General features: G+C 56.2%; 54 protein-coding genes and 1 other RNA gene (2 of these 55 running past the window's edge). 33 read left to right on the top strand and 22 right to left on the bottom strand.

Annotated features, from left to right (window positions below):
- The 4 genes from cyoB to ACR809_RS19550 all read right to left on the bottom strand — a co-directional run.
- Positions 1-892, bottom strand: the 5' portion of a protein-coding gene (gene cyoB / locus ACR809_RS19565; RefSeq protein ID WP_002891638.1) for a cytochrome o ubiquinol oxidase subunit I. Its footprint begins 1,100 nt before the window's first position; 892 of the gene's 1,992 nt are visible here — the first part of the coding sequence; the start codon lies at positions 890-892; the stop codon falls past the left edge of the window.
- Positions 893-911: 19 nt separating this feature from the next.
- On the bottom strand, positions 912-1,856 hold the full coding sequence (gene cyoA / locus ACR809_RS19560; RefSeq protein ID WP_002891641.1) for a cytochrome o ubiquinol oxidase subunit II: 945 nt from the start codon (positions 1,854-1,856) through the stop codon (positions 912-914).
- 479 nt (positions 1,857-2,335) lie between these two features.
- On the bottom strand, positions 2,336-3,811 hold the full coding sequence (gene ampG, locus ACR809_RS19555; protein ID WP_004178749.1) for a muropeptide MFS transporter AmpG: 1,476 nt from the start codon (positions 3,809-3,811) through the stop codon (positions 2,336-2,338).
- A 43-nt stretch (positions 3,812-3,854) separates the two neighbouring features.
- Positions 3,855-4,433, bottom strand: a complete 579-nt coding sequence (locus ACR809_RS19550) for a lipoprotein (protein WP_002891647.1) — start codon at positions 4,431-4,433, stop codon at positions 3,855-3,857.
- Positions 4,434-4,735: 302 nt separating this feature from the next.
- Here ACR809_RS19550 and bolA point away from each other — a divergent pair, with 302 nt between their 5' ends.
- The 9 genes from bolA (at position 4,736) to ACR809_RS19505 (ending at position 15,294) form a co-directional block, all read left to right on the top strand.
- Positions 4,736-5,053, top strand: a complete 318-nt coding sequence (gene bolA, locus ACR809_RS19545) for a transcriptional regulator BolA (protein ID WP_002891649.1) — start codon at positions 4,736-4,738, stop codon at positions 5,051-5,053.
- 345 nt (positions 5,054-5,398) lie between these two features.
- Positions 5,399-6,697: a trigger factor gene (gene tig, locus ACR809_RS19540; protein ID WP_004147333.1), complete on the top strand. Its 1,299-nt coding sequence runs from the start codon at positions 5,399-5,401 to the stop codon at positions 6,695-6,697.
- A 309-nt stretch (positions 6,698-7,006) separates the two neighbouring features.
- Positions 7,007-7,630, top strand: a complete 624-nt coding sequence (clpP, locus tag ACR809_RS19535; RefSeq protein WP_002891804.1) for an ATP-dependent Clp endopeptidase proteolytic subunit ClpP — start codon at positions 7,007-7,009, stop codon at positions 7,628-7,630.
- 250 nt (positions 7,631-7,880) lie between these two features.
- A complete protein-coding gene (gene clpX / locus ACR809_RS19530) occupies positions 7,881-9,155 on the top strand; it encodes an ATP-dependent protease ATP-binding subunit ClpX (protein WP_002891807.1) in 1,275 nt (424 codons plus the stop codon).
- 183 nt (positions 9,156-9,338) lie between these two features.
- Positions 9,339-11,693, top strand: coding sequence for an endopeptidase La (gene lon / locus ACR809_RS19525; RefSeq protein ID WP_004151336.1), 2,355 nt, complete (start codon positions 9,339-9,341; stop codon positions 11,691-11,693).
- A 209-nt stretch (positions 11,694-11,902) separates the two neighbouring features.
- Complete coding sequence (gene hupB, locus ACR809_RS19520; RefSeq protein WP_002444653.1) at positions 11,903-12,175, top strand: nucleoid-associated protein HU-beta; 273 nt, start codon at positions 11,903-11,905, stop codon at positions 12,173-12,175.
- Positions 12,176-12,389: 214 nt separating this feature from the next.
- On the top strand, positions 12,390-14,264 hold the full coding sequence (gene ppiD, locus ACR809_RS19515; protein WP_004177252.1) for a peptidylprolyl isomerase: 1,875 nt from the start codon (positions 12,390-12,392) through the stop codon (positions 14,262-14,264).
- A gap of 148 nt (positions 14,265-14,412) precedes the next feature.
- Complete coding sequence (locus ACR809_RS19510) at positions 14,413-14,781, top strand: helix-hairpin-helix domain-containing protein (RefSeq protein ID WP_004191677.1); 369 nt, start codon at positions 14,413-14,415, stop codon at positions 14,779-14,781.
- A gap of 111 nt (positions 14,782-14,892) precedes the next feature.
- Positions 14,893-15,294: a YbgC/FadM family acyl-CoA thioesterase gene (locus ACR809_RS19505; protein ID WP_002891860.1), complete on the top strand. Its 402-nt coding sequence runs from the start codon at positions 14,893-14,895 to the stop codon at positions 15,292-15,294.
- A 111-nt stretch (positions 15,295-15,405) separates the two neighbouring features.
- Here ACR809_RS19505 and queC read toward each other — a convergent pair whose 3' ends face one another.
- The gene (queC, locus tag ACR809_RS19500) at positions 15,406-16,107 is read right to left on the bottom strand and encodes a 7-cyano-7-deazaguanine synthase QueC (protein WP_002891863.1); all 702 of its coding nucleotides are present in this window, start codon (positions 16,105-16,107) and stop codon (positions 15,406-15,408) included.
- A 66-nt stretch (positions 16,108-16,173) separates the two neighbouring features.
- Positions 16,174-17,874, bottom strand: a complete 1,701-nt coding sequence (locus ACR809_RS19495) for an SgrR family transcriptional regulator (RefSeq protein WP_122051515.1) — start codon at positions 17,872-17,874, stop codon at positions 16,174-16,176.
- A 127-nt stretch (positions 17,875-18,001) separates the two neighbouring features.
- Here ACR809_RS19495 and cof point away from each other — a divergent pair, with 127 nt between their 5' ends.
- On the top strand, positions 18,002-18,820 hold the full coding sequence (gene cof / locus ACR809_RS19490; RefSeq protein WP_004151335.1) for an HMP-PP phosphatase: 819 nt from the start codon (positions 18,002-18,004) through the stop codon (positions 18,818-18,820).
- 44 nt (positions 18,821-18,864) lie between these two features.
- Here cof and ACR809_RS19485 read toward each other — a convergent pair whose 3' ends face one another.
- Complete coding sequence (locus ACR809_RS19485) at positions 18,865-19,917, bottom strand: PLP-dependent cysteine synthase family protein (RefSeq protein WP_009307943.1); 1,053 nt, start codon at positions 19,915-19,917, stop codon at positions 18,865-18,867.
- A 115-nt stretch (positions 19,918-20,032) separates the two neighbouring features.
- Between ACR809_RS19485 and ACR809_RS19480 the strand changes: the two genes are divergently transcribed.
- The 5 genes from ACR809_RS19480 to amtB all read left to right on the top strand — a co-directional run bounded on the left by ACR809_RS19480 (position 20,033) and on the right by amtB (position 25,980).
- Positions 20,033-20,491, top strand: coding sequence for an Lrp/AsnC family transcriptional regulator (locus ACR809_RS19480; protein ID WP_002891873.1), 459 nt, complete (start codon positions 20,033-20,035; stop codon positions 20,489-20,491).
- A gap of 43 nt (positions 20,492-20,534) precedes the next feature.
- A complete protein-coding gene (locus tag ACR809_RS19475; protein ID WP_122051514.1) occupies positions 20,535-22,307 on the top strand; it encodes a SmdA family multidrug ABC transporter permease/ATP-binding protein in 1,773 nt (590 codons plus the stop codon).
- Positions 22,300-24,078, top strand: coding sequence for a SmdB family multidrug efflux ABC transporter permease/ATP-binding protein (locus ACR809_RS19470; protein ID WP_004178754.1), 1,779 nt, complete (start codon positions 22,300-22,302; stop codon positions 24,076-24,078). The genes ACR809_RS19475 and ACR809_RS19470 overlap by 8 nt, the downstream gene beginning before the upstream one ends.
- Before the next feature lie 243 nt (positions 24,079-24,321).
- On the top strand, positions 24,322-24,660 hold the full coding sequence (glnK, locus tag ACR809_RS19465; protein ID WP_002891893.1) for a P-II family nitrogen regulator: 339 nt from the start codon (positions 24,322-24,324) through the stop codon (positions 24,658-24,660).
- Between the two features lie 33 nt (positions 24,661-24,693).
- Positions 24,694-25,980 (top strand): ammonium transporter AmtB, encoded by a 1,287-nt coding sequence (gene amtB, locus ACR809_RS19460; RefSeq protein ID WP_004152876.1) that lies wholly within the window; start codon positions 24,694-24,696, stop codon positions 25,978-25,980.
- Positions 25,981-26,034: 54 nt separating this feature from the next.
- Here the strand turns inward: amtB and tesB are convergent, their stop codons facing one another.
- Positions 26,035-26,898 (bottom strand): acyl-CoA thioesterase II, encoded by an 864-nt coding sequence (gene tesB / locus ACR809_RS19455; RefSeq protein ID WP_002891899.1) that lies wholly within the window; start codon positions 26,896-26,898, stop codon positions 26,035-26,037.
- Positions 26,899-27,114: 216 nt separating this feature from the next.
- Between tesB and ACR809_RS19450 the strand changes: the two genes are divergently transcribed.
- The gene (locus tag ACR809_RS19450) at positions 27,115-27,606 is read left to right on the top strand and encodes a YbaY family lipoprotein (protein ID WP_002891903.1); all 492 of its coding nucleotides are present in this window, start codon (positions 27,115-27,117) and stop codon (positions 27,604-27,606) included.
- Between the two features lie 37 nt (positions 27,607-27,643).
- On the opposite strand, the gene ACR809_RS19445 is transcribed toward ACR809_RS19450, so the two are convergent.
- Positions 27,644-27,955 carry an MGMT family protein gene (locus ACR809_RS19445; protein WP_004142687.1) on the bottom strand — a complete coding sequence of 104 codons (312 nt, stop codon included), beginning with the start codon at positions 27,953-27,955 and terminating at the stop codon, positions 27,644-27,646.
- Between the two features lie 67 nt (positions 27,956-28,022).
- Entirely contained in the window at positions 28,023-28,430 is a 408-nt protein-coding gene (locus ACR809_RS19440; RefSeq protein ID WP_004178755.1) for a dTDP-glucose pyrophosphorylase, read from the bottom strand.
- Between the two features lie 240 nt (positions 28,431-28,670).
- On the opposite strand from ACR809_RS19440, the gene ffs reads away from it, so the two are divergent.
- From ffs to ACR809_RS19425, 3 genes are all read left to right on the top strand, one after another.
- An RNA gene (gene ffs / locus ACR809_RS19435) (signal recognition particle sRNA small type) lies at positions 28,671-28,767 on the top strand.
- Between the two features lie 309 nt (positions 28,768-29,076).
- Positions 29,077-29,334 (top strand): hypothetical protein, encoded by a 258-nt coding sequence (locus ACR809_RS19430; protein WP_004147352.1) that lies wholly within the window; start codon positions 29,077-29,079, stop codon positions 29,332-29,334.
- On the top strand, positions 29,331-29,546 hold the full coding sequence (locus ACR809_RS19425) for a hypothetical protein (protein WP_004142688.1): 216 nt from the start codon (positions 29,331-29,333) through the stop codon (positions 29,544-29,546). The genes ACR809_RS19430 and ACR809_RS19425 overlap by 4 nt, the downstream gene beginning before the upstream one ends.
- Positions 29,547-29,680: 134 nt before the next feature.
- Here the strand turns inward: ACR809_RS19425 and yczR are convergent, their stop codons facing one another.
- Positions 29,681-31,108, bottom strand: coding sequence for a MocR-like transcription factor YczR (gene yczR / locus ACR809_RS19420; RefSeq protein WP_004142690.1), 1,428 nt, complete (start codon positions 31,106-31,108; stop codon positions 29,681-29,683).
- An 88-nt stretch (positions 31,109-31,196) separates the two neighbouring features.
- On the opposite strand from yczR, the gene yczE reads away from it, so the two are divergent.
- Positions 31,197-31,811: a membrane protein YczE gene (gene yczE / locus ACR809_RS19415; protein WP_122051513.1), complete on the top strand. Its 615-nt coding sequence runs from the start codon at positions 31,197-31,199 to the stop codon at positions 31,809-31,811.
- A gap of 44 nt (positions 31,812-31,855) precedes the next feature.
- Here yczE and ACR809_RS19410 read toward each other — a convergent pair whose 3' ends face one another.
- Positions 31,856-32,737, bottom strand: a complete 882-nt coding sequence (locus ACR809_RS19410) for a nickel/cobalt efflux protein RcnA (RefSeq protein WP_064145807.1) — start codon at positions 32,735-32,737, stop codon at positions 31,856-31,858.
- Between the two features lie 164 nt (positions 32,738-32,901).
- Between ACR809_RS19410 and ACR809_RS19405 the strand changes: the two genes are divergently transcribed.
- Complete coding sequence (locus ACR809_RS19405; protein WP_002891985.1) at positions 32,902-33,174, top strand: metal/formaldehyde-sensitive transcriptional repressor; 273 nt, start codon at positions 32,902-32,904, stop codon at positions 33,172-33,174.
- Positions 33,175-33,208: 34 nt separating this feature from the next.
- On the opposite strand, the gene ACR809_RS19400 is transcribed toward ACR809_RS19405, so the two are convergent.
- Together ACR809_RS19400 and ACR809_RS19395 are read right to left on the bottom strand one after the other, a co-directional pair.
- Positions 33,209-34,768 carry an EAL domain-containing protein gene (locus ACR809_RS19400; protein ID WP_004142709.1) on the bottom strand — a complete coding sequence of 520 codons (1,560 nt, stop codon included), beginning with the start codon at positions 34,766-34,768 and terminating at the stop codon, positions 33,209-33,211.
- A gap of 233 nt (positions 34,769-35,001) precedes the next feature.
- Complete coding sequence (locus ACR809_RS19395; RefSeq protein WP_009307951.1) at positions 35,002-36,111, bottom strand: ABC transporter ATP-binding protein; 1,110 nt, start codon at positions 36,109-36,111, stop codon at positions 35,002-35,004.
- A 356-nt stretch (positions 36,112-36,467) separates the two neighbouring features.
- On the opposite strand from ACR809_RS19395, the gene ACR809_RS19390 reads away from it, so the two are divergent.
- The 6 genes from ACR809_RS19390 to ACR809_RS19365 all read left to right on the top strand — a co-directional run bounded on the left by ACR809_RS19390 (position 36,468) and on the right by ACR809_RS19365 (position 43,607).
- A complete protein-coding gene (locus tag ACR809_RS19390; RefSeq protein ID WP_002891991.1) occupies positions 36,468-37,700 on the top strand; it encodes a maltodextrin ABC transporter substrate-binding protein in 1,233 nt (410 codons plus the stop codon).
- A gap of 62 nt (positions 37,701-37,762) precedes the next feature.
- Positions 37,763-39,070, top strand: coding sequence for a carbohydrate ABC transporter permease (locus ACR809_RS19385; RefSeq protein WP_004177243.1), 1,308 nt, complete (start codon positions 37,763-37,765; stop codon positions 39,068-39,070).
- Between the two features lie 10 nt (positions 39,071-39,080).
- Positions 39,081-39,932: a sugar ABC transporter permease gene (locus tag ACR809_RS19380; RefSeq protein WP_000079398.1), complete on the top strand. Its 852-nt coding sequence runs from the start codon at positions 39,081-39,083 to the stop codon at positions 39,930-39,932.
- 4 nt (positions 39,933-39,936) lie between these two features.
- Positions 39,937-41,139, top strand: a complete 1,203-nt coding sequence (locus tag ACR809_RS19375; protein ID WP_004178761.1) for a glycoside hydrolase family 53 protein — start codon at positions 39,937-39,939, stop codon at positions 41,137-41,139.
- A 31-nt stretch (positions 41,140-41,170) separates the two neighbouring features.
- Entirely contained in the window at positions 41,171-43,228 is a 2,058-nt protein-coding gene (locus ACR809_RS19370) for a beta-galactosidase (protein ID WP_122051512.1), read from the top strand.
- A 64-nt stretch (positions 43,229-43,292) separates the two neighbouring features.
- Positions 43,293-43,607, top strand: coding sequence for a glucose PTS transporter subunit EIIB (locus ACR809_RS19365; RefSeq protein ID WP_002892003.1), 315 nt, complete (start codon positions 43,293-43,295; stop codon positions 43,605-43,607).
- A gap of 136 nt (positions 43,608-43,743) precedes the next feature.
- On the opposite strand, the gene ACR809_RS19360 is transcribed toward ACR809_RS19365, so the two are convergent.
- The gene (locus ACR809_RS19360; RefSeq protein WP_004177240.1) at positions 43,744-45,015 is read right to left on the bottom strand and encodes a maltoporin; all 1,272 of its coding nucleotides are present in this window, start codon (positions 45,013-45,015) and stop codon (positions 43,744-43,746) included.
- Between the two features lie 270 nt (positions 45,016-45,285).
- On the opposite strand from ACR809_RS19360, the gene ACR809_RS19355 reads away from it, so the two are divergent.
- The 3 genes from ACR809_RS19355 to ykgO all read left to right on the top strand — a co-directional run bounded on the left by ACR809_RS19355 (position 45,286) and on the right by ykgO (position 46,875).
- Positions 45,286-46,356, top strand: coding sequence for a LacI family DNA-binding transcriptional regulator (locus ACR809_RS19355; RefSeq protein WP_122051511.1), 1,071 nt, complete (start codon positions 45,286-45,288; stop codon positions 46,354-46,356).
- A gap of 115 nt (positions 46,357-46,471) precedes the next feature.
- Complete coding sequence (locus ACR809_RS19350; RefSeq protein ID WP_002892011.1) at positions 46,472-46,735, top strand: type B 50S ribosomal protein L31; 264 nt, start codon at positions 46,472-46,474, stop codon at positions 46,733-46,735.
- Positions 46,735-46,875, top strand: coding sequence for a type B 50S ribosomal protein L36 (gene ykgO / locus ACR809_RS19345; protein ID WP_002892018.1), 141 nt, complete (start codon positions 46,735-46,737; stop codon positions 46,873-46,875). The genes ACR809_RS19350 and ykgO overlap by 1 nt, the downstream gene beginning before the upstream one ends.
- Here ykgO and ACR809_RS19340 read toward each other — a convergent pair.
- Positions 46,872-47,570, bottom strand: a complete 699-nt coding sequence (locus ACR809_RS19340; RefSeq protein ID WP_002892021.1) for a GNAT family N-acetyltransferase — start codon at positions 47,568-47,570, stop codon at positions 46,872-46,874. The genes ykgO and ACR809_RS19340 overlap by 4 nt on opposite strands.
- 100 nt (positions 47,571-47,670) lie before the next feature.
- Between ACR809_RS19340 and pdxR the strand changes: the two genes are divergently transcribed.
- Positions 47,671-49,122, top strand: a complete 1,452-nt coding sequence (gene pdxR / locus ACR809_RS19335) for a MocR-like pyridoxine biosynthesis transcription factor PdxR (protein WP_002892023.1) — start codon at positions 47,671-47,673, stop codon at positions 49,120-49,122.
- Here the strand turns inward: pdxR and ACR809_RS19330 are convergent.
- Complete coding sequence (locus ACR809_RS19330) at positions 49,097-49,567, bottom strand: YlaC family protein (RefSeq protein ID WP_002892026.1); 471 nt, start codon at positions 49,565-49,567, stop codon at positions 49,097-49,099. The two genes, pdxR and ACR809_RS19330, sit on opposite strands and share 26 nt — an antisense overlap.
- 20 nt (positions 49,568-49,587) lie before the next feature.
- Here ACR809_RS19330 and ACR809_RS19325 point away from each other — a divergent pair, with 20 nt between their 5' ends.
- A complete protein-coding gene (locus ACR809_RS19325; RefSeq protein ID WP_004147370.1) occupies positions 49,588-49,728 on the top strand; it encodes a hypothetical protein in 141 nt (46 codons plus the stop codon).
- Here ACR809_RS19325 and maa read toward each other — a convergent pair.
- The 5 genes from maa to acrA all read right to left on the bottom strand — a co-directional run bounded on the left by maa (position 49,700) and on the right by acrA (position 55,892).
- Positions 49,700-50,266 carry a maltose O-acetyltransferase gene (maa, locus tag ACR809_RS19320; protein WP_002892030.1) on the bottom strand — a complete coding sequence of 189 codons (567 nt, stop codon included), beginning with the start codon at positions 50,264-50,266 and terminating at the stop codon, positions 49,700-49,702. The two genes, ACR809_RS19325 and maa, sit on opposite strands and share 29 nt — an antisense overlap.
- A gap of 158 nt (positions 50,267-50,424) precedes the next feature.
- Positions 50,425-50,643: an HHA domain-containing protein gene (locus tag ACR809_RS19315; RefSeq protein WP_002892050.1), complete on the bottom strand. Its 219-nt coding sequence runs from the start codon at positions 50,641-50,643 to the stop codon at positions 50,425-50,427.
- 26 nt (positions 50,644-50,669) lie between these two features.
- Complete coding sequence (gene tomB, locus ACR809_RS19310; RefSeq protein ID WP_002892066.1) at positions 50,670-51,044, bottom strand: Hha toxicity modulator TomB; 375 nt, start codon at positions 51,042-51,044, stop codon at positions 50,670-50,672.
- 485 nt (positions 51,045-51,529) lie between these two features.
- Positions 51,530-54,676 carry a multidrug efflux RND transporter permease subunit AcrB gene (gene acrB, locus ACR809_RS19305; protein WP_002892069.1) on the bottom strand — a complete coding sequence of 1,049 codons (3,147 nt, stop codon included), beginning with the start codon at positions 54,674-54,676 and terminating at the stop codon, positions 51,530-51,532.
- Positions 54,677-54,698: 22 nt separating this feature from the next.
- A complete protein-coding gene (acrA, locus tag ACR809_RS19300) occupies positions 54,699-55,892 on the bottom strand; it encodes a multidrug efflux RND transporter periplasmic adaptor subunit AcrA (RefSeq protein WP_004177236.1) in 1,194 nt (397 codons plus the stop codon).
- 142 nt (positions 55,893-56,034) lie between these two features.
- On the opposite strand from acrA, the gene acrR reads away from it, so the two are divergent.
- Positions 56,035-56,546, top strand: the 5' portion of a protein-coding gene (gene acrR / locus ACR809_RS19295; RefSeq protein ID WP_002892080.1) for a multidrug efflux transporter transcriptional repressor AcrR. Its footprint extends 139 nt past the window's final position; the window shows 512 of its 651 coding nt (coding positions 1-512); its start codon is at positions 56,035-56,037; the stop codon falls past the right edge of the window.

The following is a 56,546-nucleotide window of genomic DNA, read 5'->3' as shown; positions in this document are numbered from 1 at the left end:
AGACCCCGAACACCGGCAGAACCAGGATGTACACTTCCGGGTGACCCCAGGCCCAAATCAGGTTGATGTACATCATCATGTTGCCACCCATATCGTTGGTAAAGAAATGGGTGCCCAGGTAACGATCCAGGGTCAGCAGCGCGATGGTGACGGTCAGAATTGGGAACGAGGCGATAATCAGGATGTTAGCGCACAGAGATGCCCAGGAGAATACTGGCATCTTGAACATGGTCATGCCCGGGGCGCGCATCTTGATAATGGTCACGAAGAAGTTAATACCGGTCAGGGTAGTACCGATACCGGAGAGCTGCAGCGCCCAAATCCAGTAATCAACCCCTACGCCAGGACTGTACTCAATTCCCGACAGCGGCGGATAGGCCAGCCAACCGGTCTGCGCGAACTCACCAACGCCCAGAGACAGGTTAACCAGAATCACGCCCACAACGGTGAACCAGAAGCTCAGGTTGTTGAGGAACGGGAAGGCTACGTCGCGCGCGCCGAGCTGAAGCGGAACCACCAGGTTCATCAGACCGATAACAAACGGCATCGCCACGAAGAAGATCATGATAACGCCGTGGGCGGTAAAGATCTGATCGTAGTGATGAGGCGGCAGGAAGCCGGCTTCCCCGGCCGAAGCCAGCACCTGCTGGCTACGCATCATGATGGCGTCAGCAAAGCCACGCAGCAGCATGACGATTGCCACGATAACGTACATGATACCGAGACGTTTGTGGTCGACAGAAGTCAGCCACTCGTTCCATAGGTAGGACCACTTACCGAAGTAAGTGATGGCTGCCAGAAGCGCCAGTCCCCCAATGATAATCGCAGCCACCGTTACCACGATAATAGGTTCGTGGTAGGGCACTGCATCCAGTGTAAGTTTTCCGAACATCGTTTTCTTCCTCGGCCCCTTAGTGAGCGGTTTCCGCGTGGCTCATGTCCATGCCTTCCATCCCGTCGTGAGCAGCGTGCTCGCCTTCAGGTTTAGACATGTTCATGCTCTCGTGAGACATGAATTTGTTCACAACATCTTTGAACAGATCCGGTTTCACGTTAGAGAAATATTCCACTTTGTTGTATTCGCTAGGCACAGCCACTTTCTCGAACGCGGCCATGGAGTCCATGGAGTTCGGAGACTGTTTGGCTTTTGCAACCCACTGATCGAAAGTCGCCCGATCCGGGGTGGCAATCGCTTTGAACTTCATACCTGAGAAGCCCGGGCCACTGTAGCTAGCGGAGATACCGTCATAAGTACCAGCTTCGTCAGCAATGAGGTGCAGCTGAGTCTGCATACCGGCCATTGCATAAATCTGGCTACCTAAGCGCGGAATAAAGAACGAGTTCATCACCGAGTTAGAGGTCACTTTGAAGTGTACCGGTACGTTCGCCGGGAAGGCGATTTCGTTAACGGTAGCAATACCCTGTTCCGGATAGATAAAGAACCATTTCCAGTCCATCGATACGACTTCGATGGTGATTGGCTTCTCGTCATGGACAAGCGGTTTGCTTGGTTCCAGTGCGTGAGTGGTTTTCCAGGTCAGAACGGCCAGGAACAGGATGATCAGAATAGGTACCGTCCAGACCACAGCTTCCACTTTGTTGGAGTGTGACCAGTTCGGGCTATACTTCGCATCTTTATTGCTCGCGCGATACTTCCAGGCAAATCCTACTGCCATCAAGACGGCGGGAATAACGACAATCATCATCAGGCCGAAGGCCGTCAGAATCAAAGAGCGTTGCTCCAGTCCAATCTGTCCTTTTGGGTCAAGGAGTGCAGAATCACAACCACTGAGTAATACAGTACCTGCGATTAATGACATCCATCCCAAACTTTTATTGTATTTCCTGAGTCTCATTGAACGACCTCAATTCCACGGGATCTGGTGGCGTTTAAAGTGTATGGGCATTTTACGGTAAGGTTGCATTACTGTAAACATGATTGGATCTCTGTCAGTTCTGTGTTAGCGGCTTCTGCTTGGTTTGTCACATATGTAACGTAGTGTTACTTAATCGCTTGCAAAGCCTGATTTTCGCGGGATTGATAACGAAAGGGATAAGAAAAGGAGTGCTTAGCGGCTAATGGGCATAACCACCCACAAATTAGAACAATTGTTTAACATTTAATTATCAAATAAAAGACATTGTGAAAACGAAAAATAAAATCCCCGGAGCTGAATCGGTTAAATTATTTAAAGAATCGAACGAAAACTGTCAATAATTTCCAGAAATCAAAAACGCACAAAACAACAAATAGCGCGGCGGACAATATAAAAGCGTTAATAAGCCGTTATAATTACGTTTCGTAATTACAACGGCTAATAATGAGGCTGGATCCTTAAATCAGGCGGGTTTTACGCAGCGCCAGATAGTCAAGCAGGCCGCCGAACAAAATCCCGCCGACGGCGGTGAGCGCGGCAACCTCCAGCAGGCCGGACAGGAAGGAGAACGACGTATAATCCAGCGCGTTGAGGATCAGCAGCGCCAGCCACACCGCGAGCAGCAGGCAGCCCAGAGTCAGGATCCCCAGCGCCAGCGCATAGGCCTGCGGGAACTCGCTACGCGGCATAAAGCTTGCGGTGCGTTGGGTATGCTCAAGCGTTTGCCGGCACAGCAGCAATAGGGCAATCCCCGGCACCGCCGCAACGACAGAGAAGAGATAGAAGGTCGACCAGCCGTGAGCCTCGACAAACCAGCCGGCAATCGGCCCAACGTATACGCGACCGACCGCAGAGAGCGCCGAGAGCAGCGCGAACTGGGTGGCGGAGAACGACTTATTACATAGCGTCATCAGCAGCGCGACAAATGCCGCCGTCCCCATTCCCCCGCACAGGTTTTCAAAGAATACCGCGGTCGCCATGGAATAGAGGTGCTTATCGGTAATCGACAGCAGCCAGTAGCCGGCGTTAGAGACCCCCTGCAGCAAACCGAAAATGAGCAGTGCCCGAAACAGCGTCAGCCGCTGCATCAGGACGCCGCCGTACAGGGCGCCGAGAATGGTGGCGAACAGGCCTAAGGTTTTGTTCACCATTCCCACTTCGCCAGCGTCAAATCCCACGCCGCGGATCAGGAAGGTGGTGGTCAGGCTCATGGCAAACGCATCGCCAAGCTTATAAAGGACGATGAGCAGCAGAATCAGCCAGGCGTTGTTGCGGCCGAAAAAATCGCGCAGCGGTTCGGCTACCGCCTGCTCGAGCGATCTGGGAACCGGGATAACGTCGCTCGGTTCGGGCGCCAGCAGCGTGGCGATAATACAGGGTACCAGCAGCGCCGCCATCAGCCAGTACATCCCCTGCCAGCCGAGATAGCGGTCGGCAAGCCACAGGGCTAGTCCACCGGAGACCAGCATCCCCAGGCGATAGCCCAGCACGCTGATCGCGGCGCCGGCGCCACGCTCTTCTGCTGGCAACACGTCGGTTTTCCAGGCGTCGAACACAATATCCTGCGACGCCGAGCAGAAGGCGATCACCACCGCCAGCGCCGCCATCCAGCGTAATTGGGTGACCGGCTCAAGAAAGCCCATCGCCGCGATCGCCAGCAGGAGTAATACCTGGGTGGTCAACAGCCAGCCGCGACGACGCCCAAGAAACGGCGGCGTGTAGCGGTCCATCAGCGGGGACCAGAGGAATTTAAAGACATAGGCCTGGCCGACGAGCGAGAAAAAACCGATCGTTTTCAGATCGATATTTTCCACCGTCATCCAGGCCTGCAGGGTACCGGAGGTGAGAGCCAGCGGCAGACCGGAGGCGAAGCCAAGGATCAGCAAAATGGCTGATTTCGGCTGCTGAAAAATGCGTAAGTAATGGCTGGACATAGCATAAAGCACGAACCCGGCGGAGGCCGGGTTCGCGATAGCATTAACGCGCGTTTTGCTTGATGAAATCGTGGATGCTGGTGTCCTGCGCCATATCGGCGATGGTATCGGTCAGGACGCTGTTGACGGCATCAGCGATGTTTTTGTTCGAGGCCTGGAAGGCGCCTTCAACGGAGTAGCTGGCGCGGTAGTTTTTGGTCATTTTCGTGCCGTTTGCCGCGGTGGCGATGATGGCGATATCGGCTTTGGTGGCGATGTTATAGCGCACGTTACCCTGAGAGACGTCAGCATAGAGTTTGTTGACGATGATCTGCAGATCGACCGCGCCGTTCGGGCCAATCATGTAGCCGCGAGACGTCATCTGTTTCTCCAGCACTTCCTGCAGCAGGAAGCGCAGATCGCGGGAGGCGGTGAGAGTGACCAGCTGATTGTCACGCGTCACTTTCGCCAGCGCCTGGTCCGGACGCTGATCGGCGCCGTTGATGCTGACGGTCACGCCCATCAGGCTTGGATCCTGCTGCGGCAGCGTGATTTTCGGCGATACTTCAATGGTGGTCGGCGGCGTGGCGCATCCTGCCAGCATAAACATGGCGACCAACGGGAAAAGAATCTTCTTAAGCATGTTCAGGTCTCAACGCATGGTGTTGTTATAAGGAAAATTACCGCCATCATAGCATTGCCAACGGCAAGGGGAAGTGGCAACGCGTGTAAATCCATCGTGCTGGCGGTTTTCTGAGCGTCCCGCCACGGTTAATGGCTCGTTCCCCGACGGATCTGGCGACCAGAGCCAGTAAACGTGATACTTTTGAATGAAAATATCAGAACAATGCTAATTTTTTGTTGTTTTCTCCTAATGGAAGCGGTAAAAGCGGCTAACATTTAAATGGAGTGGCGGCATCTCAGCGTTGTCGGAGGAGAAAATTCATGATGATACGTGAACAGATCGAAGCAAAACTTAGAGCAGCGTTCGACCCGATGTATCTCGAAGTCGTGGATGAAAGTTATCGTCACAACGTCCCTGCGGGCTCTGAAAGTCATTTTAAAGTGGTGTTAGTGAGCGATCGCTTCACTGGCGAGCGTTTCCTCAATCGCCACCGTATGATCTACGGCACGCTAACCGAGGAGCTGTCGAATACGGTGCATGCCCTGGCGCTGCACACCTACACGATTAAAGAATGGGAAGCATTACAGGATACGGTATTTGCTTCGCCGCCGTGCCGCGGCGCAGGGAGTATCGCTTAGAAATCCCATTTGCAACCGCTGGCGCTTTTCCAGTATGTTGCTTGCAGATTTAGCAAAAACGGCCTACGGGCCGTTTTGTTTTGCCTGGAAAATGCGCAAAGTCAGCGCTTTTGCGGGCAAATTTGAGCGGGAAATGTGAAAAATGCCGCAGCATCAGGCGACAACCGTTCTCGACTCACAAAAGTGATGCCGCTATAATGCCGCGTCTTATATATGAATGTCTTCGGGATGATTCTGACGACAGGGAATGTGTTTCTGATTTGAAGAGGGCATCCCGGTTCTGCGAAGCCACCTACACGCGCTTCCAGAGTTGACCGAGCACTGTGATTTTTTTGAGGTAACAAGATGCAAGTTTCAGTTGAAACCACTCAGGGCCTTGGGCGCCGTGTAACGATTACTATCGCCGCTGACAGCATCGAGAATGCTGTCAAAAGCGAGCTGGTCAACGTAGCGAAAAAAGTTCGCATTGACGGCTTCCGTAAAGGCAAAGTGCCGATGAATATTGTTGCTCAGCGCTATGGCGCTTCCGTTCGCCAGGACGTGCTGGGCGACCTGATGAGCCGTCATTTCGTTGACGCGATCATCAAAGAAAAAATCAATCCGGCCGGCGCGCCGAACTACGTTCCGGGCGAATACAAACTGGGCGAAGACTTCACCTACGCGGTAGAGTTCGAAGTGTATCCGGAAGTTGAACTGCAGGGTCTGGACGCGATCGAAGTTGAAAAACCGGTTGTTGAAGTCACCGACGCTGACGTTGATACCATGCTGGAAACTCTGCGCAAGCAGCAGGCGACCTGGAAAGAAAAAGAAGGCGCGGTTGACGCTGAAGATCGCGTAACCATCGACTTCACCGGTTCTGTTGACGGCGAAGAGTTCGAAGGCGGCAAAGCCTCTGACTTCGTACTGGCGATGGGCCAGGGTCGCATGATCCCGGGCTTCGAAGACGGTATCAAAGGCCACAAAGCGGGTGAAGAGTTCACCATCGACGTGACCTTCCCGGAAGAGTACCACGCAGAAAACCTGAAAGGTAAAGCGGCTAAGTTCGTTATCAACCTGAAGAAAGTCGAAGAGCGTGAACTGCCTGAGCTGACCGAAGAGTTCATCAAACGTTTCGGCGTGGAAGATGGTTCCGTCGCTGGCCTGCGCGCTGAAGTGCGTAAAAATATGGAACGCGAGCTGAAAGGCGCTGTGCGTAACCGCGTGAAGTCTCAGGCTATCGAAGGTCTGGTTAAAGCCAACGAGATCGACGTTCCGGCTGCCCTGATCGACAGCGAAATCGACGTGCTGCGTCGTCAGGCTGCTCAGCGTTTCGGCGGCAACGAGAAACAGGCTCTGGAACTGCCGCGCGAGCTGTTCGAAGAGCAGGCTAAACGTCGCGTCGTTGTTGGTCTGCTGCTGGGCGAAGTGATCCGCACCAACGAGCTGAAAGCTGACGAAGAGCGCGTAAAAGCCCTGATCGAAGAGATGGCTTCTGCGTACGAAGATCCGTCTGAAGTCGTTGAGTTCTACAGCAAGAACAAAGAGCTGATGGACAACATGCGCAACGTGGCGCTGGAAGAGCAGGCTGTTGAAGCCGTGCTGGCGAAAGCCAAAGTGTCTGAAAAAGCCACTTCCTTCAACGAACTGATGAACCAGCAGGCGTAATTTCGCCGCTATCGTTTAAGGTTCGAGCAAAAACCCGTTGCCGAAAGGCGGCGGGTTTTTTTTTAAGATAATGATAGCCACAGGCACGGTGCGAAAACGCATTAACCATGATAGCGTTACAGCAAAAGCTTGTTATGCTTGAAATATGGCAACACCATCCCCATTACCGGGGGAGGCAACTGCATCCGCAATCGCACGCGTATTGAAGAGGCGGTGACGCATTCAGCGGATAGAAACTGTGGCTGATAATCCGTCCGTAAGGTTACAATCAGTGCAGCAGGTATTTTAAAATTACTCCAGGAGACGGAAATGTCATACAGTGGCGAACGAGACAACTTTGCACCCCATATGGCCCTGGTGCCGATGGTCATTGAACAGACCTCACGCGGTGAACGTTCTTTTGATATCTACTCCCGTCTGCTTAAGGAACGCGTCATTTTTCTGACCGGCCAGGTCGAAGACCACATGGCAAACCTGATCGTGGCGCAGATGCTGTTTCTGGAAGCGGAAAACCCGGAAAAAGACATTTACCTGTACATTAACTCTCCGGGCGGGGTAATCACCGCCGGGATGTCGATTTATGACACCATGCAGTTCATCAAGCCGGATGTCAGCACCATCTGTATGGGGCAGGCCGCTTCTATGGGCGCGTTCCTGCTGACCGCCGGGGCGAAAGGCAAGCGCTTCTGCCTGCCGAACTCCCGCGTGATGATCCACCAGCCGCTGGGCGGCTATCAGGGACAGGCGACGGATATTGAGATCCACGCCCGTGAAATCCTGAAGGTGAAAGGACGCATGAATGAGCTGATGGCGCATCATACCGGCCAGTCTCTTGAGCAGATTGAGCGTGACACCGAGCGTGACCGCTTCCTGTCTGCTGCGGAAGCCGTGGAGTACGGGCTGGTCGACTCTATTTTGACCCATCGTAATTGATGCCCAAGGCGCAAGGGTGCCGCTTTACGCTTCATCCTTCTCGCCACGTCTGTGCGAGCGGTTGGCTTTTATTCGGCCGCTTGTCTGGCAGGCTTGCGGCCGGTGGCTTCGCTACCGGCTCGATGTAGCGCGAAGGATTTTGTGTATATACTAATGAAGGGCGGCACAACGCTATATGGCGGCTTGCGCCTGAGAATGGCATTTGCGTCGTCGTGTGCGGCACAAAGAACTTAAAAAGAGGTTTGGACTCATGACAGATAAACGCAAAGATGGATCGGGCAAATTGTTGTATTGCTCTTTTTGCGGCAAAAGCCAGCATGAAGTGCGTAAGCTGATCGCCGGGCCATCCGTGTATATCTGCGACGAATGCGTTGATTTATGTAACGACATCATTCGCGAAGAGATTAAAGAAGTGGCGCCGCACCGCGAGCGCAGCGCGCTGCCGACGCCGCACGAGATTCGCCACCACCTTGATGACTACGTCATCGGTCAGGAACAGGCGAAGAAGGTGTTGGCGGTCGCGGTATACAACCACTACAAGCGTCTGCGCAATGGCGATACCAGCAATGGCGTAGAGCTGGGTAAAAGCAACATCCTGCTGATCGGGCCGACCGGTTCCGGTAAAACGCTGCTGGCGGAAACGCTGGCGCGCCTGCTGGATGTGCCGTTTACCATGGCGGACGCCACCACCCTGACCGAAGCCGGTTATGTGGGTGAGGACGTCGAAAATATCATTCAGAAACTGCTGCAGAAGTGCGATTACGACGTGCAGAAAGCGCAGCGCGGCATCGTTTATATCGACGAAATCGACAAAATTTCGCGTAAATCCGATAACCCGTCGATTACGCGCGACGTCTCAGGCGAAGGCGTGCAGCAGGCGCTGCTGAAGCTTATCGAAGGGACCGTTGCCGCCGTTCCGCCGCAGGGCGGGCGTAAACATCCGCAGCAGGAGTTCCTGCAGGTTGATACCTCCAAGATCCTGTTTATCTGCGGCGGCGCGTTCGCTGGCCTGGACAAAGTGATTTCCCACCGTGTGGAAACCGGCTCCGGCATTGGTTTTGGCGCGACGGTAAAAGCGAAGTCCGACAAAGCGAGCGAAGGGGAACTGCTGGCTCAGGTCGAGCCGGAAGATCTGATCAAGTTTGGTCTGATCCCGGAGTTCATCGGCCGTCTGCCGGTAGTGGCGACCCTGAACGAGCTGAGCGAAGAAGCCCTGATCCAGATCCTGAAAGAGCCGAAAAACGCCCTGACCAAGCAGTATCAGGCGCTGTTTAGCCTTGAAGGCGCAGAGCTCGAATTCCGCGACGAAGCGCTGGACGCTATCGCCAAGAAAGCGATGGCGCGTAAAACCGGCGCCCGTGGCCTGCGCTCAATTGTGGAAGCGGCGCTGCTGGATACCATGTATGACCTGCCTTCGATGGAAGATGTCGAAAAAGTGGTCATTGATGAGTCGGTTATCGCCGGTCAGAGCAAACCGCTGCTGATCTACGGCAAACCGGAAGCTCAGCAGGCATCTGGTGAATAATTAACCATTTCACTCAAGCAGTTAACAAAAAGGGGGGATTTTATCTCCCCTTTTATTTTTCCTGCATTCCCGCCGTTGAATGTGTGGAATACATCCCCATATACTGGATTACATATTAACGACGATGCAGTGGAGTGTGGCGTCGTCGGCTACCTGGCGGACTTTAAACTAAGAGAGAGCTCTATGAATCCTGAGCGTTCTGAACGCATTGAAATCCCCGTATTGCCATTGCGCGATGTGGTGGTTTATCCGCACATGGTCATACCCCTGTTCGTAGGGCGGGAAAAATCTATCCGTTGCCTCGAAGCGGCCATGGACCATGATAAAAAAATCATGCTGGTTGCGCAGAAAGAAGCGTCGACGGATGAGCCGGGTGTAAACGATCTTTTCACCGTTGGAACCGTGGCGTCTATTTTGCAGATGCTGAAGCTGCCGGACGGCACCGTGAAGGTGCTGGTCGAAGGGCTGCAGCGTGCTCGCATTTCTGCGCTGTCTGATAATGGCGAGCATTTCTCGGCGAAAGCGGAGTATCTCGACTCGCCGGCGATTGACGAACGCGAGCAGGAAGTGCTGGTTCGCACCGCTATCAGCCAGTTTGAAGGCTATATCAAGCTGAACAAGAAGATCCCACCGGAAGTGCTGACGTCGCTGAACAGCATCGACGATCCGGCGCGCCTGGCGGATACCATCGCGGCGCACATGCCGCTGAAGCTGGCTGACAAGCAGTCTGTGCTTGAGATGTCCGACGTTAACGAACGTCTGGAATATCTGATGGCGATGATGGAATCGGAAATCGATCTGCTGCAGGTTGAGAAGCGCATTCGCAACCGCGTCAAAAAGCAGATGGAGAAATCCCAGCGCGAGTACTATCTGAACGAGCAAATGAAAGCGATTCAGAAAGAACTCGGCGAGATGGACGACGCCCCGGACGAAAACGAAGCGCTGAAGCGTAAGATCGACGCGGCGAAAATGCCGAAAGAGGCGAAAGAAAAAACCGAAGCGGAACTGCAGAAGCTGAAGATGATGTCGCCGATGTCTGCGGAAGCGACCGTCGTGCGTGGCTACATCGACTGGATGGTGCAGGTGCCGTGGAATGCGCGCAGTAAGGTCAAAAAAGACCTGCGTCAGGCCCAGGAGATCCTCGATACCGATCACTATGGCCTGGAGCGCGTGAAGGATCGCATCCTTGAATATCTCGCGGTGCAGAGCCGGGTGAACAAAATCAAGGGGCCAATCCTTTGTCTGGTGGGACCGCCGGGGGTAGGTAAAACCTCGCTGGGTCAATCCATCGCCAAAGCGACCGGACGGAAATACGTTCGTATGGCGCTTGGCGGCGTGCGCGATGAAGCGGAAATCCGCGGTCATCGTCGGACCTACATTGGCTCGATGCCGGGCAAACTGATCCAGAAAATGGCGAAAGTGGGGGTCAAAAACCCGCTGTTCCTGTTGGACGAGATCGACAAAATGTCTTCCGACATGCGCGGCGACCCGGCTTCCGCGTTGCTTGAGGTGCTGGATCCGGAACAGAACGTGGCCTTTAACGACCACTATCTGGAAGTGGATTACGATCTCAGCGACGTGATGTTCGTGGCGACTTCCAACTCCATGAACATTCCGGCGCCGCTGTTGGACCGTATGGAAGTGATTCGTCTCTCCGGCTATACCGAAGATGAAAAACTGAACATCGCCAAACGTCATCTGCTGCCGAAGCAGATCGAACGTAATGCGCTGAAGAAAGGCGAGCTGACCGTCGACGATAGCGCCATTATCGGCATTATTCGTTACTACACGCGGGAAGCGGGGGTACGTAGCCTGGAGCGTGAAATCTCCAAGCTGTGCCGCAAGGCCGTTAAGCAACTGCTGCTGGATAAATCGCTGAAACACATCGAAATTAACGGTGAGAATCTGCATGATTATCTCGGCGTACAGCGCTTCGACTATGGCCGCGCCGATAGTGAGAACCGCGTCGGTCAGGTGACCGGTCTGGCGTGGACGGAAGTGGGCGGCGATCTGCTGACCATCGAAACCGCCTGCGTGCCGGGCAAAGGCAAGCTGACCTACACCGGCTCGCTGGGCGAGGTGATGCAGGAGTCGATTCAGGCTGCGCTGACGGTGGTACGTTCGCGGGCTGACAAGCTGGGCATTAACGCCGACTTCTACGAGAAGCGTGACATTCACGTGCACGTGCCGGAAGGGGCGACGCCTAAGGATGGTCCGAGCGCGGGTATTGCCATGTGCACGGCGCTGGTCTCCTGCCTGACCGGCAACCCGGTACGCGCTGATGTGGCGATGACCGGTGAAATCACTCTGCGTGGTCAGGTGCTGCCGATCGGCGGTCTGAAGGAAAAACTGCTGGCGGCGCATCGCGGCGGCATTAAGACTGTTCTGATTCCTGATGAGAACAAACGCGACCTTGAAGAAATTCCGGATAACGTTATCGCCGATTTGGATATTCATCCGGTGAAACGAATCGAGGAAGTTCTGACACTTGCGCTGCAGAACGAACCGTTCGGCATGCAGGTTGTGACCGCGAAATAGTGATTCTGCGCAAATTGCGCTAATAAAAATAGGGCTGGTAAGTCATTTCGGACTTGCCAGCCTTTTTTTGTGTAGCTAACTTAGATCGCTGGCAGGGGGGTCATCGACAACTGCTGTTGTAAGGGCATGACAGTCCTGATATAACTGCTGCGCGGTCGCACTATGAAGGACTCAGGTGCGATATAAATTATAAAGAGAGGAAGAGAACAGTGAATAAATCTCAACTGATTGACAAAATTGCTGCGGGTGCGGACATTTCTAAAGCTGCAGCTGGACGTGCGTTAGATGCTTTAATCGCTTCTGTTACTGAATCTCTGCAGGCTGGGGATGACGTTGCGCTGGTAGGTTTTGGTACCTTTGCTGTTAAAGAACGTGCCGCCCGTACTGGTCGCAACCCGCAAACAGGTAAAGAAATTACTATCGCTGCCGCAAAAGTGCCGGGCTTCCGTGCTGGTAAAGCGCTGAAAGACGCGGTGAACTGATCGGCTTTCCCGTCAGGGAATGTGACGAAGTACAAGGGCGCATCGTGAGATGTGCCTTTTTTATTGCCTTTTCAGACCACTTTATGTGTGTTTATCGCCACTTGTGGGCTGACAATCACCCTGTTTTCTTGTCAAAATACGTCCTCACGCGCGGCGGCCATCACGTGCTATGCTGCGCGAGCTAAAGTCATCTACAGCGGAGCGTTGTTACACCATGATGGACAACCTACGCACGGCCGCCAACAGCGTCGTGCTCAAGATTATTTTCGGTATCATTATCGTCTCGTTCATTTTGACCGGGGTGAGTGGTTACCTGATTGGCGGTGGCAAAAACTATGCCGCAAAAGTGAATGGCCAGGAGATTGGCCGTGGGCAGTTTGAAAACGCCGTCGCCAGCGAACGTAACCGTATGCAGCAGCAGCTTGGCGATCAATTCTCCGAGCTGGCGGCGAACGAAAACTACATGAAAACCATGCGCCAGCAGGTGCTGAACCGCCTGATCGATGAGTCGCTTCTGGATCAGTATGCCCGCGAGCTGGGCCTCAGCATCAGCGATGAGCAGGTGAAGCAGGCGATCTTCCAGACCCAGGCGTTCCAGACGAACGGTAAGTTCGACAACCAGCGTTTCAGTGGTATTGTCGCCCAGATGGGGATGACCACCGATCAGTACGCCCAGGCGCTGCGTAACCAGCTGACCACGCAGCAGCTGATTAACGCCATTGCGGGTACCGACTTCATGCTGCCGGGCGAGTCCGATCAGCTGGCGGCGCTGGTATCTCAACAGCGGGTGGTCCGCGAAGCGACCATCAACGTAAATGCCCTGGCGGCAAAACAGACCGCCAGCGATGAGGAAATCAACGCCTTCTGGCAGCAGAATCAGGCCCGTTTTATGGCGCCGGAGCAGTTCCGCGTCAGCTACATCAAAATGGATGCCGCCAGCATGCAGGAGAGCGCCTCTGACGAAGAGATTCAGTCATGGTACGACCAGCACAAGGATCAGTTCACTCAGCCGCAGCGCAACCGCTACAGCGTGATTCAGACCAAAACTGAAGCCGATGCGAAAGCGGTACTGGCCGAGCTGCAAAAAGGAGCGGACTTCGCCACGCTGGCGAAAGAAAAATCGACCGATATTATCTCTGCCCGCAACGGTGGCGATATGGGGTGGATGGAAGATGCCTCTACCGTGCCTGAGCTGAAAGATGCCGGGCTGAAAGAGAAAGGCCAGCTGTCTGGCGTGATCAAATCCTCGGTTGGCTTCCTGGTAGCTCGTCTGGACGACGTCCAGCCGGCGCAGGTGAAGCCGCTGGCTGACGTGCGTAATGACATTGCGGCGAAAGTGAAGCAGGAAAAAGCGTTGGATGCTTACTACGCGCTGCAGCAGAAGGTGAGCGATGCGGCCAGCAACGATAATGAATCGCTGGCGAGCGCAGCGCAGGTCGCCGGGCTGAAGGTCGTAGAAACCGGCTGGTTTGGCCGCGATAACCTGCCGGAGGAGCTGAACTTTAAACCGGTCGCTGACGCTATTTTCAACGGCGGTCTGGTGGGTGAGAACGGCGCGCCGGGCAGCAACTCCGATATCATTACCGTTGACGGCGATCGCGCTTTTGTTCTGCGCATTAGCGAACACAAAGCCGAGGCGGTGAAGCCGCTTGCCGAAGTGAAGGCACAGGTTAGCGATATCGTTAAGCACAATAAAGCGGAACAGCAGGCGAAACTGGAGGCCGACAAGCTGCTGGCGGCGCTGAAAGACGGCAAAGGCGATGAAGCGATGAAGGCGGCTGGCCTGAGCTTTGGCGCGCCGCAGACGCTTTCTCGTACCGGTCAGGATCCGCTGAGCCAGCTGGCATTTACCCTGCCGCTGCCGCAGCAGGGTAAACCGGTCTACGGCGTGGGCAGCAATATGCAAGGCGATGTGGTGCTGGTAGCGCTGGATGAGGTGAAAGCCGGCAGCATGCCGGAAGAGCAGAAGAAGGCCATGGTTCAGGGGATCACCCAGAACAATGCCCAAATCGCTTTCGAAGCGCTGATGAGCAACCTGCGCAAGGCGGCGAAAATTAAGCTCGGCGACAGCATCGACCAGCAGCAGTAATTTCGCGTCGTCTCGCAAAAATGAGCAACACGATGTAATCCTCAAGGGCCGCTTTCGCGGCCCTTTCCATTTCTGTGATTTGCCTTTTGTCGACCATCCGCACTGACGCTATCGTGACCTTGCTGTCTACACACAAGGAGATATCAGCATGAAATATGGAATAAAAGCACTGATGGCCGCGGGCGTTCTGGTTTTTGCGGTAGGGGTACAGGGGGCGCTGGCGGCACCCGCCAGCGGCAAAGCGGCAGTGAATAAAGAAAATGTGCAGGCGTCCTCTTCGGCGAAGGCGGAAGCGGTGCCCGGCGAGGCTGACAACGGGGCGACAAAGGTCAGCATTAACCGCGCCAGCGCCGAACAGCTGGCGCAGGCGTTGAATGGCGTAGGATTGAAAAAAGCCCAGGCCATTGTCAGCTACCGCGAAGAGTACGGGCCGTTCAAAACCCTCGATGATCTGAAGCAGGTCCCGGGAATGGGGAGCGCGTTGGTGGAGCGCAATTTAGCCCATCTGACGCTGTAAATTTTATGCCAGACCTTGCACAGCGGTGATTTTTTGCCAGGATAAAGAGGTTGCATCAAGTGGTGTGACCTCTTACCTCATAAACAACAATAACAGAAAGGCATTAGTGCTATGCAGACACAAATTAAAGTTCGCGGCTATCATCTGGACGTCTACCAGCATGTGAACAACGCTCGCTACCTGGAGTTCCTTGAGGAAGCCCGCTGGGACGGCCTGGAAAACAGCCCCGCGTTTCAGTGGATGATGGAGAAAAACATCGCCTTCGTGGTGGTGAATATCAATATTAACTATCGTCGTCCGGCGGTACTGGGCGATGTGCTGACGGTGAGCAGCAAACTGGAGCAACTCAACGGCAAAAGCGGCACCCTAAGCCAGGTGGTCACCCTCAACCCCAATGGCGAAGTAGTGGCCGATGCGCTGATTACCTTCGTTTGTATCGATTTGAAAACCCAGAAGGCGCTGCCGCTGGAAGGGGAATTGCGTGCGAAACTTGACCAGATGAACCTGCGCTGACAACCGTCGTGCGAGTGGCGGGCCCACGGCAGGTGATGAACCCGTAGCCCCGGTAAGCATCGCGCCACCGGGGAATTTGAGTCAAAGCTCTGGTAAATCGATCCCCGGAGATTATGCCTGCGCCAGTCCGGTTTTTTGCTGCATCACCGCCATTACCCCGACCTTGTCCGCCAGATACTGGTTGAGTCCGTTTGCGCGCAGGTTACAGGCGGCGCACTGGCCGCAGCCATCGCCCTTAATGCCGTTGTAGCAGGTGAGGGTTTCCCGGCGCACCAGATCCAGCTGACCCCAGTAGTCGGCGAGCGCCCAGGTCTCGGCTTTATTCAGCCACATCAGCGGCGTCTCAAAGCGAATGTCTTTCGCCATCCCCAGGCTGACGGCGTGGTGCAGCGCTTTGACAAACTCATCGCGGCAGTCCGGGTAGCCAGAGAAGTCGGTCTCGCACACGCCGGTGATGATGGCTTCGGCTTTTACCTGATAGGCGTAGATTGCCGTCAGGGTTAAAAACAGAATATTACGCCCGGGGACAAAGGTGTTGGGAATACCCTCGGCATCAGGCTGATAGTCCGGTACCGGAATGTTATCGCGGGTCAGGCTGCTGACTGCCAGTTCGTTGAGCAGAGTGACGTCCAGCACTTTATGCGCGACGGCGCCCAGTTTCAGGGCGAGTTCGCGCGCAACGTCGATTTCCGCGCGGTGGCGTTGGCCATAATCAAAAGTGACGCAATGCACTTCATCATACTGTTGCAGAGCCTGCACCAGACAGGTGGTTGAATCTTGTCCTCCGCTGAAGACAACTACGGCGCGTTTCATGGCAATTCCTGACTAAATGAATAAAGGCGATATGGTAGCGCCAGACGCCCTCCATCACCAGCTCTCTCACGTCGACGAGGCCGGCAGCCAGGCGCTGGCGAAGTCGAACCAGCCCCGGGCGTTGAGGCGCAGACCATTGACCCCCGGTGGCGCGCTGATCCGATAGTTATACTTGAACAGCGGCGTCATGATGGCGTCTTCCATCAGGCTGTTAAATACGTTGCGCAGCGCATCGTTGCGGCTGCGAGCGTCGGGCTGAGACTGCACCGCGTCTAATGTCGCCTGCAGATGAGCATATTGCGCCCCGGTCAGCAAATTAGGCCACAGCATATCGCAGCGCAGCCACTGTTCCAGGGCGTACTCCGGCGCTTCGCCGATCAGACGGTCGCCCATCATCAGGTCGGCCTGCCCCAGATCCTGGCAGCCTTCCCAGTTTTTAGCGTCGTGAAACAGGAGCGTCAGCTCGCAGCCCAGCAGAGCCAGACGTTGCCTCAGCTGTTCGGCCATCGCATGTAGCTCGACCGGCAGATGATAGAGCAGGGTGAGCCTGGCCGGCAGCGGTACCGCGTTGTTTGCCGGTCCCTGCGGGATGGACCATCCCGGCAGCACCTCATGGCTTGGCGTAATCAGATCCTCCTCCAGCGGCAGTGTATCCAGTAGCGACGAGTGATGGATTATTGACACCAGCCGCTGGGCCTGCGCTTTGCTAAGCCGAGGGCTGTGGCGCAGGGTCAAATAGCAGAAGCCAAGGCTGATACGGTTGCTGACCTGACGCAGATTATGCAGCTCTTCGCGATCGCCGATGGTGATCTGCACCGGATGGCGGCAGCTGGTGCCGAGATCGCGGTCAAAGAGCTGAGGAGTGATCCAGTACTCCACCGCCTGGATCAGCGGATGCTGCAGGTGGTAGCGGGGATGGTTTTCCAGGCGGACGAGTTCCGGACTAAACCGCTTCAGGCGGAACGGTCCGCAGCCAATGGCCGGATCGTCGGGATGCGCCAGCACGCTGCAGTAGCTGGCGAGGCGGAACGGCAGCCAGTAGTCAGGGCGATGCAGGGTTATTGTTAAACACTGGGCATGGGTGACATCGATACGGCTGATGCTGGCGAAGAGGGTCCGCAAGGCGGGCAGCTCAAGCAGCAGCAGTAACCGCTGTCGCAACTGCGCGGTTTCCACCGTATCGCCATTGTGCCAGCACAGCGTGGAGCGGATATAAAAATGCCAGCGCAGGCCGTCCGGGGAGACCTGCCAGTGGTGCGCCAGATCGCCGATCGGCATATTGTCGCCTTCGTCGAAGCGCGTCAGCCCGGCATAGATTTGTCCGGCCAGATGCTGCTCGGCGCGGCCGGGGAGAAAGCCGGGACGCAGCGGCTCCAGCGGGCGATAGTAAGGAATACGCAGCGTGGGGGTATTGTTTTGCCACTGACCGCCGAGGAAGGGATGGAGCAGGGCTTTCAGCTCCACCGGGGCAAGCTGCGCCAGCTCCAGCGCGATTTGTTGCTGACCGTTGTTCAGCGCCTGCTCCATCATCTCGTTGCGCAGACTTTCCGGGGTTTTGTGAAATGAGAGCTGTCCGCGTTTGCCGCGCCCGGAGCTGGCCTGCCAGCTTAGCCACCCGGCCTCCTGCGCCTGACGCAGCAGAGTACGGACGTGGCGCTCGCTGCAAAAACAGCGCTCCGCCAGTTCGCCGACGGTGACCTGCTGCGGCGCCCCGGCTGAGGGTTGCCATAGGCGCTGGTATTGATTTAAACGGTGTAAGAGTCGCATGGGGGCCGTCGTCCACCGGGCCGCTGTAAACCCGGAACAATTAATAATATCTATTCACTATTACTTCCGTATATCCCAGGTGATACTGCAACACAAGCGAAGCCCATCACACATCGGGGAATATACCATGGCAAAACTGGCGGCATTTGATATGGACGGCACCCTGCTGATGCCGGACCATCGTCTTGGAGAAAAGACGCTTTCCGCGCTGAAACGGCTGCGTGAGCGCGATATCACCTTGACCTTCGCCACCGGCCGCCATGTGCTGGAGATGCACCATGTGATTGGCGAATTTTCCCTTGATGCATTTCTGATCACCGGCAACGGGACGCGCATCCATTCGCTGGAAGGGGAGGAGCTTTATCGCCAGGATCTCGCTCCCGAGGCGGCGGAAGCGGTGCTGCACGGCAAATGGGATACCCAGGCCAGCATGCACGTCTTTAACGATGGCGGCTGGTTCACCGGCCAGGCAAGGCCTGAATTGTTGCAAGCGCATGTATTCAGCGGCTTTCACTATCAACTGTGCGATCTAAAGCGTATGTCGGCGCAGCATGTCACCAAGATCTGTTTCTGCGGCGATCATGACGATTTGCGCCGTCTGCGGATCCAGCTGAATGAGACGCTGGGCGATCGCGCATTTCTCTGCTTCTCGGCAATGGACTGTCTGGAGGTGCTGCCGGTTGGCTGCAATAAAGGCGCGGCGCTGGCGGTGCTCAGCCAGCATTTAGGCTTCACCCTGCAGGAGTGCATGGCCTTTGGCGATGCGATGAACGACCGCGAGATGCTGGGCAGCGTTGGGCGGGGGTTCATCATGGGCAACGCGATGCCGCAGCTGAAAGCCGAGCTGCCGCATCTGCCGGTAATTGGCGACTGCCGGAATCAGGCAGTCTCCCATTTTTTAACTCATTGGCTGGATAATCCTGATCTTCCTTATTCCCCCGAATAGAGAGACCCTTCCAGCAAGCCAGATAGGCTTCTATCTGGCTTTTTTTATCGCCTTTCGACCAGACCGGCGATCTCCGCCTGCCAGGGCGCAATATCGCCGATATTGTCCGCCACCCACTGCGGGTTGTAATAGCTTTCCAGGTAACGCTCGCCGCTGTCGCACAGGAGTGTCACTATCGAGCCGGTGCGACCTTCCTCGCGCATCCGCGCGGCCAGCTGCAATACGCCCCACATATTGGTGCCGGTCGAGGCGCCGACCTTGCGCCCAAGCTGCGTTTCCAGCCACAGGGCGGTGGCTACGCTCGCCGCATCCGGCACGCGCAGCATCTCATCGACAACGTCGGGAATAAACGACGGCTCGACGCGCGGCCGTCCGATGCCTTCAATTTTGCTGCCGACCGGGCTGCGCAGGCTGGCGTCGCGGGTCTGCCAGTAATCGAGGAACACCGAATTCTGCGGATCAACGACCATCAGCTGCGTCTCGTAGCCCTGGCTGCGAATATAGCGGCCAATGGTCGCTGAGGTGCCGCCGGTGCCGGCGCTCATGACGATCCATGACGGCTGCGGGTGCGGCTCATGGCTCATCTGGCGGAAAATACTGTCGGCGATATTGTTGTTGCCGCGCCAGTCGGTGGCCCGCTCGGCGAAGGTAAACTGATCCATATAATGGCCGTTCAGCTCGCGGGCCAGCGTTTCGGAAGCCGCGTAGATTTCGCCGGCGCTCTGCACAAAATGGCAGCGTCCGCCGTAGAACTCGATCTGTTCGATTTTGCGTCTGGCGGTGCAGGAGGGCATCACAGCGATAAACGGCAGCCCCAGCAGGCGGGCGAAATAGGCCTCCGAAACGGCGGTTGACCCTGAGGAGGACTCTATAATCGGCGTGCCTTCTTTGATCCAGCCGTTGCACAAGCCATAGAGAAACAGCGACCGCGCCAGGCGATGCTTCAGGCTGCCGGTGGGGTGGGTGCTTTCATCTTTCAGATACAGGTGGATGCCCGGAAAAGCGGGCAGCGGCAGACGGATCAGGTGCGTGTCGGCGGAGCGCTGATAGTCAGCGTTGATTTCGCTAATGGCATGTTTAACCCAGGCGCTATTCATCGTGATTTCCTGTTTGTCATTTTGTGCCTAGCTTAGCGGAAAGCGCAGGAAAAATTGTTGCCATTTAACCTGTGGATTACCATTATGAGAGCAAAATTTTCTCTGAGGATGCCCAATGCTAGATAAAATTGACCGTAAGCTGCTGGCGCTACTGCAGGAAGATTGCACCCTCTCTTTGCAGGCGCTGGCCGATGCCGTTAATCTGACCACCACGCCCTGCTGGAAACGCCTGAAACGGCTCGAAGACGAGGGCATTCTCCGCGGGCGCGTCGCCCTGTTGGACGCGGAAAAGGTGGGGCTGGGGCTGACGGCGTTCGTCCTGATCAAGACTCAGCATCATAGCAGCGACTGGTACTGTCAGTTCGTGAGCGAAGTGACGCAGATGGCGGAAGTGCTCGGCTTCTGGCGGATGGCGGGGGAGTATGACTACCTGCTACGGGTGCAGGTGGCTGATATGAAACGCTATGACGACTTTTATAAACGTTTAGTGAATAGTGTGCCTGGTCTGTCGGATGTCACTTCGAGTTTTGCCATGGAACAGATAAAATATACCACCGCCTTGCCTGTCGAATAACGGTATTGCGCCGTAACCCATTACAAAATCAGGATTTTATTGCTTGCGATTATTTGCTCAACTCAGCTGGTACTTCCGCCGGGAGTGGCGCCGCTATCTTGGCGCAATTGCCCTGCTGGTCATTATTGCCGTCCTGCAGCTTATTCCACCGAAGGTGGTGGGCATTGTGGTCGACGGCGTGACGCAACAGCATTACACCGCGGAGAAGGTGTGGATGTGGATCGGCGCGCTGGTGCTGATCGCGGTGATGGTCTACCTGCTGCGCTATGTCTGGCGCGTGCTGTTGTTCGGCGCTTCTTACCAGTTGGCGGTTGAGCTGCGGGAAGATTTTTACCGGCAACTGAGCCGCCAGCATCCGGCGTTCTATTTGCGCCATCGCACCGGGGATCTTATCGCCCGCGCCACCAATGACGTGGACCGGGTGGTGTTTGCCGCTGGCGAAGGAGTATTAACCCTGGTGGATTCCCTGGTGATGGGCTGTGCGGTATTGATTGTAATGTCGACGCAGATTAGCTGGCAGCTTACTCTGCTGGCGCTGCTGCCGATGCCGCTGATGGCCCTGGCGATCAAACGTAACGGCGATGCGCTTCACGAACGTTTTCGCGTTGCTCAGGCGGCCTTTTCCAGCCTCAACGATCGCACGCAGGAGAGCCTGACCAGCATCCGCATGATTAAGGCGTTTGGGCTGGAGGATCGCCAGTCGGCGCAGTTTGCTGCCGATGCTGCCGATACCGGCGCGAAAAACATGCGCGTGGCACGCATTGACGCCCGCTTCGACCCCACCATCTATATCGCCATCGGGGCCGCTAACCTGCTGGCCATCGGCGGCGGCAGCTGGATGGTGATCCACGGCAGCCTGACCCTGGGCCAGCTGACCAGCTTCGTGATGTATCTTGGCCTGATGATCTGGCCGATGCTGGCGCTGGCGTGGATGTTTAACATCGTGGAGCGCGGTAGCGCGGCCTATGGTCGTATCCGCACGATGCTTGAAGAGGCGCTGGCGGTGGATGACGGGACCGAGGCGGTGCCGGCAGGCCGCGGCGTCCTGCAGGTTGCTATCCGCGATTTCATCTATCCGCAGGCGAGCAAACCTTCGCTGGAGCAGGTAAATTTTACTCTCCAGCCGGGGCAAATGCTGGGCATCTGCGGGCCGACGGGCGCCGGCAAAAGCACCATTCTGGCGCTGCTGCAGCGCCATTTTGACGTCACTCACGGCGAGATCCGCTTTCACGATCTGCCGCTGCCGATTCTGCAGCTCGACAGCTGGCGCGCCCGGTTGGCGGTGGTCAATCAGACGCCATTTTTATTCTCCGATACCGTCGCCAATAATATCGCGCTGGGAAAACCGGACGCGACGCAGGCGCAGATTGAGCGGGTTGCACAACTGGCCAGCGTGCATGACGACATTCTGCGTCTGCCTCAGGGCTACGAGACCGAAGTGGGCGAGCGCGGCGTGATGCTCTCCGGCGGCCAGAAACAGCGCATCTCTATTGCTCGCGCCCTGCTGCTGGAGGCCGAAATTTTGATCCTCGACGATGCCTTATCGGCAGTGGATGGCCGCACCGAGCACCAGATCCTACATAACCTGCGCCAGTGGGGGGAGGGGCGGACGGTCATTATCAGCGCCCACCGCCTGTCGGCGCTCACCGAGGCCAGTGAAATTTTGGTACTGCAGCATGGGCATATTGCCCAGCGAGGCCGCCACGAGGCGCTGGCCGTGCAGCCCGGCTGGTACCGCGACATGTATCGATATCAGCAGCTGGAGGCCGCGCTCGACGAGGTTCCGCAGACGCAAGAGGAGGCCCTGGATGCGTAGCTTTACCGAACTCTGGCCAACGCTTAAACGCCTGCTGGCCTATGGTTCACCGTGGCGCAAGCCGTTGGCCATCGCGGTGGCGATGATGTGGATTGCGGCGGCGGCGGAAGTGAGCGGCCCGCTGCTTATCAGCTATTTCATCGACAACATGGTGGCGAAACATACGCTGCCGCTGAAGCTGGTGGCCGGCCTGGCGGTAGCCTATATCGGCCTGCAGCTGCTGGCGGCGCTCCTGCACTATAACCAGTCGCTGCTGTTTAACCGCGCCGCGGTCGGCGTCGTCCAGCAGTTGCGCAGCGACGTGATGGATGCCGCCCTGCATCAGCCGCTCAGCGAGTTTGATACCCAGCCGGTTGGGCAGCTTATCTCACGGGTAACCAACGATACGGAAGTCATTCGCGATCTGTACGTGACGGTGGTGGCTACGGTACTGCGCAGCGCCGCGCTGATCGGCGCGATGCTGGTGGCGATGTTTAGCCTCGACTGGCGGATGGCGCTGGTGGCGATCGCGATTTTCCCGGCGGTGCTGATCGTGATGATTATCTATCAGCGCTATAGCACGCCGATCGTGCGGCGGGTGCGCGCCTGGCTTGCCGACATCAACGATGGCTTCAACGAAGTGATCAACGGCATGGGCGTCATCCAGCAGTTCCGCCAGCAGGCGCGCTTTGGCGAACGGATGCGCGAGGCCAGCTATGCCCACTATCTGGCGCGGATGCAGACGCTGCGCCTGGACGGTTTTCTGCTGCGCCCGCTGCTGAGCCTTTTTTCCTCGCTGGTGCTGTGCGGGCTGCTGATGCTGTTCGGCTTTAGCGCGGTGGGCACGATCGAGGTTGGGGTCCTGTACGCGTTTATCAGCTATCTTGGACGCCTTAACGAGCCGCTTATCGAGCTGACCACCCAGCAGTCGATGCTGCAGCAGGCGGTGGTCGCCGGCGAGCGCGTTTTCGAGCTGATGGATCGCCCGCGCCAGGCGTGGGGTGCGGATGACGCGCCGCTGAGCAGCGGTCGGGTGGAAATTGACCATCTCTCCTTTGCTTACCGGGGGGACCGTCTGGTTCTCCAGGATATCACGCTGGATATTCCCTCCCGCAGCTTCGTGGCGCTGGTCGGACATACCGGCAGCGGAAAGAGTACCCTCGCCAGTCTGATGATGGGCTATTACCCGTTAACCCACGGCGAGATCCGCATCGATGGTCGACCGCTCGCATCCCTCAGCCACAGCGCGTTGCGTCGGGGCATCGCGATGGTGCAACAGGATCCCGTAGTGCTGGCGGATACCTTCTACGCCAACGTCGCGCTGGGCCGGGACATCAGTGAGGCGCAGGTTTGGGAAGCGCTGGAGGCGGTGCAGCTGGCGGCGGTGGCGCGCAGCATGAGCGATGGGCTGTACACCCAACTGGGCGAGCAGGGCAATAATCTCTCCGTCGGGCAGAAGCAGCTGCTGGCGCTGGCTCGCGTGCTGGTGGACACCCCGCAGGTACTGATTTTGGATGAGGCGACGGCAAACATCGACTCCGGTACCGAGCAGGCGATCCAGCAGGCGCTGGCGAAGGTCCGCCAGCATACCACCCTCGTGGTTATTGCCCATCGGCTGTCGACCATTGTGGAGGCCGATACCATCCTGGTTCTGCATCGAGGTCAGGCTGTCGAGCGGGGCACCCATCAGCAGCTGCTGGCGGCGAAAGGCCGCTACTGGCAGATGTATCAGCTGCAGCTGGCCGGCGAAGAGCTGGCGGCCAGCGCCAGAGAGGAGTCGCTCAGCGCCTGATGCACCACCAGCAGGCAGGGAACGCTGGGCGGCCTGCGATGGTGCAAAAACGTTACATCAAATGCACCGTTGTGGTGCATTTTTGCGCGCCAGGCGCCGTTGCGCAGGATATTGCCTGACCTGTCCCCTGTTTTTTGCCATCAAAGGGCCGCTTTGCGGCCTTTTTTCATTTCTGGCATAGCCCTTGCTTTATATCCATCGTGTTAGCTGCGGCCATTACCGAATACTGACTGGAGGGGACTTATGAAGCTGGTTACCGTGGTAATCAAACCATTCAAACTGGAAGACGTGCGTGAAGCTTTGTCTTCCATCGGCATTCAGGGCCTGACGGTCACTGAAGTCAAAGGATTTGGCCGTCAGAAAGGTCACGCGGAGCTCTACCGCGGCGCCGAGTATAGCGTCAACTTTCTGCCAAAAGTGAAGATTGATGTGGCGATTGCCGACGATCAGCTGGATGAAGTCATCGATGTCATCAGCAAAGCGGCTTACACCGGAAAAATTGGCGACGGCAAAATTTTCGTCGCTGAATTGCAGCGCGTCATTCGCATCCGTACCGGCGAAGCTGACGAAGCGGCACTGTAATTTCCAGACCACACAGTGATGGGGAACGAAACAATGAAAATGGCAACAATGAAATCGGGTCTGGGGGCATTAGCCCTTCTGCCGGGGCTGGCGATGGCCGCGCCTGCGGTGGCGGACAAAGCCGATAACGCGTTTATGATGATTTGCACCGCGCTGGTTCTGTTTATGACTATCCCGGGGATTGCGCTGTTTTACGGCGGCCTGATCCGCGGTAAGAACGTTCTGTCCATGCTGACTCAGGTGATTGTCACCTTTGGCCTGGTCTGCGTATTGTGGGTGATTTATGGCTATACCCTGGCCTTCGGCACCGGCGGCAGCTTCTTCGGCAGCTTTGACTGGGTGATGCTGAAAAATATTGAGCTGAAAGCGCTGATGGGCACCTTCTATCAGTATATCCACGTGGCATTCCAGGGCTCGTTCGCCTGCATCACCGTCGGGCTGATTGTCGGGGCGTTGGCGGAACGTATTCGTTTCTCCGCGGTACTGATCTTCGTGGTGGTGTGGATGACACTCTCCTACGTGCCGATTGCGCATATGGTTTGGGGCGGCGGTCTGCTGGCGACCCATGGCGCGCTGGACTTCGCCGGCGGCACCGTTGTGCACATCAACGCCGCGGTCGCCGGGCTGGTGGGCGCCTATATGATGGGCAAACGCGTGGGCTTCGGCAAAGAAGCGTTCAAACCGCATAACCTGCCGATGGTGTTCACTGGCACCGCTATCCTCTACGTGGGCTGGTTCGGCTTCAACGCCGGCTCTGCCAGCGCAGCGAATGAAATTGCGGCCCTGGCGTTCGTTAACACCGTCGTGGCGACCGCTGCGGCTATCCTGGCGTGGACCTTTGGCGAATGGGCTCTGCGCGGCAAACCTTCACTGCTGGGCGCCTGCTCCGGGGCAATTGCCGGTCTGGTTGGCGTTACGCCGGCGTGTGGTTATATCGGTGTCGGCGGGGCGCTGATCGTCGGTATCGCCTCTGGCCTGGCGGGTATCTGGGGCGTGACTGCGCTGAAACGCTGGCTGCGTGTGGATGATCCTTGCGACGTCTTCGGCGTTCACGGCGTCTGCGGCATCGTCGGCTGTATCCTGACTGGTATCTTCGCGGCGACTTCTCTGGGCGGCGTCGGTTATGCGGAAGGCGTCACCATGGGCCATCAGCTGCTGGTGCAACTGGAAAGTATCGCCATCACCGTGGTCTGGTCCGGCGTTGTGGCGTTCATCGGCTACAAAGTGGCGGATATGACCGTCGGGCTGCGCGTGCCGGAAGAGCAGGAGCGCGAAGGGCTGGACGTCAACAGCCATGGCGAAAACGCCTATAACGCCTGATAAAAAAGCCATTCTCTCCTGATAGCGAAAAGCCTCCCGTCCGGGAGGCTTTTTTTATGCGTTGCGGTTGCGCATCACCCCTTCCTGAACCGTTGAGGCAACCAGCGTGCCATCCTGGGTGTAGAATTCGCCGCGAACGAAGCCGCGGGCGCTGGAGGCCGAGGTGCTTTCGACGCTATACAGCAGCCATTCATTAATATTAAACGGCCGGTGGAACCACATAGAGTGGTCGATGGTGGCGACCTGCATGCCGGGCTCAAGGAAACCAACGCCGTGCGGCTGCAGTGCCACCGGCAGGAAGTTAAAGTCTGAAGCATAGCCCAGCAGATACTGATGAATACGCAGATCGTCAGGGACGGCGCCGTTGGCGCGCAGCCAGACCTGGCGCACCGGTTCGGCGATATGGCCTTTCATTGGGTTATGAAACTCCACCGGACGGATCTCCAGCGGTTTATCGCAGAGGAATTTGTCTTTCACCTGCGGCGGCAGGAGATGCGCCAGCTTGCGAGCGATATCGGTTTCCGAAGGCAGGCCGTCAGGGGAGGGGGCGGCCGGCATTGCTTTCTGATGCTCATAGCCATTCTCTGGCGCCTGGAAGGAGGCGGTCATATAGAAAATCGGCTTCCCGTTCTGGATGGCGGCGACCCGACGGGCGCTGAAGCTGTTGCCGTCGCGCAGCACCTCCACATCGTAAACGATCGGCTTCTGGCTATCGCCGGGGCGAAGAAAGTAGCTGTGAAACGAATGAACCAGACGCTCAACGGGCACGGTCTCTTTTGCCGCATACAGCGCCTGACCCACTACCTGGCCGCCAAAAACCTGACGTAACCCCAGGTCTTCGCTCTGCCCGCGAAACAACCCTTCCTCAATTTTTTCCAGATCTAATAATGCCAGCAGGTTAGAGAGTGCCTGACTCATACTTATCCTCAATTAACAATAGCGGCGCAGCGCGCGTAATGTGGCCAAGTATAACCTGGAATCGCAAGTGGTCCGATGGGTGTAATAATCTGAATAACGACCAGTTAACAGGAACAAATCTGAGATCTGTGCCACACTTATTGACGACACGAAAGTTCCTGCCGGCGAAGCGGCGGAACATCCTCCTGGGTATTAAGGGATGATAAGGAGAACATCATGAAATTTGCCTATATGTTTAGTGCCTTAGCCGTCGCCGCGACGCTGACCGCCTGTGCTAATCACCACTCGAACAATTCTTCGACGCAGGCGGCCGCGCCCGACCCTTACGGTATCGCGACGCTGAGCGTGGCGCAGCAGCAGCCGAGCGTCACGGGGACGATTAATATCCGCCAGAGAATCGCTTTACCGCCGGATGCGGTACTGACGGTGACCCTGTCGGATGCTTCTCTGGCAGATGCGCCAGCCCGCGTATTGTCGCAAAAAGCGGTGCGTACCGAAGGCAAACAGGCGCCATTTAACTTTGCGCTGCCTTACAACCCGGCAGATATTCAACCGAACGCTCGCATTCTGCTAAGCGCGGCGATCACGGTTAACGGCCAGTTGATGTTTATTACCGATACCGTGCAGACGGTAATAAACCAGGGCGGCACTCATGCCGACCTGACGCTGGTTCCGGTCCAGCAGACCGCCGTTCCTGTCGCCCAGTAAGCTCGCTACGCCCCCGGATGGGGGCTTTTTTTTGCCTTCAATAAACCCAACGATAATGCTGGAGATCGATATGGCCGCTGCCGGAGACCTGCACACCCTCGGCCAGCAGCGCCTGACGCTGCCGCTGTAGATCGGGGCCGGTGAGGGAGATATCGCCATGGCGATTGACCACCCGATGCCATGGCAGGGTGGACCCTTCCGGCAGGCGCTTCAATACGCCGCCCACCTGGCGCGCCGCGCGCGGTGAACCAGCCAGCCGGGCGACCTCGCCGTAGGTCGTGACATACCCTTCCGGTATCGACGCCACGATGTGCCAGACGCGTTGGGGAAATGTGTCGTGCGGAGCCATTTTCTGTCCTGTTACCGGCAAAACGTCAGCATAAGCGCTAAGCCAGGAGCTGTACAGCCGGCCTGGGTCAGGCGGCCTGTTCGACGGTGAACGTCAGAGCGAGGCCGAGGATCTGCATGCCATGGACATTGTCGGAGGCTGAGCTGGCGATGAGACTCTCAAGAAATTTCAACCGCTGCGAAGTGGCGTTGATGATCAGCCTTGCGCGCAGGCCCGGCATGGTTAACGACGAGATAGGGTACACCACCCGACCGCTGATATAGACCGGCAGCTTGCGTAGCTCCACCTGGCGCAGCACGCCGACGGTGGAATAGAGCAGCGCCAGCGGCGTAACCGCCCGCACCGGCGCGGGACTGATGGTCGCGAAGTCGAGCATTTTTTCAGGACGCAGGTAGTTTACGCCCTGAAAGGCGATAGTCATCCCTTCAATAGCAGGTAAAGGCAGAGTGATGGTCTGTGGTGATGAGTCAGTCATTCGATTACCGTCGAGACAATGTACTGGTGATAAAAGAGGACGAAGAGGATAAGTATGGTGGATAACCCGGATGTGTGCTGAGCGCGGGCTCGCAATCTCACAGGCTGACCGTGAGTGGCTGGTTTTATTCGCGTTATTGCGCAATAAACCAGCAGGCGGACGGTGTGAGCTTGCAATTCACCAGGTCAGCAGGGATAATGCGCCAGCGCGTTAGGCAACTAACGCTCTCAATGGGGGCTCTGTTGGTTCTCCCGCAACGCTACTCTGTTTACCAGGTCAGGTCCGGAAGGAAGCAGCCAGAGCAGACGACGTGTGTGCCGGGATGTAGCTGGCAGGGCCCCCACCCATTTCTCCCGCCTGGTGTTTCCCTTATATTTGTCCGGTTTTTACTCCTGCAATAATTAATTTCTGATAAAGATCGCATATTAGTTTTTGTTGTTAAAACCCCCTTCTTTTATTCCATAATATTTACTTGTCATAAATCTGAAATACTACTGAAATATTAATGTCATTTGCATGTCATAAATAAAGCGCATCTTACTGATGGGAATTTGTTGCCAGGCTCATGCTGTAAAATATATCTCTGGATCAGCATGTTAACTTCGTGTATTAATTATGATGATTTTATTGCACGGGAAGCGTAGCTATGACCACAGTGGTTTTGAATGTAAAAATTGACGCAGAGCTAAAAGAAAAGTTGCGTCATTTTGCGGAAGTTAATAACGAGAACCTGGGAACGGCAACGGAAAAGCTGCTGCAGCTGGCTTTTCAGCTGGAGGAGTCAGCAGGTGAGGCGGGGGTGACGGAAGAGGACATTGACAGCCAGCATACCGAAGAGGAAGCGACGCCACTTACCCCTAAAGAAATCAAAGCATTAAGAAAACTTCTGAAGAAGAAAAAATGAAACAACAATTCTCTACAGCCAGCAACTATAGCGAAGCTTGCGATATGTTGCGCTCAGGATACGTAAAACACGTCCGCCTGAACTGGAATATCGGTAGTGATGAGTTCTTTCGCATTGCTTCCGACTGGTGTGACACCGGCGCTAAAATCAAAAAAGATGAAGATGGCTTTATTATTTCCCTGAAAGGGTTTCCTATTCCGCGCCAGCATTAATGAAATTGCCTTCTTTCTGTCATTGGGTTGCCATAACCAGAGGGCAGGATAGCCAGGCAATTTTATAAAAACATCTCATATACCTCATGGATGAAGGTCATTTGACGGGCTAAAGTCAGCCCGTCGCTATTTTCTTATATTATTTTTCGCAAACGTGTATTTTCCTTCTGTTCAGCAAGGCTTTGCCACAGCGGTTGTAGCGTGGAGAAGGCCCGGCGCAATGCTTCATCCGGCAGCGTAAACGGCAGACGTAAATAGCGATCGAACGCCCCTTCCAGCCCAAACCGCGTACCGGTGCCGATATGGATCCCCTGGCTTTCCGCACGCGCAGAGAACAGGGTGGCCAGCATGTCAGGAAGTTCCACCCAAAAAGAGAGCCCACCTTCCGGTGGCGAAAACCGCCAGCGGGGAAAATATTCCGCCATCAGCGTTTCGCACATGTCCCGGCGCGCCTTGAGCATATCCCGCCGCGGCGGCAGCAGTGTGGCGGCATTTTCCAGTAGCCAGCTGCAGGCCAGTTGCTCCAGCAGCGGCGTACCCAAATCCAGCGAATCGCGGGCCTGAATAAGCGAGGCGATGGTCCGCGCGCTGGCGCGGATCCAGCCGATACGTAGTCCCCCCCAGAAGCTTTTCCCGGCCGAACCAATGGTGAGCACCGCGGCATCGGGATTGAAGCTGGCCAGCGGCGGGGGCGGCGGCGCGTTATACCAAAGGTCGGCCATGGTCTCGTCGATTACCAGCGTTGTTCGCGTCCTGGCGGCGATGTCCGCAACCCGCTGGCGGGTGGGGGCATCCATACAGCGTCCGGTGGGGTTGTGAAAATCCGGCATCAGCCACGCCAGCCGCGGCGCAGTCTGCGCAATAGTCGCCGCCAGTCCATCGCAGTCCCATCCCTGCTGCGGAAGCGCAACCCCGACGGGACGGCAGGAGGCACCCTGAATGGCGCTGATGGCCATCGGATAGGTTGGAGCGTCAATAACCACCCGATCGCCCGGCCCGGTGAACAGGCGCAGGATCAGCGCGAAGGCGCTGAGCGCGCCGTTGACCACCATCACCTCATCGGGCCGCGTCGGCAGACCGCGTTCGCTGTAGCGCCGGGCAATCGCCTCCCGCAGCACCGGCAGCCCCTGCTGGTCATAGCCAGTCTGTGCGAGATAGGGCGGCAGCAGGGTCATAGCGTGCTGGAAGGCCTGATGGACCTCCGGCCCGGCGCTGAGGGCGGCGGTAGATAGATTAAGCGTAGATGAGATGCCGGCAGGCAGAGGAAGATCGGCGGGGCGTTCCGGCAAAACAATGCGTGACCCGCTCCCCTGGCGGCTGTAGAGAAAGCCCTCCTCCCGCAACTGGCCGAGGGCGCTGGCGATGGTGGTCCGGCTGACGTTCAGGGCCGCCGCCAGCTCGCGCTCGCCGGGCAGGCGCGTTTGCAGCGTCAGGCGACCATCAAGGATCAGCAGGCGGAGCGCTTCCGCCAGCTGGCGCCATAGCGGCGTGCGTGAGCTGGTCTCCTGCCAGTTGCCGAGCAGGCGTACCAGCGATTGGGTTCCAAAGCGTCGGGCTGACATAGCGATCCACTTTTCCAAAACTGGCCATTAATTATCAGTCCATTTTTGCTGATGATGAGGGCATTCGCAATGATGTTGAGGAAAAAATATGCTTCGTCGCCTGCTGCAGTTATATATTGGTCTGGTGCTTTACGGCGTGTCCACGGCGCTCTTCGTGCATGCCAATCTCGGCGCCGATCCGTGGGATGTTTTCCATCTCGGGGTGGCTAAACAGCTGGGGATCAGTTTCGGTACGGTGATTATCCTGACCGGCGCGGCGGTACTGCTGCTGTGGATCCCGATCCGGCAAATGCCGGGGCTCGGCACGGTGAGCAATGTCGTCGTGCTGGGACTAGCGGCGGACGCCACGCTGGCCGTCCTGCCGCCGCTGGAGTCGCTGGTGGCGCGCAGTGCGCTGCTGGCAGGAGCAATTGTGCTGAACGCTATCGCTACCGGAATGTATATTGGCGCGGGCTTTGGCCCCGGGCCGCGCGATGGCCTGATGACCGGTCTGCATGCTCGCACTGGTTGGTCACTGCGCGGTATCCGGACGGCGATCGAGCTTTCCGTACTGCTGATTGGCTGGCTGCTGGGGGGCAAATTTGGCGTCGGAACCGTCATCTACGCGCTGTCGATTGGGCCGCTGATCCAGCTGTGCCTACCGTGGTTCAGCCAGCCCGTCAGCCGCAACGCGGTCAGCCCTCCCCGGGAAATAGTCTCCTGAATTAACCCATCGCCCTCTTCATCACGGAGAGGGCCTTTCATCGCTTACAGGCCGCTCAGGCCATGAAGCATCATGTAGATCCCCACCACAATAATCAGTAAGCCTGAGAACCAGGGCGCCTTGCGCGAGAGGTCGTTAAGCCACGGCCAGCGGCGGGTGGCATGTTTAAGGCTCAGGGCGGCGATGGCCCCGGAAGCCACCAGCGTCAGCGCCAGACCAACGCTAAAGCCCAGCACCAGCGTGGCGCCCAGCGAGAATTTCTTCAGCTGTAAACAGATAAGCAGCACGGTAATGGACGCCGGGCAGGGGATCAGCCCCCCGGTCAGGCCAAACAGCACGATCTGCCCGGTCGTCACCTGGCGGCCATCAAAGCGCCGGTTGATCTCCTGAGCATGAGCCCGCTGATGCGCGTCCTGCCACTCCTCCGCCACCAGCGGCGCGGCGGATGAGGACGCATGGTGATGGTCATGGCGGTGATCATGGTCATGGCGGTGATCATGGTCATGGTGGTGATCATGTTCATGGTGGTGCTCATGTTCATGGTGGTGCTCATGTTCATGGTGGTGCTCATGGTGCGTGTGAGGCTGCGATTCGCGCCAGGTGCGCCAGAGCATCCAGCAGGCAATCAGCACAATGACAATCCCTGAGACCAGCTGAAACCAGGGTTCAGAGGTTTGGGCGTTCCAGCCGCGGCCAAACCACAGGCCGGCCATGGCGATCAGCCAGACCACCGCCGTATGCGAAACCGTGGCCGCCAGCCCCAGCAGTACCGCCTGTTTTAAGGTTCCCCGCACCGCCACGATAAAGGCGGCCATCATTGTTTTTGAGTGCCCGGGTTCGAGGCCGTGCAGCGCGCCGAGCAGTATTGCGCTGGGTATAAACAGCCAGGCATTGCCCTGCTGCAGAAGGGAAGTGAAATCGTTCATATCGGGATCCTTGCCAAAAGTGCGATTATCCTACTCCCCCCCAGTAGTAAAATACTACCCCCCAGTAGATAAAGCGGCTAATAAAAAGGATCATGGTATGCTGGCAGGCGTTGCTGACCACGCAGGTCGGTAATCCCGGACAGAATGAAACGGTGGATCGTGCAATGTCACATACAGTTCGACACAAAAAGATGTTACTGACCCGGCTGAAGAAAATTCAGGGGCAGAGTACCGCGTTAGAGAAAATGCTTAATCGCGAGCATGAGTGCGCTGAAATATTACAGCAGCTGGCGGCGATCCGCGGCGCGGTCAACGGCATGATGCTGCAGGTTATTCAGGGGCATCTTACCGACCATGTGGTGAAAGAGCCTGACGAGACGCAGCGCGAAGCGGATCTGGAGACGGTGATGCAGGTGATTAAATCCTATCTGAAGTAGCGCCCCCTGACGTTCCGCTCAAGCCACCCGCCGCTTAATGCGCATGGAGGTTATGCTCTGCCCACAGAATGAACTGCTCTTTTGGCAGCGCTTTGCTGTACAGCCACCCCTGGGCGTACTGAACGCCATGCTGGCGCAGCCAGTCGCGCTGGCTTTCGGTTTCCACCCCTTCGGCGACGGTGGCCAGATTGAGCGCTTTGGCCATTTCAATAATGTGCGGCGTCAGCGGCCGGTACTCGAGGGTATCGACAAAAGATTTATCGATTTTCAGCGTGTCGACGTCCAGTTTCTGCAGATAGCTCAGGCTGGAGTAGCCGGTGCCAAAGTCATCAATCGAGATCCGATGCCCGGCCTGACGATAGTGAGCGATCACCGGCATAGTCGTCTCCGGGTCGACAAAACCGCGCTCGGTGATTTCAAGGATGATCTGTTCGGCGGCGATCCCCCAGTGCTGTAGCTGATTGTGTAACAACGTCGGCAGGGTGGGCGAGCGTAAATCATCTACCGACAGGTTGATGGAGATGTGCACTTCCGGCCGCTGCCGCAGCCAGGGGCCGAGATCGGCAAAAATTTTCCTGACGATATCTTCCGTCAGCTGCGTGATGAGCCCGGTCTGCTCGGCCAGGGGAATAAAGATATCCGGCGATAAAAAAGTGCCATCGGGCTGCTGCCAGCGGGCCAGGGCCTCCGCCCCGGCAATTTTCCCGTCCTGCAACGAAATAATCGGCTGATAGTGAACCTGAATCGCTTCGGAATTGAGGGCGTCCAGCATGCTGTTGCGCGGTGAGCGCAGGTGCCTTAGCAGACGCAGCAGCAGCCAGGTGGCGAGCAGGCTGGTGAAAATTCCGGCAGGGAGCCAGAAGAACAGCTGCTGTCGAATGCGCTGCTGCAGCGGCAAGGTTGAAGACCAGGTTACGATGCCAGAGCCCAGCTCGGGAATGCGCTGGATCCGGTAGACTGTGTTATCCAGAGTAAGCATATCCACATGCGGATCTTTAATGCGTTGCCAGACTTTCGCCGGCAGCGGCTGACTGCTGATCACCATTTTCTGGTGGTCCAGGCCAAACAGCATGGTATGGATCTTCTCTTCGCTGGCGGGAACGACATCAATAAAGGAGACGGGGTCGATCATCACCATGTGCTGCCGGCTGCCCATGGCCGTCATCTGATGATCGAGGCCAAGATCGTTAATTGAGGTCAGCCAGGTGCGATAGCCGTCGGGGGCAATGTGGTCCGGCGGGGGGAAGGTGACCGCGACGCTATGGTCTTCCAGGGAGGAGCATTGCGGCACGGAATCACGCAGCCAGAGCACTTCCTGAATGTAGCGATGGGTATAGGCGATGCGGCGGAGCGTAAGCAGATGTTCAGGGCTACAGGAGGCGGCGGTGTGTGCGTCAGCCTCTCGTAACGCTTCCCGGGCCTGGTCGGCAACCTGCAGCGTCCGAACGACGATACGGTTGGAATAGTCATCCAGTTCACGATAGAACTGCATTTTGGCCTGCCGCGCCGCCTGCCAGATGCTGAGTGAAATGGGCAGGATGATGGCCAGTATCAGCACTCCTGTAAACAGCGCCATCAGATGCCGGGTCCTCATGCCTGTGTCCTTATCGTTCGCCGGGTGTCATCAGTATATGCGAAAGATAATTCGGGCGCAGCGGGAGAAAACGCGTCGTTTGGGGAAAAAGCCGGCATCACAACAGGCTGCGATGCCGGGAGAGAAGGATGATTCCGATGTAGCAGAATAAAAATGAGGGTGTGAATGCCGGGCAGGGTGTGTTCCGGCATTCAGTCGCAGCATACGCTGCGCAGATGACAGCAATATGTTAGCTAGTGTGCATCCGGCGCCGGGATATCAGCGCTGATGCGCAGGTCATTCTCATCAAACACCATGCAGAAGCGCTCATCGAAAGCCAGATTAATTTTCTGCCAGGGGCGGAAATGGACGTCGCCGGGCAGCAGAACCTTGACGTTGTCGTGGCCGTAGCACTGGCCGAACAGATAGGTATTGTTGCCCAGACGCTCCACCACTTCACATTGAAACTCCACCACGGTACCGGTGGCGACTTCCGGGGTGAGGTGCTCCGGCCGGATCCCCAGCGTCACCGCAGCGCCGGGCTTCAGCGGCTGGGTGGCGATATTCAGGGCCAGCTGATGGTCCTGCGCGAGGGTGACCGTTAAGCGTTCCGGCTGCCAGTCGCTGACGATAGCCGGCAGAAAGTTCATCTTCGGCGAGCCGATAAAGCCGGCGACGAATTTGTTGACCGGATTGTAGTACAGCGCCATCGGCGAACCCATTTGTTCGACTTTCCCGTAGTTCATGACCACGATTTTATCGGCCAGCGTCATCGCCTCCACCTGATCGTGCGTGACATACACCATAGTGGTCTTCAGCTCCTGGTGCAGACGGGCAATATGCAGGCGCATATCGACGCGCAGCTCCGCATCAAGGTTAGAGAGCGGCTCATCGAACATAAACACCCGGGGATTACGCACGATCGCCCGGCCAATGGCCACGCGCTGCCGCTGGCCGCCAGAGAGCTGCTTCGGTTTACGATCCAGCAGGTGCGAGAGCTGCAGCGTTTTAGCCACCATTTCCACCTGGCGACGGATCTCCGTTTTCGGCACTTTATTCACCTTCAGCCCGTAGCCCATGTTCTCTGCCACCGTCATGTGCGGATAGAGCGCATAGGACTGGAAGACCATCGCCACGCCGCGGCGGGCGGGCACGACATCATTCATCACCTCATCGCCGATCAGTACTTCTCCTTCGCTGACCTCTTCCAGCCCGGCAATCATGCGCAGTAGCGTCGATTTTCCACAACCGGAAGGGCCGACGAAGACGGCAAACTCGCCATCTTCAATATCGAGATTGACCTGGTGCAGCGTCACCGTGCTGCCGAACCTTTTGGTGACATTCCTCAGTCGTATATTGGACATCCACATTCCCCGGAGTGAGTAGCTGTTATTTGCCGTTGGCTTATCGCTATGTTGAGTGTGATTTGTATTACGTGTAACAAATCGGTGTGACGATGTTCAACAGCAGTAAAATCATGCCCTGACTATAACTTCCGCGGATTTTGCGCCATACAGGGACGTTTCATTTCTGCAAGGATGATCACACAACTGGCAGCTTATGGTAGTTTTATCAACGATCAAAGCGTAGCGTATAACAAAAGCGCATCAGAACATGTTTTCCACGTAATACGGCAGTTTGAAAAGATTTATTTTTCTAACTGGCAGACGGAATTCAAATAAAAACCATTAAATTGTTATACCTTCACATGAGGTTGATAATGAAAAAGAACACGCTTGCTGCACTGATCCTTACCACCCTGGCGGCGGGGCAACTCGCCAGCCTGCAGGCGCATGCCGCCGGGCAGCTCAACGTCTGGGAGGACATTAAAAAATCCGCTGGCATCAAAACCGCGGTTAGCGATTTTGAAAAGCAGTACAACGTGAAGGTCAATCTCCAGGAGATGCCCTACGCCCAGCAACTGGAAAAACTGCGCCTCGACGGCCCGGCGGGCATTGGGCCGGACGTGCTGGTGATCCCGAATGACCAGCTCGGCGGCGCCGTGGTACAGGGACTACTCTCGCCGCTCAGCGTCGATCAGGCGAAACAGGATGCCTTTACGCCAGCCTCCATCAATGCCTTCCGCATGGACAACGCGCTGTATGGGATCCCGAAGGCGGTGGAAACCCTGGTGCTTATCTACAACAAGGACCTGATCGACAAGCCGCTGGACAGCCTGCAGGCCTGGCTGGACTACTCGAAAACCCAGCGCGAGCAGAACAAATACGGCCTGCTCGCCAAGTTTGACCAGATCTATTACAGCTGGGGGGCGATTGGCCCGATGGGCGGCTATATCTTTGCTAAAAACGACAGCGGCGGCTTTAACCCGCAGCAGGTGGGTCTCAATACCCCCGGCGCCGTCGAAGCCGTCACCTTCCTGAAAAAATTCTATGCCGAGAAGGTCTTTCCGGCGGGGATCCTCGGCGATAACGGGCTGAATGCCATCGATTCCCTGTTTACCGAGAAAAAAGCGGCGGCGGTGATCAACGGCCCCTGGGCCTTCCAGCCGTATGAAGCCGCTGGCATTAACTATGGCGTGGCGCCCCTGCCGACCCTGCCGGACGGCAAGCCGATGAGCTCCTTCCTCGGCGTCAAAGGCTATGTAGTATCGACCTGGAGTAAAGACAAAGCGCTGGCGCAACAGTTTATCGAGTTCATCAACCAGCCGCAGTATGTGAAAGCCCGCTATGTCGCCACTGGCGAAATTCCGCCGCTGAAGGCGATGATTGACGATCCGGTGATTAAAAACGACCAAAAGGCCAGCGCCGTCGCCATCCAGTCGGCGCGAGCGGTGGCGATGCCGGGCATTCCCGAGATGGGGGAAGTGTGGGGGCCGGCCAACGCCGCGCTTGAACTGAGCCTCACCGGTAAGCAGGCGCCGCAGGCCGCGCTTGATAACGCGGTGAAACAGATCACGATGCAGATCGAAGCGATGCAGGCCAGCAATCAGTAATTCACCGTCACGTGAAGTCACCGAGCGGGAGGGGGACCTCCCGTTTGTAGAAGGAGTCGAGTGTGAGCATCCATTCCAGCGAAAATTTTAGCGACGCGCGCGGGCCCGGGCGCCATGCATGGTGCGGTCTGCTGCTGGCAATCGTGCCGGGTTTCGGTCAGTTTTATCATCGCCAGTGGCTGAAAGGGCTGGTCTTCCTGGTGCTGCTGAGCAGCTTTCTGGGGATTTTTTATGATTTCCTGCGTGAGGGGTTGTGGGGGTTATATACCCTGGGTGAAGAGGTACCGCGGGATAACTCTATCTTCCTGTTAGCCGAGGGGATTATCAGCGTGCTGATCGTCGCTTTCGGCGTGCTGATCTATTTTCTCTCGCTGCGGGATGCGTGGCTCAACGGCAAAAAACGCGATGAGGGGATCGCCCTCAACAGCGTGCGTAAGCAGTACCAGATGCTGCTGAGCGACGGCTTTCCGTACCTGATGATCACCCCGGGCTTTATTCTGCTGGTGTTTGTGGTGATCTTTCCGATTCTGTTCGGTTTCGCCATCGCCTTCACCAACTACAACCTGTACCACACCCCGCCGGCGAAGCTGGTGGACTGGGTGGGGCTGAAAAACTTTATTAATATTTTCACCCTCTCCATCTGGCGCTCCACTTTCCTGGATGTGCTGCAGTGGACCGTGGTGTGGACGCTGCTGGCGACCACCCTGCAGTGTACGGTGGGCGTGCTGCTGGCGATTCTGGTCAACCAAAAAGATCTGCGCTTTAAGCCGCTGATCCGCACCATCTTTATTTTGCCGTGGGCGGTGCCGGGGTTTGTCACCATTCTCGTTTTTGCCGGTATGTTCAACGACTCCTTCGGGGTCATCAACAACGCGATCCTGTCCTTTTTTGGCATCAGTCCGAAGGCATGGCTCACCGATCCGTTCTGGACCAAAACGGCGCTGATCATGATGCAGACCTGGCTTGGCTTCCCGTTTGTCTTTGCCATGACCACCGGCGTGTTGCAGGCGATCCCGGACGATCTGTATGAAGCGGCGACGATGGACGGCGCCAGCGCCTTTACCCGTCTGCGCACCATCACCCTGCCGCTGGTGCTGTATGCGATCGCGCCGATCATCATCACCCAGTACACCTTCAACTTTAATAACTTCAATATCATTTACCTGTTCAACAACGGCGGCCCTGCGGTGGCAGGCTCTAACGCCGGCGGGACGGATATTCTGGTGTCGTGGATCTATAAGCTGACGATGTCTTCGTCGCAGTACGCCATCGCGGCGACCATCACGATCCTGCTGTCGATCTTTGTCGTCGGCCTGGCGCTGTGGCAGTTCCGCGCCACCAAATCCTTCAAAAATGACGACATGGCGTAAGGGAAGCAACATGGCTCAATCACCCAGTATTAAACGCGAAAAGTGGATCCGGCTCTCTCTCACCTGGCTGGTGGTTATTCTGGTCTCAGTGGTGATTATCTATCCGCTGGTCTGGACGGTCGGGGCGTCGCTGAACGCCGGCAATAGCCTGCTCAGTACCTCAATCATTCCGGAAAATGTGTCGTTCCAGCACTATGCCGATCTGTTCAATGGCAATGTGAATTACCTCACCTGGTACTGGAACTCGATGAAAATCAGCTTCCTGACCATGGTGCTGACCCTGATTAGCGTCAGCTTTACCGCTTACGCCTTCTCCCGCTTCCGCTTTAAAGGGCGGCAGAACGGGCTGATGCTGTTCCTGCTGCTGCAGATGATCCCGCAGTTTTCCGCGCTGATTGCCATCTTTGTGCTGTCGCAACTGCTTGGCCTGATAAACAGCCACCTGGCGCTGGTGCTGATCTACGTCGGGGGAATGATCCCGATGAATACCTGGTTGATGAAAGGGTATCTCGACGCGATCCCTAAAGACCTGGATGAGTCCGCTCGCATGGACGGCGCCAGCAGCTTTCGCATCTTTATCGAGATCATCATGCCGTTGTCGAGGCCCATCCTCGCGGTGGTGGCGCTGTTCTCGTTCACTGGGCCGCTGGGGGATTTCATCCTCTCCAGCACCATCCTGCGTACCCCGGATAAATACACGCTGCCTATCGGTCTGTATAACCTGGTGGCGCAAAAAATGGGTGCCAGCTACACCACCTACGCGGCGGGGGCGGTGCTGATCGCCGTACCGGTGGCGATCCTCTACCTGGCGCTACAAAAATACTTCGTCTCCGGCCTGACCTCGGGCAGTACTAAAGGATAAGCACATGAAAAGATTCACACCCGCATGGCTTGCGGTTTGTCTGGCATGCAGTTTCTCCACTTCTTCTCTGGCCGCGGACGCGCTTGCAACCCGCGCGTTTCAGGGCATGCCGGCGGACTTTATCAAAGGCGCGGATATCTCCACGCTGCTGGACGCCGAAAAGCACGGGGCGACGTTCTACGATCAGAATAATCAGCGCAAGGATCCGATCGCCATTCTGAAAGAGAACGGCGTCAACTATGTCCGCCTCCGTCTGTGGGTGGATCCGCAATCGGCGAGCGGCGAGGACTATGGCGGTGGGAATAACGATCTGGCCACCACCCTGGCGCTGGCGAAACGGGCGAAAGCCCAGGGGATGAAGCTGTTGCTTGATTTTCACTACAGCGATTTCTGGACCGATCCCGGCAAGCAGTTCAAGCCGAAAGCCTGGGAAAAGCTGGATTACCCGCAGCTGAAAACGGCGATTCATGACTATACCCGCGATACCATCGCCCGCTTTAAGCAGGCGGGCGTGCTGCCGGATATGGTGCAGATCGGCAACGAAATCAACGGCGGCATCCTGTGGCCGGAAGGGAAAAGCTGGGGGCAGGGCGGCGGAGAGTTCGACCGGCTGGCTGGCCTGCTGAACGCGGCTATCGCTGGCCTGAAGGAGAACCTGCGCCAGGGCGAGCAGGTGAAAATCATGCTGCATCTGGCCGAAGGGACCAAGAACGATACCTTCCGCTGGTGGTTTGATGAGATCGACAAGCGCCATGTACCGTATGACGTGATTGGTCTGTCGATGTACACCTACTGGAATGGCCCGATCAGCGCCCTGAAGGCCAATATGGATGACATCAGCAAACGCTATAACAAAGACGTCATCGTCGTCGAGGCGGCCTATGCCTATACCCTGGCCAATTGCGATAACGCGGAAAATAGTTTCCAGGCGAAAGAGGAAAAGGATGGGGGATATCCCGCCAGCGTACAGGGGCAATATAACTATATTCACGATTTAATGCAGGCGGTGGTTGATGTGCCAGACCAGCGTGGCAAAGGTATTTTCTATTGGGAGCCTACATGGATTGCCGTGCCGGGAAATACCTGGGCCACCCCGGCGGGGATGAAATATATCCACGACGAGTGGAAAGAGGGTAATGCACGTGAAAATCAGGCGCTATTTGATTGTCAGGGAAAAGTATTGCCGTCGGTAAAAGTTTTTAATTAATTTTTTTGTCGTCTTTTTCAGGAAGTTTATTATGAATAAATTTGCACCTTTACATCCGAAGGTTAGTACGCTGCTGCATGGCGCGGATTATAATCCGGAGCAATGGGAGAATGACCCCGATATTATTGATAAAGACATTGCCATGATGCAGCAGGCAAAATGCAATGTGATGTCGGTGGGAATATTTAGCTGGGCGAAACTGGAGCCACGCGAAGGGGTATTTAATTTCGCCTGGCTGGATATTATCCTCGATAAACTGTATGCCGCCGGCATTCATGTCTTTCTGGCCACGCCGAGCGGCGCGCGTCCGGCGTGGATGTCGCAGCGCTATCCGCAGGTTCTGCGGGTGGGGCGCGATCGGGTGCCGGCCCTGCACGGCGGCCGTCACAACCACTGTATGTCGTCACCGGTCTATCGCGAGAAAACCCTGCAAATCAATACCCTGCTGGCAGAACGTTATTCCTCACACCCGGCGGTGCTGGGCTGGCATATTTCCAACGAATATGGCGGTGAATGCCATTGCGATCTCTGCCAGAACCGTTTTCGCGACTGGCTGAAGGCGCGTTACCAGACCCTGGAGAACCTCAACCAGGCCTGGTGGAGCACCTTCTGGAGTCATACCTATACCGACTGGTCGCAGATTGAACCGCCTGCGCCGCAGGGCGAGATGTCGATCCACGGTCTTAATCTTGACTGGCATCGCTTTAACACCGCTCAGGTGACCGATTTCTGCCGCCATGAAATTGCTCCGCTGAAGGCGGCGAATGCCTCCCTGCCGGTGACTACCAACTTTATGGAGTATTTCTACGATTACGACTACTGGCAGCTGGCGGAGGCGCTGGATTTCATCTCCTGGGACAGCTATCCGATGTGGCACCGCGATAAAGACGAAACCGCGCTGGCCTGTTACACCGCGATGTATCACGACATGATGCGCAGCCTGAAGGGCGGCAAACCGTTTGTGCTGATGGAGTCCACCCCGGGCGCCACCAACTGGCAGCCGACCAGCAAACTGAAGAAGCCGGGAATGCATATTCTTTCCTCGCTGCAGGCGGTGGCGCATGGCGCCGACTCGGTGCAGTATTTCCAGTGGCGGAAAAGCCGCGGTTCGGTTGAGAAATTTCACGGCGCAGTGGTCGACCACGTCGGACATATTGATACCCGCATTGGCCGCGAAGTCTGCCAGCTCGGCGAGATCCTCAGCAAGCTGCCGGAGGTGAGGGGCTGTCGCACCGAGGCGAAAGTAGCGATTATCTTCGACCAGCAGAACCGCTGGGCGCTGGATGACGCCCAGGGGCCGCGCAATCTTGGGATGGAATATGAGAAGACGGTCAACGAGCACTACCGCCCGTTCTGGGAGCAAGGCATCGCCGTCGATGTGATTGACGCCGATGTCGATTTAACGCCGTATCAGTTAGTGATTGCCCCGATGTTATATATGGTGCGCGACGGCTTTGCCGGTCGGGCGGAGGCGTTTGTCGCCAATGGCGGCCACCTGGTGACCACCTACTGGACCGGTATCGTCAATGAGTCCGATCTCTGCTATCTCGGCGGCTTCCCGGGCCCGCTGCGCAATCTGCTGGGTATCTGGGCGGAAGAGATCGACTGCCTGAATGACGGCGAGTTTAATCTGGTGCAGGGGCTTGCCGGGAATCAGTGCGGTCTGCAGGGCCCTTATCAGGTGCGCCATCTCTGCGAACTGATCCATATCGAGAGCGCCCAGGCGCTGGCCACCTACCGGGATGATTTTTATGCCGGACGGCCGGCTGTGACGGTGAACGCGTTCGGGAAAGGCAAAGCCTGGCATGTGGCCTCCCGCAACGATTTAGCCTTCCAGCGCGATTTCTTTACCGCCCTGAGCAAGGAGCTGGCCCTGCCGCGGGCGATAGCGACGGAGTTACCACCCGGCGTGGTGGCGACTGCGCGCACCGACGGTGACAACGCATTTATCTTCCTGCAGAACTACAGCGCGCAAAACCATACCCTTACCCTGCCGCAAGGGTATTGGGATTGCCTGACCGACGCGGCGGTATCGGCTCCACTGACCCTGTCGGCATGGGATTGCCGTATTCTCCGTCGTCACGCGTAATTTCTTCTTCTCCACGCCTGCTCTGACGAGCAGGCTTTTTTTTATCTTAAACCTGGAGTTTATTATGGTGAGTTTAAAATCCTTCCTGCACTATTTCTCCCCAGCGCGTCCGGCACAGCCATTAAGCGAGGCGGAAAAACAGCAAATCGAGGCGCTGATTCAGGCCTTTGGTGGCGAAGCGAATATTACGCAAGTGGACGCCTGTATTACCCGTCTGCGGGTTAGCGTTCGCCATCTTGCGGCCGTGGACTCCGAAGCATTACAGCAGCAGGGCGCGCTGGGGGTTATTATTCTTGGTCAGCAGGTGCATGCTATTTTCGGTAAGCAGTCCGATGCGCTGCGTCAGCTTCTGGATGAACATTTTGCCGCCCGGAAATAAATAAAACGGGATAACCTGAAAACAGGTTATCCCGAAAATAAGACAAAGACAGCAGTGGCAATAAAGTTTACCGGAAGATAATTAACAGTCTTACAGCAGGAGATAAAAATAACGTATGAGTCTTAGCCGTGCGCGATTACCACCAGGCCTCAACCTGCACGCCGAAATTCCAGGTATTATTCGCCGTCTGGTCTTCAAACGGTTTACCATCTTCGGAATCATTCAAATATGAAGCAAAAATGCGTAATTCCGGACGTGACATAAAGTCTGGCCCGTCCGCCAGGCCCAACGCAATGGTGTATTTCTCACCGGCCTGTTTGTAGCTGGTGCCATTGTTGTAGCTGTCTTTCTGATAGAAACCGCCGACTTCGCCAATCAGGCGCACGTAGTCGGTGAACTGGTACTGCCCGCGGGCGACCAGCGACAGCATCCGCGTTTTGTCGGTATAGTCGGTAATGTCATCCGCCGAGCCCCAGGTCAGAACGTGGTTGATAGAAAACTTCTCAGTAATCGGGATCAGGCCGGTGTTAATCACGCGATAACCGGTGGCGTCGTTCACGTAGTTCCACATATCGTACCAGCCGCCGCCCTGGGAGACCATGTTCTGCGCCAGGCCTTTGTTGGCGTACTGCAGCACGGTTTTGTTATAGCCGCCCAGCATATCCTGACTGATTTCACCGGTCAGCATGACGCCGTTGTCAGCATCGTACAGTCCGCCGTAGCTATCCTGTTTTTTGGTGGTGTTTGGCATCGCGTAGTCGATACCGAATTCGGTCCACGAGCCCGCCCATGGCTTCCAGCCCGCGTAGCGTAAATCGATATAGTTGATATTGACGTTGCTGTCGCCATCGACGCGATAGTCAACATCGTTGGCATCGCCGCGGATCCAGGCCAGCGAGACGGCGCCTGGACCGAGGGTGTAGTTTTCCACCCCGGCTCCGGAGCCGGAAATGTTCCAGTATTTGGTATCGATGATATGCAGATCATGGCGCTGGTAGTAACGTTTACCGCCCCAGATCACCGCATTCGGATCGCCAGGGATCAGCCCCTTTATCTGCAGGTTCAACTGACGTAAGCCGAACTGTGCATCATCGTTCAGCGTGGTTTCATTATCGTTAGAGCCGTCGGAGACCATGCTGACCATACTGTCGAGATAGAAGCTGACGTCATCTTTCTTATAGACCTCAGAGCCCAGCTCCAGCTCGCCATAGGTATCCGACTCGTTCCCCAAACGGCCCAGCTTATTTTTTTGCCATTCCGCTTCGCTACCGTCGCCGGAGACCCCAACCCCGGCGCGCATATAGCCATGGAAATCGATCGTTGGGATCGCGGCGGTGGCCGCAAACGCGGAAGGAGCGATTAGCGCAGCGGCTAACGCGACTGAAAGGGCGCGCAGTGTAGTGTTCATCTCTATCCTCTTATTGTTTTGTATTACGTTCACATAACTGGTGTCATAAAATGCCTAAATGTAACTTCAGGCAAATGAGATATGATTATTGTGTGACTAACTGCAAATAATTACGGTGGTTTTTGTTGCGATGGGTGAGATGATTCACAATTCGTTGTATTGTGAACGTAATACTTTTATCGCTATTGTTTTGCAGTGAGAGGTGGTGGTGAGCGTTTTTTCAAATGGCCCCTGTTACAATCATGGGATAACAACATAAGGAACCGGACCATGAAGTCTAAAAGCGCTACTCTGGAAGACGTCGCACGCCATGCGGGCGTCTCTTACCAGACCGTGTCCAGGGTACTCAACAAATCAGCTAATGTATCCGAAGCGACGCGTCGCAAGGTGGAGAAATCGATAGAGGCCTTACGCTATGTGCCAAACCGGCTGGCGCAGCAGCTGGTGGGGAAGGAGAGCCAGACGGTCGGGCTGGTGACTATTTCTCTGGCCTGGCATGCGCCTTCCCAGGTGGCGGCGGCGGTAAAACGCTATGCCAATCTGGAAGGTTACCAGGTTCTGATTTCGATGATCGATGAGAGCGTCAACCAAAGCATCCAGGATTCCATCAATGAGCTGAAATCTCAGCGGGTGGATAAAGTCATTATCAACGTGCCGCTGGAGACCGAACAGGCGCAGAAAATCGCTGCTGACAACGATGATATCGTCTGCCTGTTTCTCGACGTTGATCCCTACAGCTCCGTGTTTAACGTTTCGTTTAACCCAGCGGACGGCACCCGGGCCAGCGTCAAATATCTCTATGAGATGGGGCATCGGGAGATCGCCCTGCTGGCGGGGCCGGACAGCTCAGTCTCGGCCAAACTCCGGTTAAAAAGCTGGCTGGAGACCCTGGATGGTTACGGTCTGAAGCCGGTGACCGTCCTGCACGGCAACTGGGATGCGCAGAGCGGCTACGCCGGCGCGCTGCAGATGCTGCGCGAAACGCCTAATTTCAGCGCTGTGCTGGTGGGTAATGATCAGATGGCGCTGGGGGTGCTCAGCGCCTTCCATCAGCATCAGGTGGCGGTGCCGGGTGAGAAGTCGGTTATTGGCTATGACGATACCTACGAAAGCTCCTTTTTCTATCCGGCGCTGAGTACCGTGTCGCTCGACCTCGACCTGCAGGGGAAAGAGGCGGTGCGGCGGATCCTCGCCAGCACCAGCGGGGTGCCTCATACCTCATCCATTCTGCCGGCGCGCCTGGTGATACGCCATTCCAGCGGCGCCCGAATCGAGCAGGGAAAAGATCTGCAGGCCATTGCAGAACAGCTCCGCGCCATCGCCCACCGTCTGGCACCCTGACGCCAAAGGCGGGGAAACTCGCCTTATCACCTTACTCTTAAATTTAGCAGGGTTGATCTTTGTCACAGCACGGCGTACCCTTAATGTTATGTTATAACATAATGAAGAGGTCAGCATGAAAGCCCATATCCATCCTCCCTATCGTACGGTGGTGTTTCACGACACCAGCGCGAATGAGTATTTTAAAGTCGGCTCAACTATCCGCACCGATCGCGTGATTGAACTCGATGGCGAAACTTTTCCGTATGTGACGATCGACGTCTCCTCGAAATCGCATCCGTACTACACGGGCAAACAAAAAACCTTCGCCAATGAAGGCAGTGCAGCCCGATTCCGCCAGCGCTTCGGCGGCTTTATTGATGCGAAAAGGAAAGCATGATGCAGGTCGTCAACTCATTACGTAGCGCTAAACAGCGCCACCCGGATTGCCAGCTGGTTAAACGCAAAGGGCGGCTGTACGTTATCTGTAAGAGCAACCCCCGCTTCAAAGCGGTACAGGGGCGCAAAAAACGCCGTTAACGGAAACTCTCCAGCGAGCGGCGCTGTTGGCCGTCGGCGGTAAAATTGTCGGCGGCCAGCCATTGGCGCATGGCGTTATCCAGCTCCGGCCATTCGCCGTCTATCACCGAAAACCAGTCCGTGTCCCGGTTGTGTCCTTTACTCACCAGCGCCTGGCGAAAACGTCCTTCGTACTGAAACCCCAGCCGCCTTGCCGCCCGGGCTGATGGGATATTAAGACTGTTGCATTTCCATTCATAGCGACGGTAGCCGAGCGTATCAAAGACATACTGCATCAACAGCCAGTGCGCTTCGGTGGCCATGGCCGTTCGGCTCAGTAACGGTGAAAAATGCACATGCCCCACCTCTACCACACCGTGAGCGATATCGATACGCATTAACGCCAGCGAGCCGACCGCTTTCCCTCGCTGCTGGTCAACGACGGCAAAATGAATCGGGTCTGCCAGCGTGGCGACCTGCTCCACCCAGGCACTGAATTCTGCAAGGTTGCTCTCAGGTTCACGCAGCAGCCACGTCCAGCTGCGGGCGTCTGGCGCCAGCTGGTGAGCGGCGAACAGATCGCTGGCATGAGCAAGAGTCAGCGGTTCGAGTCGACAACGGCTGCCCTGTAATACCTGTCGTGTCGGCCAGGGGCGCGGCTGCCAGTCAGGCAGCGCGACGCCGAGCGCCTGGCCAAACTGATTATATTCGCACATTGCGGTTTCCTTATTGGGGATTTACAGGCAGCGTACGCGCTCGCTGGTTCCATAAAAAGTGCCATTAGAGTATGTTTTTATGGGGCCACGAGGAGGCAATATGAATATACCGGACGAGGGGTTTTTTACGCTGTTGACGCAGGGGATGCGGAACCGCACGGTCGAAACCTTACAGCGCGCCCTTTACCACACCTTGCGTGACGCTATCCTGCAGGGAACCCTGACGGCCCGCTGCCGTTTACCTGGATCGCGGGTGATGGCCGAACGGCTACACCTGTCGCGGAATACGGTCAATGCCGCACTGGAACAGCTGGCGCTGGAGGGGTACCTGACACGGAGCCGTCAGGGAACGCAGGTGGCACCACTCGCCTCCTGCCGCCAGGAGGCGGGTCAGATGCCGCCCGTCGTGCTGCCTGAGCGGCTGCAAAGGCTGCCAGCCGCGATGCGCCGCGACTCACCGACGCTGGCATTTACGCCAGGCATGCCGGCGGTAAACTATTTCCCGCTGCCGCTGTGGCGGCGACTGATGGATAACGTGCTACGCGAAGATGGTAGCGCGCTGCTGGGTTATGGCGAAGCCGCGGGCGATCCTTTGCTGCGAGAGGCTATCGCTCGTCATCTGGCGCTCTCCCGGGGCATCCGGTGCGATATCCGGCAGATCGTCATCACCGAAGGCGCGCTGGAAGGCGTCAACTTATGCGCCTCGCTACTGACCAACCCGGGCGACAGCGTGTGGCTGGAAGAACCGGGGTACCTGGGGGCGAGGAGTGGCTTTCAGCGGGCGGGACTGCGGGTCAGAGGAATGGCTGTCGACGATGAAGGGATGTGTATTGCCAACGGCGTCGCGGAGCCGCCCCGGCTCATTTTCACCTCTCCTTCACACCAGTATCCCTGTGGGAGCATCATGAGCGCCGGGCGCCGTCTGGCGCTCGTGGAATATGCCCGCCGGCACGGGGCGTGGATTGTGGAGGATGACTACGACAGCGAGTTTCGCCATAGCGGAGAACCGATCCCGGCGATGCTGGGAATGGTGCCTGATGCCCCGGTGGTCTATCTCGGCACCTTCAGCAAAACGCTGTTTCCGGCGTTGCGTATCGGTTTTATGGTTATGCCGCCCGCGCTGGCGGATGCTGCTCAGGACGCCATTGGCGCGCTGCTGCGCGGGGGACACCGTGCTGAACAGCGGGCGCTGGCCAGCTTTATCGAGAAGGGACACTATGCGCGCCATCTGGCGGCGATGCGCCGCCTGTACCGTAAACGTCAGCAACAGCTGCGCGAGGCGCTGGCGCAAGAGATAACCGTGCCGTGCGACGTTCTCGGCGGGGGAGGGGGGATGCACCTGACGGTGGCGATGGAGGGCGTTAATGACCGGACGCTTGCGCAGCAGGCGCGCCAGTTTCAGCTGGCGCCCGCCGCGTTAAGTCATTTCTATCTCGACCCGCAGCGAGCGCGGAGCGGACTGGTGCTTGGGTATGGCAATACCTCTGCTTCTCGCTATCTCCCGGCGCTGCGGACCCTAAATCGCCTTATTGCGCAGCACCGGCGCGCGTGAGGGTAAAGACATCGTAGAAGGAAAGCTCGCCTTTGGTGGCGACCATCTTTTTGAGCTGCGCCTTCTGCTCGCTATCGACGTCTGGCGACTGCAGGATACGGTCGATCAGCTGCCGGGGGACAAAGCGGGTGTTGTACCATTCCCCGTTGTAGCACACTCGAAAGTCGAGGACATCGATATCCTCGTAGCGATAGCGTGGATAGACGTCAAAGAAGAAAAAGGCGTTGAACAGAATGAACAGCACCACCAGCAACCAGACCGAGTCTACCAGCGTTTCAGAGCGCAGCATGACCACCAGCGTCGCCAGAAACGCGGCATACATGGCAACGAACAGTCCCGGATGATTGCGGATAAAACTGATGCTAAAACGCGGGCGATTATCGCGTTTTTCCTGGACGTTGAGTTCGTCAATGGTGTGAATCAGCAGGCGTTGTATTTCTGTCATCTTGGTCCTCGAATTCTGCAATGAGCCTGCCGCGCCCGGCGGACCAGGCGCGGCAGGCTCAGCCTGAAGGCTATTTTATGTTGCAATATTCTGCGGAGAAAGTAACAGATCAGTTACAGAAAAGCATAACAGTTACGGATTTGTCGGCGGAAGGCGCTTAATGATCTGCGCCGGGTTACCGCCGACGACGGTACAGGCAGGTACGTCTTTGGTGACCACCGCGCCGGACGCAATGACCGCATTATCGCCAATGGTCACGCCGGGATTGATCACTGCCCGACCCCCAATCCACACATTGTGGCCAATAGTTACCGGCTTGCCGTATTCCTGGCCGCTATTACGCGCATCGGCGTCCAGCGGATGAGTGGCGGTATAAATATGGACGCCTGGCGCCAGCATACAGTTATCGCCAATATGGATAGGGCAGACGTCGAGCATCACGCAGTCAAAATTGGCGTAAAAACCGGCGCCGAGAAAAATATTATAACCATAGTCGCAGCGAAAGCTTGGCTCGATATACGCATCGCCGGCGCGAGCGAACAGCTCGGCCAGAATATGCTGACGTTGTTCCTGGTCATCCGGGGCGGAATGATTATAACGGTGCAACAACTGTCTGGCGCGCAGGCGATCGGCGCGAAGCGTTGGGTCGCCAGATAAATAGAGCTCACCGGCGATCATTTTGCGTTTTTCTTCACTCATGGGTCTTCCTTATACCTGACTGTTGATGGCCGTAGCAGTATAAAAAAGAAACCGGTTACAGGGTTGCTGTTGGCTGAATGATGTGATGTCTATCACAAAGATACCCTATGGCGGCTGACCCGTACCGTCCGGCCAGCAGACCACGTAGTACGCGTAAATTAGCGGATAAATTTCCAGACAGAGGTCGGGATTTTATCGTATAGCTTATTCATGGTCAGTTCCGCCAGACGATGGTCGGCAGCTGAGTAAAATACCGCCAGCTCATTATCAGACAGTTCATATTTATTTTTTTCAATGACGCGCTCCAGCGTGTCAATTGTCTGGCAACGACGTAAGCGCATCAAATAGTCTGTTTTAGTTAATGGCTTATCAGACATAATTCCACCTTTTGATTGTAATAATTCTAACACGATAGACTGGCCGGGTTTTCCCGGCTGGCGTTGACAAAGCAACGAAATAGTCGGTTACCGGATTTTTTCCACTTTTGCAAATCCGTAGAGTTAATGCCGTAGTTACTGAACAACGTAAAAGTGTCGTCCAGATATTCGTCAACCTGAGCGATCAGCTTATTATCCTCTGCATACTTAATTTTATAATTAAGAGCGAATGTGGCAATGTGCTCGATCAATTCATTTAACTGGAGATTGACAGCCGACGTCGGGTCGTTGACCCAGCCATGGTTGCTCTCTTCCAGGTTTGCAAGGCAGTCATGATACAGCGTTTCGCAGAGAAAGCGTAGCTGTGCAATATCATGTCTTTTTGGCGAGTATTCGTCCATAACGCATCCCCTTTTGAGTGGTTTAAACGACGACTAGCAAACACCGTTGTGGGATGAACACGACTAACTGACCTGACACTAACTGAGTAATCCTGCTGATTTAACTATAATCCACTCTCCAACAGATTTCATCGTGCTATTACGAAAAATTACAATTATCAGAGAGAAATTATCTTAAAAATAGACGAATTAATTTCGCAGGCGCTGGCCCACAGCCGGAGAAATAGAGAAATCTTATGAATCATTGGTTTAAGGCAGGCAGCTGTCGCGTTCAGAAACCGCCGACCCGTGGATAATGATAGTAAGATTATTCCTGGTAAATGAGTGTTTGCCGATCCCGAGTTGTTGAACAAGCTGCTAAAAATAGCCTGCGCCATATCAATATATATTAAATGCAGAACGAAAAATAAACAATGGCAATATGTGCCTTGCCAGCCAGTGATAAAAAAGGGCCGCGGTAGCGGCCCTTTGTTCAGGAGTGAAGATTAATGATGCTCAACCTGATGGCTGTGCTCTATATCTTCTGATTTTTTGCTAAAGCGGCGACGAACCACCACAAAGAACACCGGCACGAAGAAGATCGCCAGGATCGTCGCGGTCACCATCCCGCCCATTACGCCTGTACCGACGGCGTTCTGCGCACCGGAGCCGGCGCCGGAGCTGATAACTAGCGGCATTACCCCGAGGATGAACGCCAGAGATGTCATCAGGATTGGACGTAGACGCATACGTACTGCTTCAAGCGTCGCCTCAATCAGCCCTTTGCCCTCTTTCTCCATCAGGTCTTTGGCGAATTCAACGATCAATATTGCGTTCTTCGCCGACAGGCCGATGGTGGTCAGCAGACCCACCTGGAAGTAAACGTCGTTGGTTAGCCCGCGGAAGGTGGCGGCTAACAGCGCACCGACCACACCCAAGGGGACGACCAGCATAACCGAGAACGGAATCGACCAGCTCTCATACAGCGCCGCCAGACACAGGAAGACGACAATCAGCGAGATGGCATACAGGGCAGGGGCCTGGTTGCCGGACAGTCGCTCCTGATAAGACATCCCGGTCCAGTCGTAGCCGATACCGGAAGGCAGTTTACCCGCCAGCTCTTCCATCAGCGCCATCGCCTCACCGGTACTCTTGCCTGGCGCGGCCTGACCGAGGATTTCCAGTGACGGCAGACCGTTGTAGCGTTCCAGACGCGGCGAACCGTATTCCCAACGCGAGGTCGAGAAAGCAGAGAACGGCACCATCTGACCATCGCTGCCGCGAACATACCACTTGCCGATATCTTCCGGCAGCATACGGTATTTCGCTTCGGACATGATGTACACTTTCTTCACGCGGCCGCGGTCGATAAAGTCGTTGACATAGCTTCCGCCCCAGGCTGCGCCCAGCGTGGTGTTAATGTCGCTGATGGAGACGCCCAGCGCCTGAGCTTTCTCCTGATCGATATCGATTTTAAACTGCGGTGTATCTTCCAGACCGTTAGGGCGCACGCCGGTCAGCACGTCAGGATGCTGCGCCACCATGCCAAACAGTTGGTTACGCGCCTGGGTCAGTTTTTCGTGGCCCAGACCGCCCTGGTCAATCAGCTCGAAGTCAAAGCCGGTCGCGGTACCCAGTTCAACGATAGCCGGCAGGTTAAAGGCGAAGACCATCGCATCTTTAATCTGCGAGAAGTAGCCCATTGCTCTCGCGGTGATCGCTTCAACTTTGTTTTCCTCACCCGGACGCTGGCTCCAGTCTTTCAGCGAAACGAACGCGATACCGGTGTTCTGGCCGCGGCCGGCGAAACCGAAGCCGTTAACCGCAAACACGGATTCCACGTTGTCCTTCTCTTTGGTGAGATAGTAATTCGTCATCTCATCCAGCACTTTCTGCGTACGCTCCTGGGTGGCGCCGGCAGGCAGCTGCGCCATACTCAGGAATACACCCTGGTCCTCGTCCGGCAGGAACGAGCTCGGCAGACGGACGAACAGCCATGCCATACCCACCACGATGATCAGATACAGCACCAGATAACGACCGGTGCTGCGCAGAATGTTACCTACGCTGTCGGTGTAATGGTGCGTGCTCTTATCAAACATGCGGTTAAACCAGCCGAAGAAGCCGGTGGTCGCGCCATGGCTGCCTTTCTGAATGGGTTTCAGCATCGTGGCGCACAGCGCCGGCGTCAGGATTAACGCCACCAGTACCGACAGCGCCATCGCGGAAACGATAGTGATGGAGAACTGGCGATAGATGGCCCCGGTTGAGCCGCCGAAGAACGCCATCGGGATAAATACCGCCGACAGCACCATAGCGATACCTACCAGCGCGCCCTGAATCTGTCCCATCGATTTACGCGTCGCTTCTTTCGGCGGCAGACCCTCTTCCGCCATCACGCGCTCGACGTTCTCTACCACCACGATGGCGTCATCCACCAACAGGCCGATGGCGAGCACCATCCCGAACATCGTCAGGGTGTTTATCGAGAAGCCAAACGCCGCCAGCACCGCGAAGGTGCCTAACAGGACCACCGGTACCGCGATGGTGGGGATCAGGGTGGCGCGGAAGTTCTGCAGGAACAGATACATGACCAGGAACACCAGGATGATCGCTTCCACCAGCGTTTTAACCACTTCGTGAATAGAAATTTTCACGAACGGGGTGGTGTCATACGGGTAAACGATCTTCATCCCCGACGGGAAAAACGGCTCCATCTTCGCCAGTTCAGCGCGAATAGCGTTGGCGGTATCCAGCGCGTTCGCGCCGGTAGCCAGTTTAATACCCAGACCGGATGCCGGCTGGCCGTTAAACTTCGCCACTACGTCATAGCTTTCGCCGCCCAGCTCAATTTTGGCGACATCACGCAGACGAACCTGGGAACCGTCCTGGTTCACCTTCAGCAGGATGTTGCCAAACTCTTCCGTATTGGTCAGACGCGTCTGCGCGATGATCGAGGCGTTAAGCTGCTGGCCTTTCACCGGCGGCGTACCGCCTAACTGGCCCGCGGCCACCTGGGCGTTCTGCGCTTTCAGGGCGCTGATCACATCCACCGGCGTAAGCTGGAAGTTGTTCAGTTTGTTTGGATCCATCCAGATACGCATCGCATACTGGGAACCGAATAGCTGAACGTCGCCGACGCCGCTGGTACGGCTAATCGGATCCTTCATGTTGGCCGCCACGTAGTCCGAAATATCGTCCTGGTTCATGGTGCCGTTGGTATTAATGACGCCGACAACCATCAGGAAGCTGCTGGACGCTTTCTCAACGCTAATCCCTTGCTGCTGGACTTCTTGCGGCAGCAGAGGCGTCGCCAGCGCCAGCTTGTTCTGAACCTGAACCTGGGCGATATCCGGATCGGTACCGGATTCGAAGGTCAGCGTAATGGTTGCCGTACCGGTGGAGTCGCCATTTGAGGACATGTACATCAGGTGATCGATACCGTTCATATTCTGTTCGATAACCTGAGTTACGGTGTTCTGCACCGTTTCGGCGTCAGCACCGGGGTACATGGCGGTAATGGAAATTGCTGGCGGCGCAATCGTCGGATATTGCGCCACCGGCAATTTGAGGATCGATAATCCCCCAGCCAGCATGATGATAATGGCGATCACCCATGCAAATATGGGGCGATCGATAAAGAAATTAGGCATGTCTTAACGGCTCCTGTTTAAGTTAAGACTTGGTTTGTTCTGATGGCGCGTTGCCTGCGGCTTGCTGTTTATCATCAGAAGCTACTTCCTGCGCTTTTACCTGCACACCTGGTTTGATTTTTTGCAGGCCGGTGACGATAACGCGATCGCCGGATTTCAGACCGTCAGTGACCAGCCATTTATCGCCGATCGCCTGAGAAGCAGTGACCTGGCGGACTTCGACTTTATCGCCTTCCCCCACTACCATGACGCTGGCGTCGCCGCGCGGCGTACGGGTAACACCCTGTTGCGGTACCAGCAGGGCGTCAGGGTTAATCCCTTCTTCCAGACGGGCACGGACGAACATCCCCGGTAGCAGGGTGTGATCCGGGTTCGGGAAAATAGCGCGTAGTGTGATTGAGCCGGTGGTCTGATCGACGGTGACATCCGAGAATTCCAGCGTGCCGGACTGCGGATACTTAAGACCGTCATTAGTCACCAGCTCCACTTTCGCTTTGCCGTTTTCCTGTTTCAGGCGGCCGTCGGCTAGCTCCTGCTTCAGGCGCAGGAAATCATTGCTCGACTGGGTGACGTCAACATAGATCGGATCCAGCTGCTGTACGGTTGCCAGGGCGGTCGTTTGACCATTCTGTACCAGCGCCCCTTCGGTCACGGCGGATTTACCGATCCGGCCGCTGATCGGCGAGGTGACTTTGGTGTAGGCCAGATTGATGCGCGCGGTTTCAACGGCAGCTTTCGCCGCGACCACGGCCGCATTGCTCTGCTGCGCCGTCGCAACGGCGGTATCGTAGTCTTGTTGACTAATATATTTGGTGCCCAACAGTTTCTGATAACGCTTGACCGTCAGTTGATCCATGTTTGCCGCCGCCTGGGCTTTTGCCAGGTCGCCTTTGGCGCTGTCATAGCTGGCCTGATAGGTGGCTGGATCGATCTGATACAGAGAGACGCCGGCCTGGATATCGCTACCTTCCACGAAGTTACGTTTTAAAATAATGCCACTGACCTGAGGACGGACTTCCGCAATGCGATAGGCGCTGGTGCGGCCTGGCAGTTCGGTGGTTATTTGTAGAGGTGCGGATTTGAGCGTCACAATACCGACTTCCGGCATGTGCTGGGCTCCCTGTTGAGCCGGTTTATCGTCACATCCTGTTAGCGCTAAGCTGCCTGAGAGCATCAGAACGACCGCCAGAGGCGTTAACCCTCTGTTTTTGTTCATATGTAAACCTCGAGTGTCCAATTTCAAAATGTTCAGTGGCTCAAACAACCACAAACCCACTACAGTCTTTCTATTATGGTCATGCTATGGTACATACATTCACAAATGTATGTAAACGTAACCTCTGTAAAGTCATTAACCTATGGCACGAAAAACCAAACAACAGGCACGTGAAACCCGGCAACTGATTCTGGATGTTGCTCTGCGTCTGTTTTCGCAGCAAGGCGTATCATCTACCTCGTTGGCAACAATTGCAAAAGCTGCGGGTGTAACGAGGGGGGCTATCTACTGGCATTTCAAGAATAAATCAGATTTATTCAACGAAATTTGGGAGCTGTCAGACGCCAGTATTAGCGATCTCGAAATTGAGTATCGGGCAAAATTCCCCAACGATCCACTCTCAGTTATCAGGGAGATTCTAGTCTATGTTCTTGAAGCGACAGTGACAGAAGAACGTCGACGATTAATGATGGAGATTATCTATCATAAGTGTGAGTTCGTCGGTGAAATGACCGTGGTGCAGCAGGCCCAGCGGCAGCTCTCCCTGGCGAGTTATGAGCGTATCGAGCAGACCTTGAAAGAATGCATCGCGGCGAAGCTGCTGCCCGCCAATTTACTCACCCGGCGGGCGGCCGTGTTAATGCGCAGCTACCT

The sequence above is a fragment of the Klebsiella sp. CD33 genome (genome assembly GCF_051992865.1).
In the GTDB taxonomy this organism is placed as follows: domain Bacteria; phylum Pseudomonadota; class Gammaproteobacteria; order Enterobacterales; family Enterobacteriaceae; genus Klebsiella; species Klebsiella pneumoniae.
Note: the sequence above shows the minus strand (reverse complement) of the source record. Positions and strands in the feature narration are given on the sequence as shown.

What these genes read in the sequence shown, in the direction of transcription:
- ACR809_RS19485 (WP_009307943.1), bottom strand. Translation starts at nt 19,917, where the DNA reads ATGAATAGCGCCTGGGTTAAACATGCCATTAGCGAAATCAACGCTGAC.
- yczE (WP_122051513.1), top strand. Translation starts at nt 31,197, where the DNA reads ATGCTTCGTCGCCTGCTGCAGTTATATATTGGTCTGGTGCTTTACGGC.
- tesB (WP_002891899.1), bottom strand. Translation starts at nt 26,898, where the DNA reads ATGAGTCAGGCACTCTCTAACCTGCTGGCATTATTAGATCTGGAAAAA.
- cyoA (WP_002891641.1), bottom strand. Translation starts at nt 1,856, where the DNA reads ATGAGACTCAGGAAATACAATAAAAGTTTGGGATGGATGTCATTAATC.
- ACR809_RS19350 (WP_002892011.1), top strand. Translation starts at nt 46,472, where the DNA reads ATGAAAGCCCATATCCATCCTCCCTATCGTACGGTGGTGTTTCACGAC.
- ACR809_RS19510 (WP_004191677.1), top strand. Translation starts at nt 14,413, where the DNA reads ATGAAATATGGAATAAAAGCACTGATGGCCGCGGGCGTTCTGGTTTTT.
- ACR809_RS19410 (WP_064145807.1), bottom strand. Translation starts at nt 32,737, where the DNA reads ATGAACGATTTCACTTCCCTTCTGCAGCAGGGCAATGCCTGGCTGTTT.
- clpX (WP_002891807.1), top strand. Translation starts at nt 7,881, where the DNA reads ATGACAGATAAACGCAAAGATGGATCGGGCAAATTGTTGTATTGCTCT.
- maa (WP_002892030.1), bottom strand. Translation starts at nt 50,266, where the DNA reads ATGAGTGAAGAAAAACGCAAAATGATCGCCGGTGAGCTCTATTTATCT.
- yczR (WP_004142690.1), bottom strand. Translation starts at nt 31,108, where the DNA reads ATGTCAGCCCGACGCTTTGGAACCCAATCGCTGGTACGCCTGCTCGGC.
- ACR809_RS19340 (WP_002892021.1), bottom strand. Translation starts at nt 47,570, where the DNA reads ATGTGCGAATATAATCAGTTTGGCCAGGCGCTCGGCGTCGCGCTGCCT.
- tig (WP_004147333.1), top strand. Translation starts at nt 5,399, where the DNA reads ATGCAAGTTTCAGTTGAAACCACTCAGGGCCTTGGGCGCCGTGTAACG.
- ACR809_RS19440 (WP_004178755.1), bottom strand. Translation starts at nt 28,430, where the DNA reads ATGACTGACTCATCACCACAGACCATCACTCTGCCTTTACCTGCTATT.
- ACR809_RS19425 (WP_004142688.1), top strand. Translation starts at nt 29,331, where the DNA reads ATGAAACAACAATTCTCTACAGCCAGCAACTATAGCGAAGCTTGCGAT.
- ACR809_RS19380 (WP_000079398.1), top strand. Translation starts at nt 39,081, where the DNA reads ATGGCTCAATCACCCAGTATTAAACGCGAAAAGTGGATCCGGCTCTCT.
- ACR809_RS19480 (WP_002891873.1), top strand. Translation starts at nt 20,033, where the DNA reads ATGCTAGATAAAATTGACCGTAAGCTGCTGGCGCTACTGCAGGAAGAT.
- ACR809_RS19315 (WP_002892050.1), bottom strand. Translation starts at nt 50,643, where the DNA reads ATGTCTGATAAGCCATTAACTAAAACAGACTATTTGATGCGCTTACGT.
- ACR809_RS19365 (WP_002892003.1), top strand. Translation starts at nt 43,293, where the DNA reads ATGGTGAGTTTAAAATCCTTCCTGCACTATTTCTCCCCAGCGCGTCCG.
- pdxR (WP_002892023.1), top strand. Translation starts at nt 47,671, where the DNA reads ATGAATATACCGGACGAGGGGTTTTTTACGCTGTTGACGCAGGGGATG.
- ACR809_RS19400 (WP_004142709.1), bottom strand. Translation starts at nt 34,768, where the DNA reads ATGAGGACCCGGCATCTGATGGCGCTGTTTACAGGAGTGCTGATACTG.
- ACR809_RS19375 (WP_004178761.1), top strand. Translation starts at nt 39,937, where the DNA reads ATGAAAAGATTCACACCCGCATGGCTTGCGGTTTGTCTGGCATGCAGT.
- tomB (WP_002892066.1), bottom strand. Translation starts at nt 51,044, where the DNA reads ATGGACGAATACTCGCCAAAAAGACATGATATTGCACAGCTACGCTTT.
- ACR809_RS19430 (WP_004147352.1), top strand. Translation starts at nt 29,077, where the DNA reads ATGACCACAGTGGTTTTGAATGTAAAAATTGACGCAGAGCTAAAAGAA.
- ACR809_RS19445 (WP_004142687.1), bottom strand. Translation starts at nt 27,955, where the DNA reads ATGGCTCCGCACGACACATTTCCCCAACGCGTCTGGCACATCGTGGCG.
- ACR809_RS19390 (WP_002891991.1), top strand. Translation starts at nt 36,468, where the DNA reads ATGAAAAAGAACACGCTTGCTGCACTGATCCTTACCACCCTGGCGGCG.
- amtB (WP_004152876.1), top strand. Translation starts at nt 24,694, where the DNA reads ATGAAAATGGCAACAATGAAATCGGGTCTGGGGGCATTAGCCCTTCTG.
- ACR809_RS19405 (WP_002891985.1), top strand. Translation starts at nt 32,902, where the DNA reads ATGTCACATACAGTTCGACACAAAAAGATGTTACTGACCCGGCTGAAG.
- bolA (WP_002891649.1), top strand. Translation starts at nt 4,736, where the DNA reads ATGATGATACGTGAACAGATCGAAGCAAAACTTAGAGCAGCGTTCGAC.
- ampG (WP_004178749.1), bottom strand. Translation starts at nt 3,811, where the DNA reads ATGTCCAGCCATTACTTACGCATTTTTCAGCAGCCGAAATCAGCCATT.
- cof (WP_004151335.1), top strand. Translation starts at nt 18,002, where the DNA reads ATGGCAAAACTGGCGGCATTTGATATGGACGGCACCCTGCTGATGCCG.
- ykgO (WP_002892018.1), top strand. Translation starts at nt 46,735, where the DNA reads ATGCAGGTCGTCAACTCATTACGTAGCGCTAAACAGCGCCACCCGGAT.
- ACR809_RS19495 (WP_122051515.1), bottom strand. Translation starts at nt 17,874, where the DNA reads ATGCGACTCTTACACCGTTTAAATCAATACCAGCGCCTATGGCAACCC.
- glnK (WP_002891893.1), top strand. Translation starts at nt 24,322, where the DNA reads ATGAAGCTGGTTACCGTGGTAATCAAACCATTCAAACTGGAAGACGTG.
- clpP (WP_002891804.1), top strand. Translation starts at nt 7,007, where the DNA reads ATGTCATACAGTGGCGAACGAGACAACTTTGCACCCCATATGGCCCTG.
- ACR809_RS19370 (WP_122051512.1), top strand. Translation starts at nt 41,171, where the DNA reads ATGAATAAATTTGCACCTTTACATCCGAAGGTTAGTACGCTGCTGCAT.
- ACR809_RS19360 (WP_004177240.1), bottom strand. Translation starts at nt 45,015, where the DNA reads ATGAACACTACACTGCGCGCCCTTTCAGTCGCGTTAGCCGCTGCGCTA.
- ACR809_RS19325 (WP_004147370.1), top strand. Translation starts at nt 49,588, where the DNA reads ATGAGCCTGCCGCGCCCGGCGGACCAGGCGCGGCAGGCTCAGCCTGAA.
- ppiD (WP_004177252.1), top strand. Translation starts at nt 12,390, where the DNA reads ATGATGGACAACCTACGCACGGCCGCCAACAGCGTCGTGCTCAAGATT.
- ACR809_RS19470 (WP_004178754.1), top strand. Translation starts at nt 22,300, where the DNA reads ATGCGTAGCTTTACCGAACTCTGGCCAACGCTTAAACGCCTGCTGGCC.
- ACR809_RS19505 (WP_002891860.1), top strand. Translation starts at nt 14,893, where the DNA reads ATGCAGACACAAATTAAAGTTCGCGGCTATCATCTGGACGTCTACCAG.
- ACR809_RS19550 (WP_002891647.1), bottom strand. Translation starts at nt 4,433, where the DNA reads ATGCTTAAGAAGATTCTTTTCCCGTTGGTCGCCATGTTTATGCTGGCA.
- queC (WP_002891863.1), bottom strand. Translation starts at nt 16,107, where the DNA reads ATGAAACGCGCCGTAGTTGTCTTCAGCGGAGGACAAGATTCAACCACC.
- lon (WP_004151336.1), top strand. Translation starts at nt 9,339, where the DNA reads ATGAATCCTGAGCGTTCTGAACGCATTGAAATCCCCGTATTGCCATTG.
- ACR809_RS19330 (WP_002892026.1), bottom strand. Translation starts at nt 49,567, where the DNA reads ATGACAGAAATACAACGCCTGCTGATTCACACCATTGACGAACTCAAC.
- ACR809_RS19450 (WP_002891903.1), top strand. Translation starts at nt 27,115, where the DNA reads ATGAAATTTGCCTATATGTTTAGTGCCTTAGCCGTCGCCGCGACGCTG.
- acrA (WP_004177236.1), bottom strand. Translation starts at nt 55,892, where the DNA reads ATGAACAAAAACAGAGGGTTAACGCCTCTGGCGGTCGTTCTGATGCTC.
- acrB (WP_002892069.1), bottom strand. Translation starts at nt 54,676, where the DNA reads ATGCCTAATTTCTTTATCGATCGCCCCATATTTGCATGGGTGATCGCC.
- ACR809_RS19395 (WP_009307951.1), bottom strand. Translation starts at nt 36,111, where the DNA reads ATGTCCAATATACGACTGAGGAATGTCACCAAAAGGTTCGGCAGCACG.
- ACR809_RS19355 (WP_122051511.1), top strand. Translation starts at nt 45,286, where the DNA reads ATGAAGTCTAAAAGCGCTACTCTGGAAGACGTCGCACGCCATGCGGGC.